This is a genomic window from Paenibacillus endophyticus, assembly GCF_014192395.1.
In the GTDB taxonomy this organism is placed as follows: Bacteria; Bacillota; Bacilli; order Paenibacillales; family Paenibacillaceae; genus Pristimantibacillus; species Pristimantibacillus endophyticus.
Genome location: NZ_JACHXW010000003.1, coordinates 1 through 57,671, shown reverse-complemented (window position 1 = coordinate 57,671; position 57,671 = coordinate 1). Strand labels below are relative to the sequence as shown.

At 48.6% G+C, this 57,671-nt stretch carries 49 protein-coding genes and 1 other RNA gene (1 of these 50 running past the window's edge); 45 read left to right on the top strand and 5 right to left on the bottom strand.

All coding sequences use genetic code 11. The features are described 5' to 3' along the window. Both mtaB and FHS16_RS05725 read left to right on the top strand, forming a co-directional pair. On the top strand, positions 1-349 hold the end of the coding sequence (mtaB, locus tag FHS16_RS05730) for a tRNA (N(6)-L-threonylcarbamoyladenosine(37)-C(2))-methylthiotransferase MtaB (RefSeq protein ID WP_183559839.1). The gene continues 1,043 nt to the left of window position 1, outside the view; only the last 349 of its 1,392 coding nucleotides appear in the window; the start codon falls outside the window, past its left edge; the stop codon is at positions 347-349. A 115-nt stretch (positions 350-464) separates the two neighbouring features. Next, positions 465-896 carry an NUDIX hydrolase gene (locus FHS16_RS05725; protein ID WP_183559837.1) on the top strand — a complete coding sequence of 144 codons (432 nt, stop codon included), beginning with the start codon at positions 465-467 and terminating at the stop codon, positions 894-896. On the opposite strand, the gene FHS16_RS05720 is transcribed toward FHS16_RS05725, so the two are convergent. Beyond that, positions 893-1,876, bottom strand: a complete 984-nt coding sequence (locus tag FHS16_RS05720) for a Na/Pi cotransporter family protein (RefSeq protein ID WP_183559834.1) — start codon at positions 1,874-1,876, stop codon at positions 893-895. The two genes, FHS16_RS05725 and FHS16_RS05720, sit on opposite strands and share 4 nt — an antisense overlap. 106 nt (positions 1,877-1,982) lie before the next feature. On the opposite strand from FHS16_RS05720, the gene FHS16_RS05715 reads away from it, so the two are divergent. The 32 genes from FHS16_RS05715 (at position 1,983) to rnpB (ending at position 37,432) form a co-directional block, all read left to right on the top strand. Beyond that, positions 1,983-3,344: a class I SAM-dependent rRNA methyltransferase gene (locus FHS16_RS05715; RefSeq protein ID WP_183559832.1), complete on the top strand. Its 1,362-nt coding sequence runs from the start codon at positions 1,983-1,985 to the stop codon at positions 3,342-3,344. A gap of 33 nt (positions 3,345-3,377) precedes the next feature. Continuing rightward, complete coding sequence (gene addB, locus FHS16_RS05710) at positions 3,378-6,899, top strand: helicase-exonuclease AddAB subunit AddB (protein ID WP_183559830.1); 3,522 nt, start codon at positions 3,378-3,380, stop codon at positions 6,897-6,899. After that, positions 6,896-10,765, top strand: coding sequence for a helicase-exonuclease AddAB subunit AddA (addA, locus tag FHS16_RS05705; protein ID WP_246431624.1), 3,870 nt, complete (start codon positions 6,896-6,898; stop codon positions 10,763-10,765). Before addB ends, addA begins: the two co-directional genes overlap by 4 nt. A gap of 14 nt (positions 10,766-10,779) precedes the next feature. After that, positions 10,780-11,394, top strand: coding sequence for a hypothetical protein (locus FHS16_RS05700; RefSeq protein WP_183559828.1), 615 nt, complete (start codon positions 10,780-10,782; stop codon positions 11,392-11,394). 80 nt (positions 11,395-11,474) lie between these two features. Beyond that, entirely contained in the window at positions 11,475-11,780 is a 306-nt protein-coding gene (locus FHS16_RS05695; RefSeq protein WP_183559826.1) for a hypothetical protein, read from the top strand. A 120-nt stretch (positions 11,781-11,900) separates the two neighbouring features. After that, positions 11,901-12,248 (top strand): histidine triad nucleotide-binding protein, encoded by a 348-nt coding sequence (locus tag FHS16_RS05690; RefSeq protein WP_183559824.1) that lies wholly within the window; start codon positions 11,901-11,903, stop codon positions 12,246-12,248. 91 nt (positions 12,249-12,339) lie between these two features. Continuing rightward, the gene (rpsU, locus tag FHS16_RS05685; protein ID WP_005547957.1) at positions 12,340-12,513 is read left to right on the top strand and encodes a 30S ribosomal protein S21; all 174 of its coding nucleotides are present in this window, start codon (positions 12,340-12,342) and stop codon (positions 12,511-12,513) included. 15 nt (positions 12,514-12,528) lie between these two features. Next, complete coding sequence (locus FHS16_RS05680; RefSeq protein ID WP_183559822.1) at positions 12,529-12,972, top strand: GatB/YqeY domain-containing protein; 444 nt, start codon at positions 12,529-12,531, stop codon at positions 12,970-12,972. 151 nt (positions 12,973-13,123) lie between these two features. Beyond that, positions 13,124-14,503 (top strand): NfeD family protein, encoded by a 1,380-nt coding sequence (locus FHS16_RS05675; RefSeq protein WP_246431623.1) that lies wholly within the window; start codon positions 13,124-13,126, stop codon positions 14,501-14,503. A gap of 25 nt (positions 14,504-14,528) precedes the next feature. Then, on the top strand, positions 14,529-15,518 hold the full coding sequence (gene floA, locus FHS16_RS05670; RefSeq protein WP_183559820.1) for a flotillin-like protein FloA: 990 nt from the start codon (positions 14,529-14,531) through the stop codon (positions 15,516-15,518). A 58-nt stretch (positions 15,519-15,576) separates the two neighbouring features. Continuing rightward, positions 15,577-16,071, top strand: a complete 495-nt coding sequence (locus tag FHS16_RS05665; RefSeq protein ID WP_183559818.1) for a hypothetical protein — start codon at positions 15,577-15,579, stop codon at positions 16,069-16,071. Positions 16,072-16,444: 373 nt separating this feature from the next. Continuing rightward, on the top strand, positions 16,445-16,723 hold the full coding sequence (yqfC, locus tag FHS16_RS05660) for a sporulation protein YqfC (protein ID WP_183559816.1): 279 nt from the start codon (positions 16,445-16,447) through the stop codon (positions 16,721-16,723). Positions 16,724-16,778: 55 nt separating this feature from the next. Beyond that, entirely contained in the window at positions 16,779-17,972 is a 1,194-nt protein-coding gene (gene yqfD / locus FHS16_RS05655) for a sporulation protein YqfD (RefSeq protein WP_246431622.1), read from the top strand. Positions 17,973-17,978: 6 nt separating this feature from the next. After that, positions 17,979-18,950 carry a PhoH family protein gene (locus tag FHS16_RS05650; RefSeq protein ID WP_183560488.1) on the top strand — a complete coding sequence of 324 codons (972 nt, stop codon included), beginning with the start codon at positions 17,979-17,981 and terminating at the stop codon, positions 18,948-18,950. A gap of 17 nt (positions 18,951-18,967) precedes the next feature. Then, complete coding sequence (locus FHS16_RS05645; RefSeq protein ID WP_183559812.1) at positions 18,968-21,214, top strand: HD family phosphohydrolase; 2,247 nt, start codon at positions 18,968-18,970, stop codon at positions 21,212-21,214. After that, a complete protein-coding gene (gene ybeY / locus FHS16_RS05640) occupies positions 21,211-21,708 on the top strand; it encodes an rRNA maturation RNase YbeY (protein ID WP_183559810.1) in 498 nt (165 codons plus the stop codon). The genes FHS16_RS05645 and ybeY overlap by 4 nt, the downstream gene beginning before the upstream one ends. Positions 21,709-21,719: 11 nt before the next feature. Further along, on the top strand, positions 21,720-22,070 hold the full coding sequence (locus tag FHS16_RS05635; protein ID WP_376769654.1) for a diacylglycerol kinase family protein: 351 nt from the start codon (positions 21,720-21,722) through the stop codon (positions 22,068-22,070). Between the two features lie 30 nt (positions 22,071-22,100). Continuing rightward, on the top strand, positions 22,101-22,535 hold the full coding sequence (locus FHS16_RS05630) for a cytidine deaminase (protein ID WP_183559806.1): 435 nt from the start codon (positions 22,101-22,103) through the stop codon (positions 22,533-22,535). Positions 22,536-22,543: 8 nt separating this feature from the next. After that, the gene (gene era, locus FHS16_RS05625; protein ID WP_183559804.1) at positions 22,544-23,467 is read left to right on the top strand and encodes a GTPase Era; all 924 of its coding nucleotides are present in this window, start codon (positions 22,544-22,546) and stop codon (positions 23,465-23,467) included. 100 nt (positions 23,468-23,567) lie between these two features. Beyond that, a complete protein-coding gene (locus FHS16_RS05620) occupies positions 23,568-23,723 on the top strand; it encodes a YqzL family protein (RefSeq protein ID WP_183559802.1) in 156 nt (51 codons plus the stop codon). Between the two features lie 171 nt (positions 23,724-23,894). Further along, positions 23,895-24,638 carry a DNA repair protein RecO gene (recO, locus tag FHS16_RS05615; protein ID WP_183559800.1) on the top strand — a complete coding sequence of 248 codons (744 nt, stop codon included), beginning with the start codon at positions 23,895-23,897 and terminating at the stop codon, positions 24,636-24,638. 153 nt (positions 24,639-24,791) lie between these two features. Continuing rightward, positions 24,792-26,333: an MDR family MFS transporter gene (locus tag FHS16_RS05610; RefSeq protein ID WP_183559798.1), complete on the top strand. Its 1,542-nt coding sequence runs from the start codon at positions 24,792-24,794 to the stop codon at positions 26,331-26,333. Between the two features lie 360 nt (positions 26,334-26,693). Continuing rightward, positions 26,694-27,581: a glycine--tRNA ligase subunit alpha gene (gene glyQ / locus FHS16_RS05605; protein WP_183559796.1), complete on the top strand. Its 888-nt coding sequence runs from the start codon at positions 26,694-26,696 to the stop codon at positions 27,579-27,581. Beyond that, positions 27,574-29,655 (top strand): glycine--tRNA ligase subunit beta, encoded by a 2,082-nt coding sequence (glyS, locus tag FHS16_RS05600; RefSeq protein ID WP_183559794.1) that lies wholly within the window; start codon positions 27,574-27,576, stop codon positions 29,653-29,655. Before glyQ ends, glyS begins: the two co-directional genes overlap by 8 nt. A gap of 27 nt (positions 29,656-29,682) precedes the next feature. Continuing rightward, positions 29,683-30,498: a pyruvate, water dikinase regulatory protein gene (locus FHS16_RS05595; RefSeq protein WP_183559791.1), complete on the top strand. Its 816-nt coding sequence runs from the start codon at positions 29,683-29,685 to the stop codon at positions 30,496-30,498. A gap of 101 nt (positions 30,499-30,599) precedes the next feature. Next, complete coding sequence (locus FHS16_RS05590) at positions 30,600-31,049, top strand: YaiI/YqxD family protein (protein WP_312890796.1); 450 nt, start codon at positions 30,600-30,602, stop codon at positions 31,047-31,049. Positions 31,050-31,090: 41 nt separating this feature from the next. Further along, positions 31,091-32,944, top strand: a complete 1,854-nt coding sequence (gene dnaG / locus FHS16_RS05585) for a DNA primase (RefSeq protein WP_183559789.1) — start codon at positions 31,091-31,093, stop codon at positions 32,942-32,944. 18 nt (positions 32,945-32,962) lie between these two features. Continuing rightward, positions 32,963-34,093, top strand: a complete 1,131-nt coding sequence (gene rpoD / locus FHS16_RS05580) for an RNA polymerase sigma factor RpoD (RefSeq protein WP_053376806.1) — start codon at positions 32,963-32,965, stop codon at positions 34,091-34,093. A gap of 124 nt (positions 34,094-34,217) precedes the next feature. Next, positions 34,218-35,054: a hypothetical protein gene (locus FHS16_RS05575; RefSeq protein WP_183559787.1), complete on the top strand. Its 837-nt coding sequence runs from the start codon at positions 34,218-34,220 to the stop codon at positions 35,052-35,054. After that, complete coding sequence (locus FHS16_RS05570) at positions 35,054-35,836, top strand: tRNA (adenine(22)-N(1))-methyltransferase (RefSeq protein ID WP_183559785.1); 783 nt, start codon at positions 35,054-35,056, stop codon at positions 35,834-35,836. Before FHS16_RS05575 ends, FHS16_RS05570 begins: the two co-directional genes overlap by 1 nt. Next, positions 35,803-36,924: a Nif3-like dinuclear metal center hexameric protein gene (locus tag FHS16_RS05565; protein ID WP_183559783.1), complete on the top strand. Its 1,122-nt coding sequence runs from the start codon at positions 35,803-35,805 to the stop codon at positions 36,922-36,924. Before FHS16_RS05570 ends, FHS16_RS05565 begins: the two co-directional genes overlap by 34 nt. A 100-nt stretch (positions 36,925-37,024) precedes the next feature. Continuing rightward, positions 37,025-37,432, top strand: an RNA gene (rnpB, locus tag FHS16_RS05560) — RNase P RNA component class A. Between the two features lie 62 nt (positions 37,433-37,494). Here the strand turns inward: rnpB and FHS16_RS05555 are convergent. Then, a complete protein-coding gene (locus tag FHS16_RS05555) occupies positions 37,495-39,339 on the bottom strand; it encodes a S8 family peptidase (RefSeq protein ID WP_183559776.1) in 1,845 nt (614 codons plus the stop codon). Between the two features lie 183 nt (positions 39,340-39,522). Between FHS16_RS05555 and FHS16_RS05550 the strand changes: the two genes are divergently transcribed. The 3 genes from FHS16_RS05550 to FHS16_RS05540 are packed head-to-tail and all read left to right on the top strand — an operon-like array spanning position 39,523 to position 40,712. Further along, a complete protein-coding gene (locus tag FHS16_RS05550) occupies positions 39,523-40,023 on the top strand; it encodes a YpuI family protein (protein WP_183559774.1) in 501 nt (166 codons plus the stop codon). A 53-nt stretch (positions 40,024-40,076) separates the two neighbouring features. Continuing rightward, entirely contained in the window at positions 40,077-40,289 is a 213-nt protein-coding gene (locus FHS16_RS05545; RefSeq protein ID WP_183559772.1) for a DUF1540 domain-containing protein, read from the top strand. Positions 40,290-40,295: 6 nt separating this feature from the next. After that, positions 40,296-40,712, top strand: a complete 417-nt coding sequence (locus tag FHS16_RS05540; protein WP_183559770.1) for a hypothetical protein — start codon at positions 40,296-40,298, stop codon at positions 40,710-40,712. A gap of 147 nt (positions 40,713-40,859) precedes the next feature. On the opposite strand, the gene FHS16_RS05535 is transcribed toward FHS16_RS05540, so the two are convergent. After that, positions 40,860-41,489: a GTP pyrophosphokinase gene (locus FHS16_RS05535; protein WP_183559768.1), complete on the bottom strand. Its 630-nt coding sequence runs from the start codon at positions 41,487-41,489 to the stop codon at positions 40,860-40,862. Positions 41,490-41,653: 164 nt separating this feature from the next. Here FHS16_RS05535 and FHS16_RS05530 point away from each other — a divergent pair, with 164 nt between their 5' ends. Together FHS16_RS05530 and FHS16_RS05525 are read left to right on the top strand one after the other, a co-directional pair. Next, entirely contained in the window at positions 41,654-42,442 is a 789-nt protein-coding gene (locus FHS16_RS05530) for an ABC transporter ATP-binding protein (protein ID WP_183559766.1), read from the top strand. After that, positions 42,433-44,757, top strand: a complete 2,325-nt coding sequence (locus FHS16_RS05525; protein WP_183559764.1) for an alpha/beta hydrolase family protein — start codon at positions 42,433-42,435, stop codon at positions 44,755-44,757. The genes FHS16_RS05530 and FHS16_RS05525 overlap by 10 nt, the downstream gene beginning before the upstream one ends. Before the next feature lie 54 nt (positions 44,758-44,811). Here FHS16_RS05525 and FHS16_RS05520 read toward each other — a convergent pair whose 3' ends face one another. Next, on the bottom strand, positions 44,812-45,528 hold the full coding sequence (locus tag FHS16_RS05520; RefSeq protein WP_183559762.1) for a queuosine precursor transporter: 717 nt from the start codon (positions 45,526-45,528) through the stop codon (positions 44,812-44,814). 233 nt (positions 45,529-45,761) lie between these two features. On the opposite strand from FHS16_RS05520, the gene helD reads away from it, so the two are divergent. Further along, the gene (helD, locus tag FHS16_RS05515) at positions 45,762-48,089 is read left to right on the top strand and encodes an RNA polymerase recycling motor HelD (RefSeq protein ID WP_183559760.1); all 2,328 of its coding nucleotides are present in this window, start codon (positions 45,762-45,764) and stop codon (positions 48,087-48,089) included. Positions 48,090-48,091: 2 nt separating this feature from the next. Here helD and FHS16_RS05510 read toward each other — a convergent pair whose 3' ends face one another. Next, complete coding sequence (locus FHS16_RS05510) at positions 48,092-48,985, bottom strand: helix-turn-helix domain-containing protein (protein WP_183559757.1); 894 nt, start codon at positions 48,983-48,985, stop codon at positions 48,092-48,094. A gap of 696 nt (positions 48,986-49,681) precedes the next feature. Between FHS16_RS05510 and glgB the strand changes: the two genes are divergently transcribed. From glgB to FHS16_RS05485, 5 genes are all read left to right on the top strand, one after another. Further along, complete coding sequence (glgB, locus tag FHS16_RS05505; RefSeq protein WP_183559755.1) at positions 49,682-51,589, top strand: 1,4-alpha-glucan branching protein GlgB; 1,908 nt, start codon at positions 49,682-49,684, stop codon at positions 51,587-51,589. 16 nt (positions 51,590-51,605) lie between these two features. After that, positions 51,606-52,772 (top strand): glucose-1-phosphate adenylyltransferase, encoded by a 1,167-nt coding sequence (locus FHS16_RS05500; protein WP_183559753.1) that lies wholly within the window; start codon positions 51,606-51,608, stop codon positions 52,770-52,772. Beyond that, positions 52,769-53,881 (top strand): glucose-1-phosphate adenylyltransferase subunit GlgD, encoded by a 1,113-nt coding sequence (gene glgD, locus FHS16_RS05495; RefSeq protein WP_183559751.1) that lies wholly within the window; start codon positions 52,769-52,771, stop codon positions 53,879-53,881. The genes FHS16_RS05500 and glgD overlap by 4 nt, the downstream gene beginning before the upstream one ends. Before the next feature lie 109 nt (positions 53,882-53,990). Then, positions 53,991-55,457 (top strand): glycogen synthase GlgA, encoded by a 1,467-nt coding sequence (gene glgA, locus FHS16_RS05490; RefSeq protein ID WP_183559749.1) that lies wholly within the window; start codon positions 53,991-53,993, stop codon positions 55,455-55,457. Next, on the top strand, positions 55,439-57,424 hold the full coding sequence (locus FHS16_RS05485) for a glycoside hydrolase family 15 protein (protein ID WP_183559747.1): 1,986 nt from the start codon (positions 55,439-55,441) through the stop codon (positions 57,422-57,424). The genes glgA and FHS16_RS05485 overlap by 19 nt, the downstream gene beginning before the upstream one ends. Positions 57,425-57,671 lie beyond the last annotated feature (247 nt).

The window sequence follows — 57,671 nt, the reverse complement described above, 5'->3', positions numbered from 1 at the left end:
CGAAATTAAAAACGAGCGTGTGCATAAGCTGATCGATTTATCCGAAAAGATGCAGCTTGCATATGCAAATCAATACGTAGGCCAAGTGCTTGACGTCATTCCGGAGCGCGATTATAAAGGAGCACCTGGAACAGGCTTAGTTATGGGCTATACGGACAATTATATCCAAGTCGTGTTCGACGGTACGGAGCAATTGATCGGTAAGCTATGCCGTGTCAAAATTACCGAGGCTGGTGTCAATGAATGCCGCGCGAAGCTGGTTAGAGTATTGGACGATCAACCGCAAAGAGCCATCGAATCAGAGCTGCACAGCTTTGTGTTGGAGCGTCCAGAAGCGATAAGAGCATAAACGCAGCTCGAATACATGCGGGGATTCCTTTGTTCAACGATTCCTTTCGAGGAAACGATGGAGGAATCCTTTGCTGCGTATATAACTTCATTTAGGCTGCAAGGGGGATACGGAGATGAAAGAAATTTCAGCAGGCGGTGTCGTATATCGCCGCAACGAGGAAGGCAAGCTGCAAATTCAGCTCATTCAGGACCGATATGGAAAAGTTTCGCTGCCCAAAGGGAAAATGGAAGCAGGGGAAACGATAGAAGAAACCGCTTTGCGAGAAATTGTGGAAGAAACGGGCCTTGAAGGGGTGATCATCGCTCCGATTGACCAAATAAAATACCAATATGAGCATGATAAGCATGGGAAAGTGGATAAAGAGGTCCATTATTATTTGGTCGAAGCTGTGGGAGGCTCTCTGCAGGCACAGGTTGAGGAAATACGGGGTGTGGATTGGTTTGATCCGAAAGAAGCCTGGAAGCGGCAAAAGCAGTCTGGCTACGACAACAATCACCGCATCGTGGCCGGAGCTTTTCATTTGCTCGGTTTGCAAACGGATTAGGGATGCTTGGACAGCGGTTCAAGCTTCCTAAATATACCGAGATAACAAAATGGGAGTGCAATTAAGGAGCTCAAAACGTTGAAAATCGTCTGTGTGTGCGCAATCTGAGTGGCGTTGGATGAAGAAATCCACGCCGAGAAGGTTTCGAGCTCGCCAATAAATGGCATAAACAGCAATGCGCCGCCTGCATTGAGCACGACATGCGACCATGCTACGTATTGCCCCGCCTTGGTGCCGCCAACGGAAGCAAGCAAAGCCGTTGCGCAGGTTCCGATATTTGCGCCAAGCACAACTGCGATGCCCAGCTCGATTGGCATGGCGCCAAGTGTCACGAAGCCCATAATAATACCGATCACGGCTGCACTGCTATGTACCGCTGCCGTTAGAATAGCGCCAGCAGCAAGGCCCCACCAAAGGCTGTCATCCGCTTTGTCGAGAAACCATGTGAAAAAAGTGCTTTCTTGTACAGCCTGTCCAACGCCCTGCATCATTGCCATTCCGGTCAACAGCAGCGCGAAGCCGCATAGGACGACGGATGAAAAGCGGAGCGAGGTGAGCCAGCTTGCGCTGCGGATAGCGGGAAACCATTTTAATTCACCCAATATGGCAGTTGCCAGCCACATTACAATAGAGGCGATTAGCAAGGGAAGGGCGAGCTTATTTAAGTTAAGGCCGATGAGCTCGGTCGTAATGCATGTACCGATATTCGTACCGAGAATGATGCCAAGCGTACGCGGGAAGGTTAGCAGGCCAGCATTGACCATTCCGATTGCTATAACCGTTACGGCGGTGCTGCTTTGCAGGAATGCTGTCGTAACCGTACCAATTGCCAACCCGTGGATGGGTGTTGCTGTGGATCTTTCGAGTATTCGTGTCAAATATGGACCGGCCATTCTGTGAAGCGCAAGCTCCATCAGCTTCATTCCGCTCATAAATACGGAGAATCCTAGCAGCATGGGAATAAGAATTGTCTGAACCATTAGTGAGCTCCTTCAAGTTGATTTCGTATTAGAACCGTAAGTATACATATGCTGCAATAAAGACAAGCATGACAAGCAAGTCCAGTTGAGGGGAAGCGAGAGAATCGTGAGCAATCCAAAAATATTTTTGCAAAAAGCTAGAAAAAAAAGAGTGGAGCAAGGCCATCCTTGGGTATTCGCAACAGAGATTGACCGCTTGGAGGGCGAAGCGAAGCCTGGAGATCTGGTAGATGTGGTTAACCACCAGGGACGGTACCTTGCAACCGGCTATTGGAATCCAAAATCGCAAATAACGGTTAGAGTGGTTGCCTATGAGCCAATCGCTGAAATGGATGCCGATTTCTTCCGCAATCGCCTCCTACAATGCCAGGAGCACCGTCGCCGCTTTGTTGCGGATGCCGATTGCCGTCTCGTTTACGGCGAGGCCGATTTCTTACCTGGCCTTGTGGTCGACCGTTTCAATAACGTTTTAGTGCTGCAGCTATTGACACTCGGAATGGACGTCAGGAAAGAGGCGTTAATTGAGGCACTCGTTGACGTGTTCCAACCGCTCGGCATCTATGAGCGCAGCGATGTCGGAGTCCGCATGCTTGAAGGACTGGAGGAGCGTACGGGAACACTCTATGGGAGCTGCCCATCCATCCTTGAAATTGAGGAGAACGGCTTGAAGCTGGAGGTTGATATCGTCGAAGGCCAGAAAACAGGCTATTTTTTCGATCAGCGAGAGAACAGAGCAGCAATTGCTCCGCTGATGACTGGCTGGGGCGGCCGCAGCGGCATACGCCTTGTTGAAGAGCAGGATGGAGAAACGGTTAAATCGGTGCCGGTTAACGCGAATGGCAAAGTCGTTACCTTTCCTTATTGGGATGGAGCATCCGTGCTGGAATGCTTTGCGCATACAGGGAGCTTCACACTGCATGCTTGCAAATTCGGAGCCAAGAAGGTGACTTGTCTGGATGTCTCCGAGCATGCGATTGAAACGGCTAAGCGGAATGTCGAGCGCAATGGGTTCACGGAGCGTGTTGAATTTGTAGTTGCCGATGCCTTTGAGTATTTGCGGGCTCAAGTAAAAGGAATCGATGAGCGGAAGCAGCGGGGACTTGGCGGTGTCGACACTTCCAAAAAGCTTGACGGGGCAGCAGGACGGACATGGGATGTTGTCATTCTCGATCCGCCAGCATTTGCCAAAACCAAAAGCGCGGTGCCTGGCGCTTGCCGCGGCTATAAAGATATCAATCTGCAAGGTCTAAAGCTTGTGAATGAAGGCGGATATCTCGTTACGGCAAGCTGCTCGTACCATATGCGCCCAGAGCTGTTTCTAGAGACGATTCAAGAAGCGGCGATAGATGCCGGCAAGCTATTGCGGCTCGTTGAATGGCGTGCGGCAGGAAAAGACCATCCGCAGCTGCTCGGCGTTAACGAAGGCCATTACTTGAAATTCGCGATTTTTGAGGTTAGAAGCAAATAATTGCAAGTTATTGAATAGACGGGAGAGCTGCACATGACACTTCGCTTTGTCATAGGGCGTTCGGGAACCGGCAAAACTTCTTATTGCTTGAACGAAATAAGAGAGCAGCTTCGCGCTGAGCCTGACGGACCGCCGCTGATTATGCTCGTACCGGAGCAAGCTACATTCCAGACCGAATACGCATTGCTGCGAGACGGAGATTTGAACGGCACGATACGGGCACAGGCGCTGAGCTTCAGGCGCCTGGCGTTCCGTGTCATGCAGGAAACAGGGGGAACCGCACTCGTTCCGATTAGCGATACAGGCAAGCATATGTTGCTTTACAAAATCGTTCATCGTCTGGGCCAGCAGCTGGAGCTGTTTCAAAGCGGTGCTGAGCAGCCTGGGTTTATCGACAGGCTTGCCGAGCTGCTTACTGAGTGGAAGAGGTACGGGATAGACTCTGAGCTGCTGCAGGACAAGCAGCAGGCTGCGGAAGCCGGAGTGGAGCATTCCACCTTATTAAAGCGGAAGCTGCATGATTTGCAGCTGATATACAACCACATGGAACAGGAACTCGCGGGCATGTATATTGACGCCGAGGATTATTTGCGTTATCTGCAAAATGGCTTTGCCAATGCGTCAGCAATGGAAGGAGCGCATTTTTGGATTGATGGATTCTATGGCTTTACGCCCACCGAGTTCGAAGCACTAGGAGCATTAATAGCTTCCTCTGCAAAGGTGACCGTCACGCTAACGTTGAACCGACCATATGAACCCGGCGTAGAACCGCATGAATTGGAGCTGTTCCACCCTACTGCCGAAACGTATCAAAAACTGATTGCGCTGGCCGCAAACTGCGAGGTGGAGATTGAGGAGCCGATTAGGCTAGGCGAGAATCCTCCCGTAAGGTTCCAAGACAGCCCGATGCTGGCTCATTTAGAGAGACATTACAGCGAGCGAATTCCGATGCTGATTCAAGGCCCTTCGATACTGGATTGCGAGAATCCCCGCTGTGGGATTTCATTGCATGCAGCCGCGAGCCGCAGAGCTGAAGTAGAAGCAGTAGCGCGCGACATTGTCCGCAGGGCCAGGCAGGAAAATATCCGTTGGCGCGATATTGCCGTCATGGTGCGTAATGCCGAGGATTACACCGATTATATCGGATTAGTGTTTGCCGATTACGGGATTCCTTATTTTGTCGATCAGAAGGAGAAAGCGCTGCATCACCCGCTTGTCGAATTTATCCGATCGGCGCTTGAGACGGTCTTGTTCGGCTGGCGCTATGATGCCGTATTTCGCTGCGTAAAAACCGAAATGCTGTTTCCGCTTGATGACAGCTTGCCTCGGGAATGGTTTGACATGCTGGAAAACTATGCGCTGGCAGCAGGCATTGATGGCTGGAAATGGCTTGACGATAAGCGCTGGCATCCGTTAGTGCCGGTTTCGCTCGATGACGACGCGGATATCGAAACCAAAATCAGCGATAAAGCACAGCGGGAATATGACATTGTGCTGGCTGCGAAAGAAGCAATCGTACCGCCGCTGCGACGTTTTGGGGAACTGCTGCAAAAGGCAGCCAACGTCCAGGAGATGTGCGAGGCATTATATCGGCTGCTGGATCAATCCGATGCGGCCGACCGCCTCGAGCGCTGGGCGATGCAAGATACACAGTCGGGGAAAGTACAGCGATCTAGAAGTCATAGACTGCTATGGGATGGCGTTATGCAGCTGCTCGATCAATTGGTTGAGCTTGCAGGAGAGCAAACCATGACGCCTGAGCTGTTTGCGGGGATGGTGGAAGCAGGCTTGGACAGCTTGAAGTTAGCTGCTGTACCTCCGGCACTGGATCAAGTGCTTATTGGCAGCATGGACCGAACGAGGTCTGGCCACATCCAGGTTTGTTATGTGCTCGGAGCAAATGACGGAATCATGCCAATGCGTGTAAAAGAAGACGGCATACTTACGGAGGCGGAGCGGGAGCGGCTTGCTGAAGATGGATTGGCAATGGCACCAGGTGTGAGGCGCCGGCTGCTGGATGAGCGCTTCATGATCTACAATGCATTGACAACGCCAAGCCGTCATCTGTGGCTGAGCTGGGCACAGGCAGATGAGGAAGGAAAGAGCCTGCTGCCCTCAGAGATTATCCGACATGTGAAGCAGCTGTTTCCCGGCATGCCCATAGAAGGTATCGCTGCGGAGCCCTCGCCAAGCTTGCCGGCAGCGGAACAAAGGAAATTCGTTTCTCAACCCCAGCGCACTTTGTCTTATTTGATTGGGGCGATTCGCAGATGGCAGCAGGGAGCGGATATCGCTCCATTCTGGTGGGATCTATATAATTGGTATGCAATCAGGCCGGAATGGCAGCATAAGCTGCAGCTGCTTACCGGCTCGCTTACCTATGTGAACGAAGCCCGAATCCTTTCCAAGGACACGGCAAGAGATCTATATGGCATGCGATTGCAGGTCAGCGTGTCGCGGATGGAGCGATTTGTTTCTTGTCCTTTCCAGCATTTTGCGATCCATGGCTTGAAGCTGAGGGAAAGAAAGCTTTATCGCCTGGATGCTCCAGATGTCGGGCAGCTGTTTCATGCGGCGCTCAGCAAGCTTGCCACTAATCTTGGAGGAGGCTGGGGCAAGGCGTCTGAGGCAGAGTTGAAGTCCGTCGTGTCAGACACCGTGGATGAGCTGGCTCCGAGACTGCAATCACAAATTTTGCTTAGCAGCAGCCGCTTTAGATATATCGCCCGGAAGTTGAAGGAAATCGTAGGCCAGGCTGCGCTGATGCTAGGCGAACATGCGCGAAGGGCACAATTCCATCCGGTTGGAACGGAAGTGGATTTTGGTCCTGAAGGGACACTGCCAGCTCTGCGTATTCCGCTTGATACTGGCGGCGAAATGGAGATAATAGGGAGAATTGACCGAGTCGATGCAGCGGAGACCGCAGAAGGGCTGCTCCTTCGCGTACTTGATTACAAGTCCAGCTCGACAAGCTTAAGACTCGAGGATGTAGCATTCGGGCTTTCGCTGCAGATGCTGACCTATCTCGATGTACTCGTCACACATGCAGCCTCTTGGCTTGGACAGCCTGCCACTCCAGCTGGCGTATTGTATTTTCATGTTCATAACCCGCTGCTTGCACTCACGAATCATGTAACTCCAAGCGAAGCGAACGACCGTTTGCTTAAGAGGTTCAAAATGCGTGGACTCGTGACAGCCGATTCGAATACGGTAAAGCTAATGGATGATGAGCTGGACACCGGTTATTCGGAGCTGCTCCCAGTTGCCTTGAAGCGCGATGGAAGTTTCTACAGCAGTTCATCCGTGGTGACGAACGAGCAATGGGATGTGCTGCGGCATTCCGTTCGCAACACGATTAGCCGGATCGGAAGCGCGATTCAATCGGGTGAAGTGTCTATCGAGCCCTATCGAATGGGGACAAAAACGCCATGTCAATATTGCGACTACAAAGCTGTGTGCCAATTCGACACTCAGTTTGAGGGCAACGAATACAAGAAGCTGGGCAAGCCCTCGAAGGAAGAGATATGGCAGCAGCTTGAGGGGGTGGAAAAATGATGCATACAGCCATGGATTCTCCTAAGCCGACAGGCAGTACGTGGACTGATGACCAATGGGATGCAGTCGTGACCAGCGGTTCGAATATCCTTGTGGCTGCTGCGGCAGGCTCGGGGAAAACAGCCGTGCTCGTCGAAAGGATCATTCGCAAAATTTCAGCGTTTACCGATGTAGACCGGCTGCTTGTCGCTACCTTCACGAAAGCCGCAGCGGCAGAGATGAAGGACAGGATTAGACTAGCTTTAGAGCAGGAGCTGGAGAGGCAGTCGGATTCGGAGCATTTGCGCCGCCAGCTTGCATTGATGAACAGGGCGTCCATTACGACGCTGCACTCCTTTTGCATGGATGTGATTCGCCGCTATTATCCCTTAATTGGTCTGGACCCTGGCTTTCGCATCGCGAACGAGACGGAAAGCGAGCTGATGCGCCTAGACGTACTCGATCAACTATTCGAAGAAAAGTACGAGGGTGCCGGCGATGACGGAGCTTTCCTCAGGCTGGCGGACCGCTACGGCGGTGAGCGAGGAGACGAGCCGTTGTACCGGCTGGTCCAGCAATTATTCGATTTTGCGCAAAGCCATCCGTGGCCGGAGCATTGGCTCCGCAAGACAGCCGAGGCGTTCGCAGTTTCTGATATTGAGGATCTTCAGCGGAGCGTATGGGTAGCCAGCTTGAAAAGCGATATACAGCTGGCGCTTGAAGGCGCAGCCTCTCTCTTGCACCAGGCACTGGAGCTGACGCGCCAGCCAGCAGGCCCAGCTCCTTATGCCGCGACGTTTGACGAGGATTTGCAGCTTGTTGCAAGCCTAACGGCCGCTGTGCATCAGACGAGCTGGGAATCATGGATAGAGCCCTTCCAGCTTGTGCAATTCGGCAAACTGAAAGCGATGCGCGGCGATGAGTATGACAAATCGCTGCAGGAGCAGGCGAAGGAGCTTCGGGATCAAGCCAAAAAGCTGATCAGCTCGCTTGCGGACGAGCTTTTTGGCCGAACACCCGAGCAGTTCGTGGAAGAGCTGCGGGAGCTGGCTCCGTTAATGGAGGCGCTGTCCGAGCTTGTCATTGCTTTTGGTCAGCGCTATGAAGCAGCCAAACGTGCGAAAGGCATGCTGGATTTTGGAGATCTTGAGCACTATTGCCTTCGGATTCTAAGAGATCCAGCTTCAACACCGGATCACATGCTGCCGTCAATCGCGGCGACTGAATTCCAGCAGCAGTTCGATGAGATATTGCTGGATGAATACCAGGATACGAACATGGTGCAGGAAGCGATCGTATCGTTGATTGAGCGGCCAGGAGCCGGCAACCGGTTCATGGTCGGCGACGTAAAGCAAAGTATTTACGGATTCCGGCTGGCAGAGCCCAAGCTTTTTCTGCAAAAGTATAAGTCGTACGTTTCCCTTCAAGCCATGCGAGCTGAATCAGAGCCAGATCATTCAAGAGGGCTGCGCATCGATCTGGCAAGGAATTTCCGAAGCCGTTCTGAAATTGTCGATGGCGTAAATGCGGTATTCCGAGCGATCATGCGGGAGAACGTTGCGGAGATGGATTATGATGCACGGGCCGAGCTGGTTTGCGGCGCGGCTTATCCCACACCCGTTCCCAAGGATCGCTTCAAGGTTGAATTTGCTGTGTTGAACAAAGCGGATTCTGCCGAGGAAGAGCCATCGTACAGCGACAAAGCTGATGCGCAGGAGTTTGCTGATGATGGGGATCAAGAGGAAAACGCCTTGACTGGCGAGACGGTGCTAGAGCTTAAGACTGCTCAAATAGAGGCGCGTTGGATGGGCCAGCAGCTCAAATCGCTGATTGACAGCGGTTTTCAGATCTATGACGGAAAACGTCGCGAGAACAGGCCGATGCAGTGGAGAGATGTCGTCATATTGCTCCGCGCAACGCAGGCATGGGCGCCGATTATCATTGAAGAACTGCAGGAAATGGGAATTCCGGCCTATGCCGAGCTGAGCAGCGGATATTTCGAAGCGACAGAGGTGGAGACGATGCTGTCTTTGCTGCGAGTCATCGATAACCCGTATCAGGATATCCCGCTTGCGGCAGCGCTCCGTTCACCTTTATTCGATTTGAATGCGGAGGAGCTTGCACGCATTCGCATCCTATCTCCAAAGTCGACCTATTACGATGCCGTTCTACATGCTGCTGGAGATTTGCAGCTTCATGAGGAGGCCCGCAGAAAGCTATCCCTGTTTCTAGATGGGCTCGACCGTTGGCGCGCCGAAGCGAGGCAGGGTTCGCTTGCGGATTTGTTGTGGGAAATTTATCGCGAGACGGGATATTATGACTTCGTAGGCGGATTGCCGGGAGGAACGCAGCGGCAAGCCAATTTGCGGGCCCTTCATGACCGTGCTAGGCAGTATGAAGCAACAACATTCCGCGGGCTGTTCCGATTTCTGCGGTTTATCGAACGGATGCGTGATAGCGGCGGCGATCTAGGCACGGCCAGATCGCTTGGCGAGCAAGAGGACGTCGTGCGCATTATGTCCATTCACAAAAGCAAAGGACTGGAATTTCCGGTCGTGTTCGTTGCTGGATTAGGCAAGCAATTCAATCAGCAAGATGTTCGCAGCGCGTTCCTCAAGCATAAGGAGCTGGGCTTCGGACCCCGCTTTGTAGATCCTGCGCTTCGTATCAGCTATCCAACGCTGCCATATTTGGCGATACGCCGGGCGATGCGCAAAGAGATGCTGGCGGAGGAAATGCGCATCCTGTACGTTGCCTTGACTCGTCCAAAAGAGAAGCTGTACCTTGTTGCAACGGTGGCAGATGCAGAGGCAAAGCTTAAAAGATGGCTCTCTTCCGTTGACGATAACGGTTATATGCCTGATTTTAAGGTAGCCTCTGCGCGCTCATTTATCGATTGGCTCGGCCCGTTGGCTGCAAGGCAGCTTGAGGACAGGCAGTCGGAAGCCGCAAACGCCCCTCAGTGGCATGCCGGCATTGTTTCTGCGTCCGGGTTAGGCTTGGAGGCTGCGGCGGCAGCAGAAGACTTAGACCTGCTAGATCAAGCGAAGGACGAACGCCTTCAAGCGATCACATCGCTATCTTTGCTTGAGGATGCTCAAGCAGATGAGGAGCTTCGGGCAAGATTGGAGTGGCAGTATCCTCATCAGGAAGCTGCTGGACTCGCTGCCAAAACATCAGTTACTGAAATGAAAAGGCTTTATGCGGAGCAACTGGAAGACGCTGTTCCACTCGAAGATCTTTATCAATCATCGCAAGAGCCATCCAGCAACAGCTCGATTCCCAGCGATGGACAGGCTTCTTCTACATTCCGATTGAGACGTCCGTCATTTATGGAGGAGAAGTCGTTAACCGCTGCCGAGAAGGGATCAGTTAACCATCTGCTCATGCAGCATGTTTCCTTGACTCAACCTCCTGATGAGCAGCTGCTGAGGCACACGCTTGAGGAGATGATTGAACGCCGGATTATAACGCCGAAGCAATCCGAGGCGATCGATATATCCGCGGTAGCTGCCTTTTTCCAAAGCGTGCTGGGCCAGCGCCTCCTTCGTGCTGGCTGGGTAAGGAGAGAGGTGCCGTTTAGCTGCATGTTCCCTGCAAGCCGCGTATATCCAAAGTCGGAGGAATGGCTTGCAGTGGAGTCGATCTTGATTCAGGGTGTCATTGATTGCTTGTTCGAGGATGAGCTTGGCGTTGTATTGCTTGACTATAAGACGGATCGTATCGTGAATCGGCAGTGGAGCGAAACAGCAGAACGTCATCGCTTTCAGCTTGAGCTGTATGCAGAGGCGATCGAAGCCGTACTTGGGAGACCGGTGGATGAGTGCCATGTTTTTTTCTTCGATGGGGGCCAATCGGTTCAGCTTGGAAATAGGAAAGAAGCTTAAAGGAGGAAGGGAAGTTGGAATCACAGAAATCCGGTAAGCGGTCGCTCGCCTTGCCAATCACGCTTATTATTCTCGTTTTTAGTTTAATTGGTAACGTATTTTTGTACTCGCAATTTTTACAGCATAAGCAACAAATAAAACATGATACGGGCCAAAGAATTTATAATGCGGCGGTATCGTCGCAGCAATATGCATCGGAAATGATACCGCTGCTTGATGCGCTGCTGCAAAGCAAAACATTGGATGAACGGCTGGGCTTGGTATACAACATAGGCAAGCTGTCGGGCAAAGGCAGCGGCTTGACCGAATTAGCGGCAGAGGCAGCAGTTATTTCCGATGATACGGCTGCATGGGATACCGGGGTTCCAGCCATGTATGTTTCTAATGCAGAGGCAGGGCTGCTCGCTGCGGGCCGGTATGAAGGCGTTCTAAACGATAGCGATGCTGCCTATGTGTCAGGGCTCAAGAGCTCATACGTTGCATTGAACGGCGTACTAGGCAAGTTTAACGCGAATATAGGCGAAACCCGAATCGCCGTTATCCGTTTGGCAAGCGGACTTGATTGGATGGAGCTAGCGAAGCAGTCCATGGAAACGATGGCAGAGCAAGCAGCGCGACCAGTGAAGTAGAAACAATCTGTGTACGATTCGCATACGTAGTAGCCAAATGCCTATCTGTGAATATGATGTATGAACAGGAGGCTGACAAAATGGAACATACATTAGTGGATTTTGAGCAAATGAAGCAATGGTGCATGGAACACAAACATCGTTACGTTCTCGCTCAAACGCATGACGGCTGGTGCGCAGATGGATTTTTGGAGCATATGGATGACGAGGTTTTGTGCATTGCCGTTCCTTGCGGCTCGAATGAGTGGGATAATCGCGCCTTTCTCCCTTATCCGCCGCTTGGATATCCGATTTATCCTTATCCATATTACCCGCGGAGGCGCTTCATCAGGCAAATATTCCCTCTAGGCGCTCTTCTTGGCTTGTCATTATTGCCATATTATTAATCAACACATCGAACAGGGCGGGAGGAAAGCTTCCTTCCTCCTTCTTGTTTCATTTGGATTGGACGAGCAGTCAAAATTTCGGTATGATAGAAGAAGGCTAGCGAATAGGGGGTGAACCACATGGACTGTATTTTTTGCAAAATAATTGAAGGCGCCATTCCGTCGAAGAAGGTTTTCGAAAATGACAGAGTTGTCGCTTTTCACGACATACAGCCAGCTGCTCCCGTACATATTCTTATCATTCCGAAGAAACATATTGCGACGATGAATGATGTGACCGATGAAGACGCGGAGGTCGTTGCCGAGCTGTTTGCCGTAGCCCGCCAGATCGCCAAAGAGCAAGGCATCGCGGAGTCTGGCTATCGCCTAGTCAACAATGTAAATGCCGATGGAGGACAGCTTGTTTATCATTTGCACATCCATCTATTAGGAGGAGCGAAGCTTTCTCCGCTAGTGGCAGATATCTAAAGTTGACACTGCCTTTTGGTTTGACATATAATGAAATTTGATAAACCGTGTTATAGCTCTGGACGGTCTGTTTCGGAGGGAGGGAAAACTGGTGTCTGAAACTAAAGTTCGCAAAAACGAAACTATTGATGCTGCGCTTCGCCGCTTTAAACGTTCCATTGCTAAAGATGGAGTTCTAGCTGAGGTGAAAAAACGCAAGCATTATGAAAAGCCAAGTGTGAAGCGCAAGAAGAAGTCTGAGGCTGCGCGCAAGAGAAAGTTTTAGGAGGATCCTTCCATAATGAACCTGAGCGAAAGATTGACCGACGATATGAAGCAAGCCATGAAGAATCAGGACAAGTTTAAACTTTCCGTTATTCGTATGATGCGCGCGTCAGTGAAAAACTTGGAAATCGATCTCAAGCGTCCTTTGGACGATAGCGAAGTGCTTGATATATTGAGTCGTGAAATCAAACAACGTAAAGATTCCCTCCAAGAATTTAAAAAAGCCAGCCGTGATGATTTAGTAGCGGGTCTTGTGGTCGAAATTGAAATTATTAGTCAATACCTTCCCGAACAGCTGACTGAAGAAGAGATTCAAGAGATAGTAACGCAGACCATCCATGAACTCGGTGCTTCTTCCAAAGCCGATATGGGAAAAGTTATGAGTGCCCTTTTGCCCAAAACAAAAGGACGCGCTGACGGTAAACTAGTAAATCAGCTCGTACAGCAACATCTCAACTAACTGAACATACGGACTCACAAAACACCCCCGCAAGGGGGTGTTTTTTTGTGCAAAGAAAGCGATAATGGAAGTACCCCCGGCATGCGATATGAAACCTTTTGGTTGTGTACGCGTAGTAGGGAGCACAATACTTGAAAAGGGAGGAACCTTCTTGCACATTCATCGAAGGCGAAGAGGCTTACCCGCCACTCCTGTTGCGCTTTTGGCAGCGATTCTTTTGGCTACGCTTGCAGCATTGTTTTTCACGCCGGCAATGAAAGCGGCTGCCGCTGACGAAATTGGCCCGGCAATCTACGTCATTCCCGTCAAGCAATCCGTCGAATCGGGACTTCAGTCGTTTCTGGAACGGGCATACAAAGAAGCGGAAGAGGCTAAAGCCGAGCATGTCATACTGGTTATTAACACGCTGGGCGGCAAAGTCGTAAACGCAGAAGAAATTGGACATTTTATTCGTGGGAACAAGATCCCGACGACCGCATTCGTTGAAGGAAAAGCGGTATCGGCTGGTACGTATATTGCGCTGAATGCGGATAACATCGTCATGCAGCCCGGAAGCACCATAGGTGCTGCTGCCGTAGTAGACGGCTCTGGCGACTTGATTGATAATCCCAAAACCGTATCCTTCTGGACCTCTGAAATGAGCGAGTCAGCGGGACTTCAGGGACGTGATAAGAGCATAGCGGCTGCTATGGTTGATCCGAATGTCGTTCTTAAGCTGCAGGATAAGATCGGCAGAAACAAGGAGCAGGGCGAAATCCTTACCCTTTCCGCATCGGAGGCCGAGAAGCTTGGATATTCAGAGCACACGGCAGCTAACGTGGATGAAGTAGCACAATGGCTTGGCTTGGACGGTCGTACACAAATCGAAGTCGCTCCTACGCTGGCAGAGAATGCTGCCAGATGGCTGATTAATCCCGTTGTCATGACGGTCTTGCTCATTCTGGGGATTGCGGGAATCGTCATCGAAATGCTCGTGCCAGGCTTCGGAGCGCCGGGTATCGTAGGATTACTGTCATTTGGATTATATTTCTTCGGTCATTACGTTGCGGGCTTTGCCGGCATGGAATCCGTTGTTCTGTTTGTCATCGGAATCGCCTTGCTGGTCATCGAGGTATTCGTGCCAAGCTTCGGAATACTGGGCATCCTCGGGAGCGCCGCTCTCATTGCAGGTGTCGTAACGGCAGCATCAGACCCCATGACGGCGTTCATCTCGATCGTCATCGCCCTTGTCGCTGCCGTGATCCTTATCGTCATTTTTGTTCGCATGAATAAGTCCAGAGGCATCTGGAACAAATTTATTTTGCGCGACAAGCTTACAACAGAGGATGGGTTCATCTCAGCTGACCGGAAAGAATCGCTGCTAGGTCTTCAAGGCTTGACAATTACACCGTTAAGGCCTGCTGGCACCGTTCTGATTGGCGATGCGCGGATCGATGTTGTCACTTCTGGGGAGTTTATTGATTCGAATCGATCCGTGACGGTTATCAAAGCAGAAGGTACTTGGGTTGTGGTAAAAGAAATATCCAAATAATGAAATCAACTGGAGGTTAGTGACAATGGATCCTATCGTATCTTTTTTGATTATAGCTGTTGTTGTGATAATCGTGTTGTCTGTATTTTTAAGCTTCTTCCCGATCATGCTGTGGATTTCTGCTTTGGCATCGGGCGTTAGAGTCGGAATCATTACTCTTGTGGCGATGCGTTTGCGCAGAGTTGTGCCAAGCAGAATCGTCAACCCGTTGATTAAGGCGACAAAAGCAGGTCTAGGACTTAATATCAATCAGTTGGAGAGCCATTTCCTCGCGGGAGGCAACGTTGACCGTGTCGTAAATGCATTGATCGCAGCTCAGCGCGCGAACATTCCGCTCATATTCGAGCGTGCGGCAGCTATTGATTTGGCTGGCCGGGATGTGCTTCAGGCTGTACAGATGAGCGTTAATCCTCGTGTAATCGAAACGCCAATCGTCGCTGCTGTGGCTAAGGACGGTATTGAAGTTAAGGTTAAGGCTCGCGTTACCGTTCGTGCCAACATCGACCGACTCGTAGGGGGAGCTGGCGAAGAGACCATCATCGCCCGCGTAGGGGAAGGGATTGTTACAACCGTAGGTTCAGCCAATTCCCATAAGGACGTGCTTGAGAATCCGGATATGATCTCTAGGACAGTGCTTGGCAAAGGGCTGGATGCAGGAACGGCCTTCGAAATTTTATCGATCGATATCGCGGATGTCGACGTAGGCAAAAACATCGGCGCGCATCTTCAAACGGAGCAAGCGGAAGCGGATAAGAAAATCGCGCAAGCCAAAGCGGAAGAACGCCGTGCGATGGCTGTTGCCCAAGAACAAGAAATGAAAGCAAAGGTTGTCGAGATGGAAGCGCGTGTCGTAGAATCTGAATCCCAGGTTCCGCTTGCGATGGCTGAAGCGCTTAGAAGCGGTAAAATCGGCGTGATGGATTATTTGAACCTGAAAAACGTAGAGGCGGATACTCAAATGCGCAGCTCGATCGGTAAACAGGAAGGCCCATCCGACCCGAAAGACGGCCGTTAAAGCGAAGCCTTAACAGCTGGCATCATAAGGCGCGAATGTGTGGCGGAGGTGAAGGCGAATGAAGATTATCGAGTTTTTGATGAACAATATATTTATCGTCGTCATTATTTTTGGAGCCTTGGCATCCTTATTCGGCAAATCAGGCTCAAAGAAAAAGCCAGGCCGGATGCCTGATTTTGGAGGCGGCGGATTACCGCGTTCTTCAAACGCAGGCGTACCCGGCAATGAGCAGGAAGAAAGGCCATTGCCAGGTCCTGCAGCAGGACAGAGCGTATATCGTACCCAACCGCAAAATGTGCGTGAGGAATACGAAGCGCCTGCTTACAAGGCACGGGAGAGAGAGGTGCTTAATCAGACGCCTCAGGTTGCGCCTTCGCAAAGAACGCTGCAGCAGGCGGCAAATGTCAGGGGTAAAGCGGCAAAGGCGACAGAGCGCAACTCAGCCCCCCAGAGCGCTTTAACAGCACATGCTCGAGCAGATGATTTGCGCAGGGCGGTTGTTTGGGCGGAGATATTAGGTCCGCCCCGCTCTAAGCGGCCATTCCGAAAATAACATACGAACCGTCGAAGCTTAAAGCTTCGACGGTTTTTTTTATTTTCCAGCCATAATTGCCGAGCCGTTCGCATATTTTGGTACAGTACACGAAAAACGCTATTCCTTTGCTCAAATCAAGTCGGATAAAAGGCTGCGAAGCAAGTTTGCTTCACAAACCTTAGGTATCGCTTACGAAGTAGGTTTGCTTCACAAACCTTAGGTATCGCTTACGAAGTAGGTTTGCTTCACAAACCTTAGGTATCGCTTACGGAGTAGGTTTGCTTTACAAACCTTAGGTATCGCTTACGAAGTAGGTTTGCTTTACAAACCTTAGGTATCGCTTACGAAGCAAGTTTGTTCCACAAACCTTTAAGGAGGCAAAGATTCATACATGCGCCGTATAAAAAAGAAATTTCGAAAAGTTACCGCAGAGCTGCTCGATATGCCGCATGATGTTGTTTTTGATTTGCCTCGTCTTACCATGATCGGAGATTGCCAATTGTATATCGAGAACCATCGAGGCGTCGTTCACTTCTCCAGTGAACGCCTTCGTTTAGCCTTAAGCAAGGGCGAGCTTGAAGTGACAGGGAGCTCCCTGGTTATTCGTACGATATGGACCGAAGAAGTGTTCGTAGAGGGTCAAATTACGAATATTCAGCTAATACCTTAATATAAATTTCCGGCTAGCTTTTTGTAGGCAGCCACATGTAATGGAGGGGAATGCATTGAGCGGACAAGGGGCGGATTGGTTAAAGGGCATGGTTACCGTTCATATCAGGGGAGGACGAGCAGAGGAGCTCGTCAACCGCGCGCTTGCTGGAGGGCTTCAGCTGTCTACCATACGTTGGACAAGCAGCGGACTGCTTGAATTTGAGCTTTCAGTCAGCGATTTCTTCAGACTTCGTCCATACTTGAAAGAGACTGGCTGCAGAGTGCATGTGACGAAGCGAAAGGGGCTTCCTTTTCTGCTGGTAAAAGCGGAGCGGAGAAAGCTTTTTGCAGGAGGCATCGTGTTGTTTTTTGCGATTATATTTATGCTCTCATCCTTAGTGTGGAGTATCGAGGTTCAAGGGAACATCAAGCTGACGGAAGATCAGATCAGACTCGCAGCCAAGGAGGAAGGCCTGTACCCGCTGCAATGGTCATTCCGTCTTACGGATGCTGACGTGCTCTCCAAGCAGCTCGTTCGCAAGCTGCCCGGTTCCACGTGGGTAGGGGTTGAAAAAAAGGGGACAAAGGTCATCATCCAGGTAGTCGAATCGACGATACCGAAGCAATCGGCCTTGAATACGCCTAGGCACTTGGTAGCGGCAGCCGACGCGGTTGTTACCGAGATTATTGCGGAGGCTGGGCGTCCGGTCGTACGTAAAAATATGCGTGTGAAAAAGGATCAAATTCTGATCTCTGGCACCATTGGCGGTGAAGAGTACTCACGTACGGTCGTTGCCAAAGGAAATGTACGCGGCCTTGTTTGGTACGAGTTCGAGATTGCATCCCCGCTCGTGCAGCAGGTGAAGGTGTATACCGGCGAGAAAAAGACGAAGTGGTTTGCCGTAATCGGTTCCAGGGCGCTTCAAGTGAGCGGATACGGTAAGGATGAGTATAAGGCCTCAGAGGCCATTCTAAGCGAGCAAAAGATATCTTGGCGCAATTGGACGCTGCCAATCGGTAGATTGAAGGAGACGATCATGGAGACGCGGCTGGAGGAACGGACGCTGACGGAGGAAGAAGCGAAGAACGCGGGCATATTGCAGGCGAAAGCTGATGTTCTGATCAAAGCGGGCAGCGATGCGGTCATTCGTGATGAAATTGTTTTGCATGAAAAGGCGGACAATGGTAAAGTTTATATGAAAGTTCTTTTTGAAGTCGAGCAATCTATCGTTAAAGAAATGCCATTAGTCCAGATGCAGGGAGAATGAGGATTGTTGCAAATTGAAACGAAAGTAGTCAAAATACCGCTCGGAAACGCAGCGGAAGGACTTGCCGTATTCGGACCACAGGACAATTATTTGCGCCTAGTACAAGCGCAGGTCGAATCTTCGATTTCATCGCGCGAGGCGGAAATTGTTATTTCTGGTCCATTGGAAGAAGTAGACTCATTAGAACAGCTGTTCAACGTGCTATTGCAACTCGTTCGGGGCGGTTATATGCCTTCGGAGAGAGATGTTGCTTATGCTTTGGAGCTTGCGCGAACGATGCAGGCGGAAGAATTGCTCGATTTGTTCAAGAAAGAAATTACGACGACTTTTCGCGGAAAACCGATTCGAGTGAAAACCATTGGCCAGCGCCATTATGTGAAGACGATTCGCAAGAAAGATATTGTATTTGGAATAGGCCCAGCGGGAACTGGCAAAACCTACTTAGCTGTCGTGCTTGCTGTCGCAGCGCTCAAGGAAGGCTCGGTTAAAAGAATCGTTTTGACGAGACCAGCAGTCGAAGCAGGGGAAAATCTTGGCTTTCTGCCTGGAGACCTGCAAGAAAAGGTAGATCCTTATTTACGGCCGCTATACGACGCGCTGCACGATGTGCTTGGACCGGATCAGACGGTCAAAGCATTGGAGAGAGGCATGATCGAAATCGCTCCGCTAGCCTATATGCGCGGCAGAACGCTTGACGATGCGTTTATCATATTGGACGAGGCTCAGAATACGACGCCTGAGCAAATGAAGATGTTTTTGACTAGGCTTGGTTTCGGCTCCAAAATGGTTATCACAGGCGACGTTACGCAAATCGATTTGCCGCGGGGCAAAAACTCAGGTCTGATCGAAGCGCAGCGCATTCTAAAAAATATTGAGGAAATCGGAATAATCCTTTTCTCTGAGCAGGATGTCGTTCGTCACTCACTGGTCCAAAAAATCATTGTTGCCTATAACTGGGATGCTGAAAACAAAGCCTAGAAAGGGATGTCCGCTGCATGAACCAGAACCAGACCGGAAAACAGGAAAACTTGCGGCCGTCCAAAACGGCGGGTTGGAAGCAGAGTGCAGCCGTTCGCTGGGTGCTGATGTTAATGTTTGTGCTGCTTTTCTATTTCAGCTTAGCTTCGCACCTCGTTCCTGAAACCTATGATATCGAGGAGGGCGCCGTTAGTGAGAAGGATATAAAAGCGCCCTTCCAAATAAAAGATGAAAAGGCGACGCGACAAGCGGAAGAGGATGCTGCAGAGAAAGTCGATGTCATCTATTCTATCGTACCGCTTCGAAACGAGATGCTGGTCGATCAAATTTTCGTGCGTATCGAGCAATTGAATTTGGACGATCAAGTAACTCTCCAAAATAAGATTGACATTTATAGGAATGAGATCCCAGGCCGCTATTCCGATTATATTGATACCTTCATCAAGCTCAATAAAGGCAGAGGAACGTATAATGACACGCTTCTTGAGGAAATGTCACTGATCGCGAAGGAGCAGCAATACACGATTCCAGAAGAAACCTTCTACAAAATGCCTAACCTTACAGCAGAAACCTTAACCGAGATGCGCGACGTAGCTCGGGATATTGTGCGTAAGCTAATGGTCGAGCAGTTAAGGGAGGCCGAAACCGCTCGGACACAAGTTGCTGAGCTTGTGAATGCAAGCTCGTTATCCAGCCGGACGAGCAGGGAAATCGTTCAGGAGCTGGCTAGGTTCTCGATTATGCCGAATAAGTTTCTCGATAAGGCGGCAACGGATGAAGCCAAGGTGCTGGCCAAGCAAAATACGCCTCCTGTCGTTATCAAAGAGGGAGAGCTTATCGTCAAGCGCGGCCAGACCATCACGCCTGAATTGTATAAGCTTCTAGTAGATTCGTCTTTGCTTCAGGACAAGAAAAATTACTGGCCGCAGCTTGGCCTGTTGATCATGTCGCTTATGTTTATTGTTGTGATTTATGCATTCTTGCATCAATCCGGGAGCATTAATGGAATCAAGCCTAAATATAACAATGCTTCGCTGCTGATGCTATGGCTTATCTTCCTCATCAATATTATCACGATCCAGATTATATCGTTGACGCAAACGGACGCTGCGCCATACGCAGGTTATTTGGCTCCCGCAGCGCTTGGCACGATGCTGATTACGCTACTGCTTGATATGCATCTTGCGATGATCAGCTCTATATTATTCGCGATTATGGGAAGCATTATATTAAACACGGGTCAGCATCAAATTTTCGACTTCCAATACGGTTTTGTCATTATTGTTGTCTCGTTTGCCGCAATATTCTCCATTCATCGGGCGAGTCAGCGGTCTACGATTTTGAAGGCAGGCATTATGGTCAGCATGTTTGGCTCACTCTCTGTGCTCACGATTCTGCTGCTGTCCGAGCAACTTGAGCGGGGGCCGTTTATTTACTCCGTGGCTTTCGCATTTGCAAGCGGATTAATAACAGCTGTACTTGTCATAGGCTTGATGCCTTTCTTCGAGATTACATTCGGAATATTGTCCGCGCTCAAGCTCGTTGAGTTGTCCAATCCGAATCATCCGCTGCTGCGAAAGCTGCTCACGGAAACGCCGGGCACTTATCACCACAGCGTGATGGTCGGTAACTTGTCAGAAGCGGCGGCGGAAGCGATTGGCGCAGACGGCCTGCTATGCCGAGTGGGTTCGTTTTACCATGATATTGGCAAGACCAAACGACCGAATTATTTTATCGAGAATCAGTCCAATATTGAAAACCCGCATGATACGATTGATCCGAAGCTTAGCAAATCCATCATCGTTGCTCATGCAAGGGATGGAGTCGACATGCTTAAGGGCCATAATATTCCTAAGCCAATTAGGGATATTGCGGAGCAGCACCATGGGACAACCTCGCTGAAGTTTTTCTATTACAAAGCGATTAAGCAAGCAGAGGAGCAAGGCGCAGAACCGGCTTTCACCGAAGACGAGTTCCGTTATCCCGGTCCTAAAGCGCAGTCGAAAGAAGCGGCTGTCGTTGGGATTGCGGATTGCGTAGAGGCAGCGGTGCGGAGTCTGCGAAACCCTACGGTTGAACAGGTAGAAGCGATGATCCACAAGATCATAAAAAGCAGGCTCGATGACAATCAATATAATGAATGTGATTTAACGCTGAAGGAACTCGATAAAATTGCACAATCCTTGAAAGAAAGCGTAATTGGCATATTCCATTCACGGATCGAGTATCCGGAAGATGTAAAAACAAAGGAGCGCTTGACATGAGCTTACAACTTGAATGGAGCAATGATCAGGACAAGCAGGAAATACCTGATGCTTGGATTTCCAAATTAGAGCAACTGCTTCTGCTGGCTGGGGAATCGGAAGGCATTGCAGATGGTGAAGTATCGCTAACCTTCACGAGTGATGAGGAAATTCATGAGCTTAACCGAGAATATCGCGGCATCGACCGGCCAACGGATGTATTGTCATTTGCTATGCAAGAAGAAGGCGTGGATGAGCTGGATATCATATTTGAGGTTGAGCACGAAGAGGATGCCGACCCGATCTCGGGCATGCTGGGTGATATCATTATCAGCGTGGATACCGCTCTCGCTCAAAGCGAGGAGTACGGACATTCCTTGGAGCGTGAGATTGGATTTCTTTTCGTCCACGGCTTCCTCCACCTAATCGGGTATGATCATCAGGATGATGAGACTGAAGCGGAGATGACTGCGAAACAGGAAGCCATCTTGCAGAAGGCCGGCTTGACGCGTTAATGAGGAAATTCATGGCAAGCTTAGCAGTAGCATTCTCTGGAATCGGCTTTGCGCTGCGTACGCAAAGCCACATGCGGTTTCATGCGTTCGCAGCGCTGATAGTATGCACGCTAGGGTTAATCGTTTCACTGAAACCGTTGGAATGGGCCATTATTCTGCTCGTAATCGCAATCGTTATCAGTGCGGAAATGATCAATACGGCTGTCGAACAAGCGGTTAATTTGGCTAGTCCGAGCATTCATCCGGTAGCGAAGGTAGCAAAGGATGTAGCGGCTGGAGCCGTTTTGTTCGCGGCAGCAATCTCAGCAATTATCGGGCTGCTCATCCTTGGGCCGCCCTTATGGCGTTTATTGGCCGGATAACATAAGGAGACAAGAACGGAGAGGATCAGATTGGTTTACGAAGGATTATCGGATTCCTATACTGCATTGCTGGATGCGGCAAAAGAAGCAATGGGACGCGCATACGTGCCTTACTCCAATTTCCGCGTTGGTGCAGCGCTTCTTGATGATGAAGGGAACATTCATCATGGCTGCAATATCGAGAATGCGGCATACAGCCCTACCAACTGCGCTGAGCGTACCGCTATGTTTCGGGCCGTTTCCGACGGAAAGCGGCCAGGTCAGTTCCAAGCGATTGCCGTAATTGGCAATACGGAAGGCCCGATTGCACCATGCGGCGTATGCCGACAAGTATTAGTCGAATTTTGTTCGCCGGATATGCCTGTTGTAATGGGTAATTTAAAAGGCGATTGGACGATTTCAACAGTAGCAGGCATATTGCCGGGTGCCTTTACACCGGCTTCATTAGATAACGGGGAGCGTTAAACAAACTTATGAATCAAACAACATCAAATGACCGTGACAGCAAGAAATTCCGATCTGGCTTCGTAGCCATTATCGGTCGTCCGAATGTAGGCAAATCTACGCTTATGAACCATCTTATCGGACAAAAGATCGCGATTATGTCAGATAAGCCGCAAACGACCCGCAACAAAATCCATGGTGTGTATACGACGAACGACAGCCAAATCGTATTTTTGGATACGCCTGGTATTCATAAGCCGCAATCCAAGCTGGGCAATTACATGATGCAGACTGCAGAAAGCGCACTGAGAGAAGTAGAAGCTGCGTTATTTCTAATCGACGCATCTGAGGGACTTGGCGGCGGTGACCGATTTATTATCGAGCAGCTTAAAAAGGTGAAGACTCCTGTTTTCCTTGTCATGAACAAAATTGACAAGGTGGAGCCGGAGCAGCTTTTACCGATGATTACGCAATATAATGACCTGCATGAATTTGCTGAGATCATACCGATTTCCGCTCTAAAGGGCAATAACGTAGACACGCTGCTCGAGCAGCTATCTCGTTATTTGCCGGAAGGACCGCAATACTACCCTGCGGATCAAATTACGGATCACCCGGAGCAGTTCGTATGCTCAGAGCTTATCCGCGAGAAAATCTTGCATATGACAAGGGAAGAAATTCCCCACTCAATCGCGGTTACGATCGAAGACATGCGTGTCAAAGAGAATGGCGTCGTATATATCGGAGCAGTTATTTTTGTCGAGCGTGATTCGCAAAAAGGCATAATTATCGGCAAAAAAGGCGATCTCCTGAAAGAGGTCGGAAAGCAGGCTCGCAAAGATATAGAAGCACTGCTTGGATCACGAATTTATCTGGAGCTGTGGGTGAAGGTGAAAAAAGATTGGCGCAATCAGGAACGCGTGCTGAAGGATCTGGGGTATCGACACGATTAAACAAATATGACGTAATTTGTTAAGGATAGATCGGCACGGTTTATCGCATCCTATTACCGTCTGAAGCAGCATTTCAGGGGACGGAAAGGGATGAATACGTATGCGGAATTTTTCGTGGAAGTATTTTACGTTAACCGGGGATGTCGAGTCTTTCATGCTCTACAAGGAAGTGAATCAATTTGGAGCCGACGGCAGCTCCGAAGCGACGGCAAGCGAGGATGACGAGCTCGCTGCATTAGATGCAGAGGAGATATAGAGCGAGTCATCAATGGAATTATCGTATGAACTGTTAATGACAAGAGGCACCAAGAGGATCGCCTAACAGTGGCTCACATAGCCTGAGAGGCTGATCTTTAAACGCTAAACGTAAGCTCGCAGCCATGGGACTGCGAGCTTGCGTTTCTGCTTTCAGGGGAGAGTCTGCATTATGCTGCATCGTGTTGAGGGGATTGTTATACGGAGTATGGATTACGGTGAAGGCAACAAAATCGTGACGCTGCTCACGAAAACAAATGGAAAAGCTGGAGTACTGATACGCGGCGCCAAAAAAATAAAAAGCAAGCATTCCTCGCTCGCACAACCTTTTACATATGGAGAGTTTGTTTACTTTAAAGGCAGCGGACTTGGAACGCTGAACCATGGTGAGATTATTGAATCTCACCATGTTTTGCGTGAGAAGCTTGATTTGGCCGCGTATTCATCCTACGCAGCGGAGCTTACAGACCGGTCGCTGCAGGACGATGAAGCGACCGGATTCCATTTCGAGCAGTTGAAAGCTTGCTTCACGGCGCTTCAAGACGGGAAAGATGCACAAATCGTATCGCATCTATACGAGATGCGGATATTGGATTTGTCTGGTTATGCACCAGAGATGGACGAATGCGTAAGCTGCGGAAACGTAGTAGGTCCTTTCTCGCTATCTCCGTATGCCGGGGGGATATTGTGCACCAGATGCAAAGGACGGGATCCTCATGCCGTTCCGCTAGGAGAGGGCGCTTACAAGCTGTTGCGACTATTTCGAAGAATGGACATGAGACGGCTAGGTTCCATTCAGGTTAAACCGGAAACAAAAGCTGAGCTTAAGCTATGCATGCGTAAGCTCATGGATACACATCTTGGCCTCCAACTGAAATCCAGAAATTTCCTAGACCAGCTTGATAAGCTACTATAAGCCTTCTGATGCCCAACTGGACGCGACTGGTGATTTCTAAGCCTAGAGGCGTAGAAAATACTCCTTCTTTTGCATGTTTACAGAAATATGAGGCTTGCATTATGATGGGTTAGGTTGTTTTTTGAATCGTAACTTAATGGAGGGATTTACCTGATGTCTACAGGACAAAATAGACTGGGATTTGTTGTTGCCGGGCTTTTGCTGGGCATACTCGTCGCGTCGATTGACAATACAATCGTATCGACGGCTATGGCGACCATCGTGTCCGACCTTGGCGGTTTGGACAAATACGTCTGGGTTACATCCGCTTATCTTGTGACCGAAATGGCGGGAATGCCTATTTTCGGCAAGTTGTCGGATATGTACGGAAGGAAACGTTTTTTCGTATTAGGCATTTCATTGTTTCTTCTAGGCTCGGTGCTATGCGGAACGGCTGAATCGATCACGCAGCTAACGATTTACCGCGCCATACAGGGCATCGGCGGCGGAGCAATGATGCCGATCGCTTTTGCAATCGTATTTGACATTTTCCCGGCAGAAAAACGCGGAAAAATGGGAGGCTTGTTCGGTGCCGTTTTCGGTACCTCCAGCTTGTTCGGACCGCTGGCAGGCGCTTATTTGACCGAATACATCAACTGGCGCTGGATTTTTTACATCAATGTTCCGATTGGTTTGGTTGCACTCGCTTTTATCGTTATTTATTACAAGGAATCACTTACGCATTCGAAGCAAAGAATCGATTGGTGGGGAGCTGCAACGCTCGTAGGCTCCATCGTTTGTCTCATGTTCGCGCTTGAGCTTGGAGGCGCAGAGTTTGCATGGGATTCGGTGCAAATCATTGGCTTGTTTGCTGGCTTTGCTGTGCTTCTTGGCATATTCTTGTTTGTGGAAACAAAGGCTTCTGAACCGATTATTTCATTCCAAATGTTCAAGCAGCGTTTGTTTGCTTCAAGCACGGGTGCCGGCTTGTTTTATGGAGCAGCATTCATTACGGCTGCGCTGTACATTCCGATGTTCGTCCAGGGTGTATTCGGAGGTACGGCGGTGAGCGCGGGACTTACGCTGCTTCCAATGACACTCGGGTCCGTGTTTGCCGCGCAGCTTGGCGGGTTTCTTGCTAATAAAATGCCGTATCGAAACGTAATGATCATATCTGCTGTGATTTTTATTGCGGGCATTTTCTTGCTATCGACGATTACGCCTGATACGACTCGTTTTATGCTTTCCCTGTACATGTTCTTAACCGGCTTCGGGATTGGCTTCTCTTTCTCTGTTCTTGGCATGTCGTCCATTCATGGCTTCGATATGCGTCAACGTGGAAGTGCTACCTCGACGATGTCTTTCGTCCGTTCGCTGGGCATGACGGTAGGCATCACGATTTTTGGAATTATCCAGCGCAATCATTTCACGAGTGGGATGACCGAAGCATTTGCCGGAGGAGAAGGCCCTGGCCAAATGACAGAGAATGCGCGCGAGCTGCTGTCGCCGGAGAAAAGAGCTGAGATTCCACCGGCCGTAATGGACAAAATCGTAGCAGCATTGTCTGATTCGGTATCGGCAACATTCCTTTGGTCGCTTGTTCCAGCCGTTCTGGCCCTCGTATGTGTCCTCTTTATGGGTCGTGCGGGCATGAAGGACATTATTGGCAAGCAAGCTGGCAGCAGTCCGGTGAAGGAAGGCGCTCATACGCACTAGGCTTTAACTACCGAAGCCATAGTACGTTTGACATTTGCCAGAAAGAAGCATAAAATTATGCAATATGAATATTGGGCAGTGATGGAGAGAGTAATCGTTTGATGTCGACAAGCTTAGCGAGCCGGGAAAAGTGAAAGCCTGGATGGACATTGCGATGAAAAGGCACTCTGGAGCCGTATCGAACAAAGAGGGTTTGTCCATAAGGGGCTAACCAAGTAGGGTGGAACCGCGGGATTACAACTCTCGTCCCTACGTCTGGCAGCAGACGTAGGGACGGGAGTTTTTTGCGTACCTGCGCTGCTGTCCTTAAGTGAGGCTAGCTTGTTTACTTACAACAGACGAAGAAGGAGAGGGTCAGTCATGAATTTTCAGAAAATGATTTTGACATTGCAGCAATTCTGGGCCGAACAAAACTGTATATTGGTGCAGCCTTATGATGTAGAGAAGGGTGCGGGAACGATGAATCCCATGACATTCCTGCGTTCCATCGGTCCTGAGCCTTGGAATGTAGCTTACGTGGAGCCGTCCCGCCGCCCGGCAGACGGTCGTTACGGGGAGAATCCGAATCGCTTGTACCAGCATCATCAATTTCAAGTTATTTTGAAGCCTTCGCCAGACAATATCCAAGAGCTTTATCTGGAGAGTCTGAAGCAGCTCGGCATCGACGCGAATGACCATGATATTCGCTTTGTTGAGGATAACTGGGAATCGCCAACGCTTGGTGCTTGGGGCTTAGGCTGGGAAGTGTGGCTAGATGGCATGGAAATTACGCAATTCACGTATTTCCAACAGGTTGGCGGCATTGACGCGAATCCGGTTGCCGTTGAGATTACTTATGGCATGGAGCGTCTTGCTTCCTACATTCAAGAAAAAGAAAATGTGTTCGATCTGGAATGGGTGGAGGGCGTAACGTACGGAGACGTCTTTAAGCAGCCGGAATATGAACATTCCAAATATACGTTCGAGACTTCGGATACGGCTATGTTATTTTCGTTGTTCAATATGTACGAGGAAGAAGCGAAAAAAACGATGGAGCATAAGCTCGTATTTCCGGCTTACGATTACGTGTTGAAATGCTCGCATACCTTCAATCTGCTCGATGCTCGCGGAGCGATCAGCGTGACGGAAAGAACGGGCTACATCACAAGGGTCAGAAATTTGGCGCGTGCCTGTGCATCGACTTACTACGAGGAGAGAGAACGTCTAGGATTCCCGTTGCTGAAGAAAGGAGTGGAGCAGCATGACTAAAGATTTGTTGCTTGAGATTGGACTAGAGGAAGTACCTGCCCGTTTTGTACGCGGTGCGATGAATCAGCTGAAGGACAAGACGGTGAAGTGGCTTGCGGATTCCCGTATTGAGCATGGTGCAGTTCATGTATATGCGACGCCTCGCCGCATTGCTGTTCACATTCTGGAAGTAGCCGAGAAGCAGACCGATATGAACGAGGAAGCGAAGGGGCCGTCCCGCAAAATTGCCCAGGATGACCAAGGCAATTGGAGTAAAGCGGCGCTCGGCTTTGCACGCAGCCAAGGCGTTCCGCCTGAGCAGCTGTATTTCCAGGAGCTTGCAGGAGTGGAATACGTATATGCAACGAAAAGCAGTATCGGTACACAAACGGCAGCCGTACTGCCTGAAGGTTTGCTGTCATTGATTACGTCGATGTCCTTTCCGAAAAACATGCGCTGGGGAAGCCATGAGCTTAAGTTTGTAAGACCGATTCGCTGGCTTGTCGCATTGTTCGGTCAAGATGTCATTCCGTTTGAGATAACAGGTGTACAAACCGGCAACGTTACGCGCGGCCATCGTTTTCTTGGCGAGGAAACAACCGTTCAAGAGCCCTCGCTTTATGTGGAGCGCTTGCGTGCCCAGCATGTTATCGTTGACGTGAGCGAGCGGGAAACGCTGATCGTAGATCAAATCAACCAGCTTGCCAAAGATAAGAGCTGGGAAATTGCCATCAAAGAAGACTTGCTAGAGGAAGTGCTGTTCTTGGTTGAATATCCGAACGTGCTATTCGGCGGTTTCGATCCAGCGTTCCTGAACATCCCGCAGGAGGTGTTGATTACATCCATGCGCGAGCACCAGCGGTACTTCCCCGTATTTAATGGAGAAGGCGAGCTGCAGCCGTTTTTTGTAACGGTTCGCAATGGTGATCTGAAGTCGATAGAACTCGTAGCCAAAGGAAACGAGAAGGTGCTTCGGGCAAGACTTTCCGATGCGAAGTTTTTCTACGAGGAAGACCATAAGCTGACGATTGAGCATGCTCTGTCCAAGCTTGAGAATATCGTCTATCATGAGGAGCTGGGCTCAGTTGCGGATAAAGTAAGGCGCATCCGCGCTACGGCCGATCTAATAAGCAAGCATTTGGGGATGGCTGAACAGCAATCACAAGATATCAGCCGTGCGGCAGATATTTGCAAATTCGATCTGGTTTCGCAAATGGTCTATGAATTCCCCGAGCTGCAGGGCATTATGGGCGAAGATTACGCACGGAAAGCAGGAGAGCGACAATCGGTGGCGAAAGCCATTAATGAGCATTACCAGCCACGTTTTGCCGGCGATCTGGCTCCCTCGGAATTGACAGGCGCTATCGTCAGCTTGGCTGATAAAATCGATACGATTGTCGGCTGCTTCTCCATCGGAATTATTCCGACCGGCTCGCAGGATCCTTACGCACTTCGCAGGCAAGCAGCAGGCATCGTTCAGATAATATTGTCACATGGCTTGAAGCTGCATCTTAACGACCTATATGCTGCTGCTTTGTCCGTCCACGAGAGCCGCGGCTTGAAACGCCCTGCTGAAGATATAAGCAAAGACTTGTCGGATTTCTTCGCGCTTCGAGTCAAAAATGTACTTTCCGAGCAAGGGGTTCGTTATGATGTGATTGACGCGGTCATGGCCTCTGGCTTTGTAGATTTAAAGTCAACGATTGAGCGTGCCAGCGTTGTTCAAGCATTGGCTGCGGGCGAAGACCGCAATGAATTCAAGCTGACTGTCGAGCAATTCAACCGTGTAAGCAACCTAGGCTCCAAAGCAGCGTCGAAAAACGTGGATTCCGCGTTGTTCAGCGAACAGGTGGAAACGGACTTGCACGAGAAGTGGGTCCAGCTGCACCCGGCGATTACAGAAGCAATCGCACTCGGCGATATTTCCAAAGCCGTTCATACCTTGTCAGCACTGAAGCCTTATATTCATTCGTATTTCGAGAATGTAATGGTCATGGCACCTGATGAGGCCGTTCGCGCTAACCGATTGTCTACCCTTGCAGGCATTGCCGAGGATATTGCCGTCATCGCGGATTTTTCTAAGCTGGTTTGGTAATTGATGTAGTCAGGAGGATGAAGGATCATGTCACGTTTAAATCCCGAAGTAATCGTCTATGTCGTATCCGATGCGGCTGGTGATACGGGTGAGCTTGTCGTGCGTGCGGCAATCGCTCAATTTCACCCGCTTCATACGGAAATTCGCCGAGCTCCGTTTATTACAGAGGAACATGGCTTGCAGCGTATTATTATGCAGGCTAAGGAAGTCGATGCAATCGTGATCTACACGCTAGTCATTCCGCATCTCCGCGACTGCATGAAAAAACTTGCCGATGAGCATGGCGTAAAGGCTATCGATTTATTGGGCTCATTCATAGAAACGCTTGAACTGCGCACCGGCCGCAAATCACGTCAAGAGCCGGGTCTTAACCATGTGCTTGACGCGGACTACTTCCGTAAGGTGGAGGCGGTCGAATTCGCAGTTAAATATGATGACGCGAGGGATACTTCAGGCGTTCTCAAAGCAGATATCGTATTGGTAGGCGTATCCCGAACGTCCAAAACGCCTTTGTCGATGTATCTCGCTCATCAAAAATACAAGGTTGCCAACGTGCCGCTTGTGCCGGAGCTCAAGCCGCCGGATGAACTGTTTAAAATTCCGAAGCGGAAAGTAATCGGACTAACAATCGGCGTTCCCTATCTGAATACGATCAGGAAGGAAAGGCTTAAAGCATTAGGTCTGCCAAATAATGCATCCTATGCGACGCCGGACCGTATTGAAAAAGAGCTTCTTTATGCCGATAATATTATGAAGCAGCTTGGGTGCGTTATTATTGACGTCTCGCATCGGGCAGTCGAAGAAACCGCCAGCTTGATTATGGAATATGTACGGATGCCATAACAGCAGGCGGCAGGATTTTTTGCAGTTATGCCGTATATAATAGTATAGGAAAAGAATACGAAACTGAGCGGTGATCACCTATTCGGATAGAGAAGCCTATTATTGTGGTTGACGCAGATGCATGCCCGGTAAAAGCAGAAATAGGCGAAACGGCCAGAGCCTTCTCCGTTCCGGTGCTGATGGTTGCTTCTCATGACCACAGGCTTGAGCCGCAGCAAGGCGTAGATATCGTTCAGGTCGACCGGAGCAATCAATCCGTCGATCTGTATATCGTTAACCATATCGCGCGTGGAGATATCGTGGTTACGCAGGATTTCGGCTTGGCATGCATCGCTATCGGCAAAGGAGCAATCGTATTGTCTCCGCGAGGGGAAGAATATACGAACGACAACATCGATTATTTGATGGAGCGAAGGCATGAGCTTGCTAAACGCCGCCGAACTGGCGGCAAAACAAGAGGGCCTAAAGCGATGAATAACGATGATCGTGATCGATTTCAACAAAAGTTGACAAAAGTTTTGCGAAATGAGCAGGAGAACCATGACGTATAGCGAATATTATTTACGTGTTACTAGGATGAAGGTGATGAACGATGACATACGGTAATAAAATACCGGAGGAGATCATTGATGCGGTTCGCAAGCATTATGACATCGTAGAGACGGTCGGGAAATACGTTCATCTCACGAAGCACGGCAAATATATGAAGGGGTTATGTCCGTTCCATTCGGAGAAGACTCCCTCGTTTACAGTTACGCCGGAGCTCCAAATTTACCATTGCTATGGCTGCGGGAAAGGCGGCAACGTCATTCGCTTCTATGAGGAAATGGAAGGTTATTCTTTTCCCGAAGCCGTTCGCTTGCTAGCGCTCGATGCGGGAATGCCCATAACATGGGGCTCTCCCGAAGGAAGCAAAGCCACTCCGCATGATGCAGACCGAGCCAAAATTATTGAAGCGCATGAGCTTACTATTAAGCTTTATCATCATGTGCTCAATAATACAAAGCAGGGTCAGGCCGCTAAGCAATATTTGCGGGAGCGGAATCTCAGTGATAAGCTAATCGATCATTTTATGCTCGGTTACGCGCCTGAGGAATGGGACTTGCTTGCTCGGTTTTTGACGAATCGGGGCTTCGACTTAGCACTGATGGAAAAAGGCGGGTTGCTCTCGGCGAAAGCTGACGGGAGTGGATATGTGGACCGGTTTCGTAATCGCATTATGTTTCCGATTTGGGATCGAGACGGCAAAGCTTCCGCGTTTGCGGGTCGCATTATAGGCGAAGGACAGCCGAAATACTTGAATACCTCGGAGACGATGCTGTTTACGAAAAGCAGAACACTTTACAACCTGCACAATGCGCGCCCTGCTATTCGCAAGAGCAAGCAGGTCGTATTGTTTGAAGGTTACATGGATGTCATTAAGTCATGGAGTGCAGGTGTCAAAAACGGCATTGCGACCATGGGAACGGCTTTGACCGAAGAGCATTGCGCTATTCTCAAGCGTCAAGCCGAGGAAGTGATCATCTGCTACGACGGTGACGATGCAGGACAAGCAGCAGCGCACAAATCAATTCCGATGCTGGAAGGCGCGGGTTTGAAAGTGTCGGTGGCGATGCTTCCGAAAGGCAAGGATCCCGACGATTATATAAGTGAATATGGCCCGGAAGCATTCCTGCGGGATACGATGGACCAGCCGGTATCGGTAACAAAATTTAAGCTTATATATTCAAGGAAAAACCATATACTGCTAAAAGAAGAAGGTAGAAAGAACTATCTGCTCGAAGCGGTACAAATTGTTGCGGAGCTTGATTCATCAACAGAACGCGAGGTCTACTTAAAGGAAATATCCCGTGAGTTCGATATCTCCCTTGACGCCTTGAAGCAGGACTGTCACCAAATTAGACTAGAGCTGCAAAAAAAGAAACCGCAAGGGGATAATAACGACAATTCGTGGAATAATGGTAGGAATGAAAAGCCCCGAAAGTCTGGACCGCCTACTCTAATGCCCGCTTATACGCATGCAGAACGAAGGTTGCTGCATGTCATGATGCGGGATAGGGAAGTTGCACAAGCGGTTCATGAACGTTTAGGCGATGCGTTTAATGTAGAGGATCACGCAGCTCTTGCTGCTTATTTATACGCTTATTTTGCTCAAGGCTACGATCCGGATGCGAGTCGTTTCATCGCAACGCTGCTCGATGATCGATTGGAGCGCACAGCAGCATCGATTCTGATGATGGACAGTGACTTTCCATTCGACGATACGACGATGAACGCTTATATTCAAGACATCCTAAAGGTTCCGCAGTACCTAGATATTGATCGTAAGAAAGAAGAAATGGTGCGCGCTGAGCGTACCGGAGATTTTCTGGCAGCAGCACAAATAGCAAGTGAGATTATAACCCTAGAGAGACAGCTTAAAGGTCGACAGGAAGATCGTTTCTAGGGGGGAGGGAGTCGGAATATGGCGAATGATCAACATACTGAACTAGACACCGAACAAAAACTGGATCATGTGAAGGATCAGTTGATTGAACAAGGCAAGAAGAGGTCATCTTTGACGTATAAAGAAATTATGGATAAGTTGGCTCCGTTCGATCAGGATCCTGAACAAATTGATGAATTTTTCGAACAGCTCGATGATTTTGGGATTGAGGTACTGAACGAAAACGATGAAGAAAATCCACTCGCTGCCCAAGGGGAAGAGCAAGAGCGTGAGCAGGATGACTTTAATTTCGATGATGATCTTGCATTGCCGCCAGGCATTAAAATTAATGATCCTGTACGGATGTATTTAAAAGAAATCGGTCGGGTTCCGCTTCTTTCTGCGGATGACGAGGTCGAGCTTGCACAGCGTATCGAGAATGGCGACGAAGAGGCTAAACGTAGATTGGCTGAGGCAAACCTGCGGTTAGTCGTTAGTATCGCGAAGCGGTACGTAGGCCGTGGAATGCTTTTCCTCGATTTGATCCAAGAGGGCAATATGGGCTTGATCAAAGCTGTCGAGAAGTTTGACCATCAGAAGGGCTTCAAATTCAGTACGTATGCGACATGGTGGATTCGTCAGGCGATTACTCGCGCGATAGCTGACCAAGCGCGTACGATTCGGATTCCTGTTCATATGGTGGAAACCATCAACAAATTAATTCGGGTATCCCGTCAATTGCTGCAAGAGCTTGGGCGTGAACCGACGCCAGAGGAAATTGCTGCCGAGATGGAGCTAAGTACGGAAAAAGTTCGGGAAATCATGAAAATAGCGCAAGAGCCAGTATCGCTTGAAACGCCAATCGGGGAAGAAGACGATTCTCATCTGGGAGACTTCATTGAGGATCAAGAAGCGCTTGCTCCTGCTGATGCAGCAGCTTATGAGCTTCTCAAGGAACAGCTTGAGGATGTGCTGGACACCTTGACCGAACGTGAGGAGAACGTTTTGCGTCTTCGTTTTGGACTTGATGACGGCCGTACGAGAACGCTTGAAGAAGTAGGCAAGGTTTTTGGCGTGACTCGTGAGCGTATCCGCCAAATTGAAGCCAAAGCACTGCGCAAGCTTCGCCATCCGAGCCGCAGCAAGCGGTTGAAGGATTTCCTTGAATAAATACGATATGTTTGGGATATTGACCTTTCTGCTCTTGCAGCAAGGTCTTTTTTCTAAAGAACGGGCCTCATACAACTTATAATTAGATATAGGCCAATCGGGACCGAAGGGACAGCGAAATACGATGAATGAGGATCGTCGGCAAATTATCGTGAAAGAAATTGATCATTGGAGACGCAGCAAGCTGCTTCCAGATCAATACTGTGACTTTCTGCTGAATTTATATGCTGATCAAGATACGATCCATACAAACAAAGTTCAGCAAAATACAGTGGGAAAAGCAATTGCTGCTGTGCAAAAAGCAACGGGAATGCAATGGTTCCTTACATTTGGTACTTTTACCTTAATTTCCTTTGTTGTGCTTTATTTTAACGAATTTCATCCGCTATTGCAAATGGCTGTTGTGGCGCTTGGAACGGTTGTTTTTTTACGCATCGGACAACGTCTGAGAGGGCGTAACGAAGCAGCTGGATTATCAATCACAAGCACTGGCATGCTGCTCCTCCTTGGGGGAGGATTATACATGCTGAATTACCATGGACTAGACCATTGGGGCTGGCGAACTGGCCTGCTCGCTTTTAGCGCAATCTTTTGGATTACATACGGAATTGCAGCACGTATACCGGCCTTGCATTTTAGCGGCTGGCTTGCGGTTGTTCTTGTATACGCTTGGCTTCTATCGGAGTTTACGGCAGATTCCAAGTGGTATGAAATACAGCTATACTGGCTGCCGATCGCCTGTTTGTTTGGTTGGGGCAGTTGGTTTATGCATCGATGGTCAAAAGCTGTATCGGCAGTGCTCTTTGTGACTTGCTCGCTAGTTTGGTTCATGCCGGAGCTATATGCCGTGATGTTCGCTGATGTAATGGCTTGGCTGCAGCTGCAGCTAATCATTAAAATCGCGATTGGCGGCGGCTTGTTATTTTTAATGCGAAAACGATGGATGGTGTGGGTTGTATAATGTTGAAATTATCAAAACGTCTGCAGAAGATTGCGGATTATGTAACGATTGGGAATCGAGTAGCTGATATCGGCTCGGATCATGCCATGCTTCCCGTTTATCTGCTTCAGGCGAATGTGTCGCCTTCTGCCATTGCTGGAGAGCTTAATCGCGGACCATACGAGGCAGCTAGAAAGCAAGGGGCGGATGCAGGCTTAACGGCACGTCTGACCGTTCGCCAAGGAGATGGGCTCAGCGTGCTGCTTCCAAATGAAGCGGAGACGGTTACGATAGCCGGCATGGGCGGAAGCTTAATGAGTGATATTCTTGAAGCGGGTTATGCTGCTGGAAAGCTTGAAGGAGTAACGGAGCTTGTGCTGCAGCCGAATGTAGGCGAGGAGCTCGTGCGCAAATGGCTGCTGAAGCATAATTGGTTTCTTAAATCGGAAAGCATTCTCGAAGAGGATGGGAAGATTTATGAAGTTCTGCATGCTGTTCGCATCAATGATGCAGAGAAACGCAACCATGAATTGTATCATTCGGGCAACAAACAAATGACGCTTGGAGTAGAACAATGGTTTCTAATTCAACTTCAAATGGGACCATATTTGCTGCGTCAGCCTCAGCAGGTTTTGTTCAGGAAATGGCAGCATGAGCTTAACAAGCTGGAGCGGATTTGCGGGCAGCTCGCGACGTCTGAGCTGCCCGAATCGGCCATAAAGCGGGATCAGTTTCTGGCCGAAATGAATGTGATTAAGGAGGTTTTGCAATGTTTGCGAACGGACAATCCGTCATCCAGCTAATGGAGCAGCTTGCACCGAAGCATTATGCGGTTGAGAATGACAAAATCGGCCTGCAGCTGGGCACATTAAATAAACCGATTACAAAAGTTTTGGTTGCATTGGACGTTACGGATGCAGTTGTCGAGGAAGCCATTGAAACAGGGGCAGAGCTCATCATCGCACATCATGCGATTATTTATCGTCCACTAGCCAAGCTGGATACTTCAACGGCAGCTGGGAAATTGTACGAGAAGCTCATCAAAAATGATATTGCGGTCTATATTTCACATACTAATCTGGATGTTGCGGACGGCGGGATCAATGATTGGATAGCTGACCTTGTCGGCATTATGCCGGAAGGCAGACAATCCTTGGAAGAGGTCCATACGGATAAATTATACAAGCTGGTTGTGTTTGTTCCCGAAAGCCATCATGAGCAGGTTTTAGAGGCTGTTTGGCGCTCGGGAGCAGGCACAATTGGCAGCTATAGCAATTGCAGCTTCAATATGAAGGGTACGGGCACCTTTGTTCCCGGACCGGGTACAGAGCCTTATATCGGGTCACAGGGCAAGCTTGAACGAACGGAAGAAATAAGAATCGAGACGATTGTTCCGTACAGCGTACACCGCAAGACAGTGCAAGCGATGCTGAAAGCTCATCCGTATGAAGAAGTGGCCTATGATTTATATCCGGTTGATTTGAAGGGTAGATCCTTCGGACTCGGACGTGCAGGCAAGCTGCTGGCACCCTTGACGCTTGGTGAACTTGCTGAACGAGCGAAGGAGGTTTTCGATGTTCCAGCCGTACGCGTCGTCGGAAAGCTTGACCGAGTGATCCGGAAGGCTGCCGTGCTTGGAGGCTCTGGCTCGAGATATGTAAGGCATGCAATCTTCGCCGGAGCTGACGTATTGGTGACGGGAGATATCGATTATCATACGGCGCATGATGCGCTTGCAGCAGGCATTTCGATTATTGATCCCGGCCATAACATCGAAAAGGTCATGAAGCACAAGGTAGCAGAGTGGCTGAATGAACAGCTTGCAGACAGCAAATCTGAAACCAAGGCTATTGCATCAACCTTGCATACAGAGCCCTTTATTTTCATTTGAAAAGCTGTGCATCCATGAGATGCGCGCAACGATTTGAATATGGTAATCGTTTGAGGGTTGAGCTTTTGCCCGATTGCTTGTATACTTAACGATGCCACGGAAAGTTTGACAGACAATCGCTGGCGGCCTTTGTTGCCGCGAGAGGAAAGTCCGGGCTCCGCAGGGCAGGATGCTGGATAACGTCCAGTCAGCGCGAGCTGAAGGATAGTGCCACAGAAATGGACCGCCGATGGCCGGCTTTATGCCGGTACAGGTAAGGGTGGAACCGTGGTGTAAGAGACCACGAGGAGCATAGGTGACTATGTTCCTGGTAAACCCCATCTGGAGCAAGACCGAGAGGACGCCGCAGCCCCTAAGCTGCAGCCTTAGCCTGAGGCGCGTCCGGGTTGGTTGCTGGAGCCGCATAGCAATGTGCGGCCTAGATAGATGATTGTCGCTTCATCGTGGGAGGGTCGTTCCCGTTTGGACCACCAGAAGTACAGAACCCGGCTTACGGCAAACTTTCCGCACGACTTTATAACTAACAAAGAGCACCCATCGCATGCGACGGGTGCTTTATTGTGTCTATTTTTATTTCACCGGCTGCGATGCAATTCGCTCAAGCCGCCTTTTTACTTGGTCGGGATAAGTTTGCAAGGCTCCGCCGAACTTTGAAGCTGCTTGGAGCGCCCTCACGATATCGATCTCGCCGTAGCCGAAATAATCGTCCTTGCCTTTCGCGCCTAAGTCACTTGCCGATGTTCTCATAAGCTCCATCACTTCCTCATTTGACAATTCCGGATTGACGGAACGAATGAGACCAGCTAACGCAGCCACGTGCGGACTTGCCATGGATGTTCCAGATAACGCGGCATATTGGCTGCCAGGGTATGTGCTTGCGATGCTGTCGCCTGGAGCAGCCACGTCGATGTAATTGCCGTAGTTGGAGAATGACGCCTTTTCCTTATTGCTATCCGTGGCAGCAACAGCGAATACTTCCGGATAAGCGGCAGGGTAGCCTGGGCGATCCGTGTTGTCATTGCCGCTTGCAGCTATCATGACTACATCATGCTCATAGGCATATTTGATGGCATCATGCAGGAAATCAGCTTGCGCGTAGTTGCCGAGGCTCATATTAATCACTTTTGCCCCATGGTCTACTGCCCAAATAATGCCTTGTGCAACCGAATAGGTTGAGCCCGCTCCGCTGCTGTCCAGCACTTTGATCGGCATGATTTTGTTGTACCAGGATAATCCTGCCACGCCTTCGCTATTGTTAACGGTAGCGCCGATAATTCCCGAAACATGCGTGCCATGACCGACGTCATCGTCCGGTTCTGCTGTTTCATCAACGATGTTGATGCCTTTTGTTATTTTCCCTTTCAAATCAGGGTGGTTGCTTTGCACGCCAGTGTCGAGCACCGCAATAATGACCTCTTCATTGCCCTTGGATATATTCCAGCCTTTCTCGGTTTCAATGGAAGGCAGGTTCCATTGATATTCGGAGTATAAGGCGTCATTGGGAACGATGGAGGTGCTCTCATTGGTCATATACAAATAATGGGGCTCTGTATATTCGGTATTCCAAGTCTGTTTAAAATATTGAACGAGCTGGTCAGTCTCGATATTTCTCGATCGGAATATAAAGGTATCGCCAACCTGCTTCATGGATTCCGCGTTTATGTCTCTTTTGACACGTTCGAGCTCGTTTGGAGTCAAGGGTTTCGTGAAATGGACGACAACATCGCGGATATGATAATGACTGGCATTCCCGTTATCCTCGCCGCTGCGCACGGCCGTATCAATGGTTGAATTCGGTTTAACGGATTCAATCTTGTAATTTCCTTCAGCGGGGTAGGGAATTAATCGCAAGTTACGCATCTGATGCTGCTCAACGGATTTAAGAATGTCCTGCTTGATGACGCCTACTACGCCAATTCCGACATGCTTCGCATCCGGAACGCCAAGCACCATATAACGACTGCCATCCTTCGCGGTTACGGCATCGGATTCATATTTGGCCCCTTTGCTTACCTGAGCTTTTGCATCCTTTACATAGGCTTCTATTTGATTTTTATCCGTTTTGGGCAAAACACCACGATCTACGCTTCGTTTTCCCGAGATCCAGCTGATGTAGCTCATATGCATATGTTCATGCATCATATGCTGGATTTGCTGGCTGGCAGCTGCTTTGGAACCCATAGATGCATGCATGAGCTTTTGAAAATCTTTCGAGCACTCTGAGGCGCAGAGCATCGCCGTAGCTTTCAAGTCAGACTGTACGGCGGCTATTTTGAGCGTATGCTCCCGTTTGGCTGTGAAGCTTGAGGATTGCGGTTCTTTTTTGACTTCTTTAGGCGCGAATAAAGGAGTTGTAGGTATAAGCAGAGCTGCCAGGGCTAGAATGGTTAAAGCGCCAATCCATTTTCTAAGCATGTCGGAAACCTCCATTGATCGTTCTGAATTAGAGCAGATACTAATCTATAGGTTCGGGTTCCAAGGCTGAAAATATGCGAATGAATCCGTTAATCGCCAGTACCACTTCATTGTAATTTGTGGTACGATAATAATGATTGTAGTTTTTACGCGTGTTTGGATTATGAAAGGGGAACTACCTATATGCCAACTGCTAACGTCAAAGCGCTAACGGAATCAACTCGAACGAAGCTTAAAGATGCGGTTAATCAATTAGAGCCGTTTCTGAATAACAACGCTTTGCTCCAATTAACCAGTGAAGATAATGGGGAAGACGCTCAAAATTTCTACAAAGGCCTTTTATCCGATTTGAGACATTTATTGGTATTTTCTGAAGTCTCGGTTGAAAAGCTGGGAGTATTGCTCAGACGTCCCAATTTCGATACTGATTATGCGGAACGCGTGCTGTATGAAGTTTACCATCAATGCGTAAGCGCGTTTTTCTATCCGAAGAACGAGTGCTATTCCGAAGATGGCCGTTACGCCTATACGGGCCAGGATGCCATCCGGTTCCGCTTCAAGCCTACTCGCGAGTCCCGCGGCATCGTACTTAGCGTATCAAAAGTATTCGAGGAGCTGCGTGACGAGTTGTCTTATTACGAAAATGATTATATGACGCAGCGCCGCATGCAAGGACAAAAATAAGGCAGAATGAATCACCTCCACTCAGGGAAACTTGATAGTGGAGGTGATTTTTTATGCCGAAAGGCGTGTCATGTAGTGTAGCGAATTGCAGCTTCTGGAAAGAAGGCAACAACTGCGGTGCAGGTGCAATCAATATTGAAATCGATCAGCATGCAGGCGCCAATTTCAACGAAGAATTTGCTGGAGACGAGCTTGGCCTATTCCATCAAGATGAAGCCAAGCAATCCAAGTCCACGTGCTGCTTGACTTTCAAACCTAAGGAGTGATGATCGATGGGAAATTATGAAGACGATTATAAAAAATTGTTGGATGATCGAGATCGGTCGGCACGAACAAGCCATCCTGTTATGGGGACGGATCGCTTGCTTGACGTAAATGAAGAAATGGCTACAGATTTTGCAGTGGGAAATCCTGTTATGCAGACGGAGCGGAGAGAAGACCGGCATGTGGAGAGAGCGGAGCGGGCAGATACGAGAGCGGGCGGATATGCGCTTGGATGGGTATCGCTAGTTTTTGCGATTGCGTCATGGTTTATTTGGCCGGTATTGATGGGAGCTACAGCTACAGTGCTCGGCTATATGGCTTACCGGCAAGGCGCTCGCGGTCTCGGGGGTTGGTCTATGGCAATCGGACTTATAGCATTGGCATTGAATTTAATCATCGTTCCTCTTTATTACGCGATAACCTAACGGATCACAAGCGTAAAGGCTGAAGCCTTCCACTGGCGGCTAAGCTTACGTTTCGCGTAGAAATATAGAGAAAGTTGGCGAAATGATATACTTTCCTATATTTTAACAAAAGAAGCTCCGCCCATTTCCATGGGTCGGAGCTTCTTTTTATTTGAGCGCTTGCTCGCGATGCTTCTGCACTTCCACATTAAGCGCCAGCATTTGCCTGTCAAGGAGATGAATCATATCGGCTGAGCCTTTTAATTGCTCTTGAATATGTGGCGGAATTTGTTCATTGAATTTATAATAGATCTTATGCTCGAGGCTTGCCCAGAAATCCATCGCTATTGTACGGATTTGTATTTCAACGAGTACATTTTCTGTCCGATCCGTCAGAAAAACAGGAATTTCAATGAGTAAATGGATGCTTTGATAGCCGTTAGGCTTCGGGTTAATGACATAGTCCTTCAACTCGACAACGCGAACATCGCTTTGCTTGCTTATCATGTCCACGATCTGATAAATATCGGTCGAGAAGGAGCATATCACGCGTACGCCAGCAATATCTCGAATATGCTCTTTCGCGTCTTCCAGCGTGATCGGCAGTCCTTTGCGCTGCAGCTTCTGCATGACGCTCTCCGGAGCTTTAATTCGGGTTTTCATATGCTCGATTGGGTTGTAGTCATGTATAAATTGAAATTCTTCATTCAAAATATTAAGCTTCGTTTCTACGGCATCAAGCGCAAATTTATAAGTAAGAAAAAAATGAGCCCATTGCTTCAATTGGTTGGTTTTCATTAGCAAGTTCACTCCTGATATTACGAGTATGTATAGGCATAGGTAGAGTAAAAGACGACACGTTCCGTGCATGATTGGAATCGTTGTATTATAATAATGGTCGATATGATAATCGAAGTCAAATTTTTAGAGACAGCTATGGTCAATGAACAGGAGTGCTTACAATGATTATAGATATACAGAGCGTTTCATGGGAACGCAGCAGTGAACGGATTTTGAAGGATATACATTGGCAAGTGAAAAGCGGCGAGCATTGGTGTCTGCTAGGGCTTAATGGCTCTGGCAAGACGACACTTTTAAATATGATCAACGGGTATATTTGGCCAACTGAAGGAAAGATGTCGGTTCTTGGCAAGACATTCGGAGAATTTGATTTGCGCGAGCTAAGAAAAAGCATTGGCTGGGTAAGCACTTCTCTGCAGCAGAAATTGTATGGCAGTGAAACCGCTCTGAAAATCGTGCTTAGCGGGAAGTTCGCTACGATTGGCCTGTACGATCATACGGATGCGGGGGATCAAAAAAAAGCAGAAGAATTGATGGAATCATTGGGCTGCACGGCTTTAATAAACCGAACTTACGATACGCTCTCGCAAGGGGAGAGGCAGCGCATTTTAATCGCAAGAGCGTTGATGGCATCGCCAAAGCTGCTCATACTGGACGAGCCGTGTACCGGTCTAGATGTGTTTGCGAGGGAACAATTACTGCATATGGTTGCTTCCGTAGCCAAAGAAGACGATTCGCCGACGATCATTTACGTTACCCATCATGTTGAAGAGATATTGCCTTGTTTTACAAAAACGCTGCTGATCAAGGAAGGACAAGTGTTTGCGGCTAATGATACATCCGAGGTGCTGACGTCTGACTTAATGAGCGAGTTTTTCTCTGTACCAGTCGAGATTGATCGCCGAGAAGGCCGGAGCTGGCTAACCGTGAAAGGAGCACAATGGAATTAGAATCGCAAGTCCCTGAACAGCCTGTGCATCATTATGCGGAACCACCGATAAGCAGACGGAAAAGAACGTATGCTTGGATAAAATCGAGATTTGCTGCGCGGAACGAACGTAACGGATACAGTTCGCGCGTCGCTAAGGGTAGCCTTGTTTTTTTTGCATCGCTGGCTATGCTTGCAGCAGTGCTTGGCATGCCGACCGGCTTTGGTATAGGAATTGATATTCTTGTCTTCTTATCGGTTAATTTCATTGCAATGAGTGTGGCTGTCGAGTTGGTTTCGTTTCTATTTGCCCTTATGTACGTACCGCTGCCGCGAAAACTGATGGCGGCATTCATCTATGCAGCCGTGGAAACTTATTTAATTTTATATTTCGCGGAGTTTGGCATCATAATGGCTATTTTATTTTCCGTTATTTTTACATTGATCGGCTTAGGGATGGGGTATTTGCTGGCGCTGTTCATGCATCTAAAAATAAGGCCAATCAACAAAGCAGCGATTGGACTGTTATTTGCTGCAGCGTTCGTTATTACCTATACAGCTGCTGATTGGACGGGGCCAGCAGCAACCCCTCAGCGCGAGCTTGCCGAGGCAAGCGGTATTGTCCTGCCGGATGCGGTGAACCCTGCCGAGAAAGGCGCATATGCGGTTCAAGCCTTCACATATGGCAGCGGATATGACAAGCATAGGAAGATGTTCGGCGAGAATATAGATATCCAATCAGTTCAAGTCGATGCATCTTCATACATTACGAAATGGTCAAAGCTGAAAACATGGTTTTGGGGATTTGATGAGCGAGAGCTTCCGCTTAATGGGCGTGTCTGGATGCCGAAAGGCGACGGCCCCTTCCCATTAACGCTTATCGTCCATGGGAATCATCTCATGGAGGACTTCTCGGATGGCGGTTATGGTTATCTAGGCGAGCTGCTTGCAAGCAAAGGCATCATTGCGGTGTCCGTAGATGAGAATTTCTTGAATTATTCCGTTTGGTCAGGAATCCCGAACAATGATATGAAGGTAAGAGCATGGGTACTGCTCAAGCATTTGCAGCAAATCAAGTCGTTTCACGCAGCGCAAGGAAATCCACTGTCAGGTCAAGTTGATTTTGGTCAGGTTGCATTGATTGGCCATTCAAGAGGCGGACAAGCCGTGGCTATGGCCGCTGATGCTGATCGGTGGTTCAGCAAGGATCAAACACTTGACAGTTTAAGCGATATTGCGATTCAGTCCGTTGTCGCCATCGCTCCGACAGATAAGCAGGTAGACGATAAATCGGCACGATTGTCAGGCGTTAATTATTTGACGCTGCAGGGAGCAAGAGACGCTGACGTAAACAACTTTTATGGCGACCGCCAGTATGGACGCACAACCTTTTCAAACGATTCAAATCGGTTTAAGGCGGCATTATATATAGCTGATGCGAACCACAGCCAGTTTAATTCAGCGTGGGGAAGAATGGATGAACGACCGCCGGGCGGGTTGTTTTTGAATCGCAAAGAGCTGCTGCAAGCGGATGAGCAGCGTCTTATTTCCAAGGTGTACGTATCAGCGTTTCTGCAGGCGACGCTGCTAGGTGAGTCCAGCTACAAGCCTCTATTTGCCGATTACCGCTACGGGCTGGCATGGCTGCCAGAAACATCGTACAGTAACCGATACGAGGCATCGGACTTTGAGGCTGTCACGCGTTATGACGACGGACAGGGGAAAACGCTGCTAAAAAGCGGGGGTATGGCTGCTGTTTCGGGCATGACTAATTGGAATATTACAGCTGCTGAGGATCGAGACGGCAATAACAAAGGAACGAAAGGCATGGAACTCGAATGGGATGCAGCGGGCGCGCAATATGAGCTTGAGCTCCCTGTGCATACAAGATTACAAGACGATGATACAACCAGGACTAAGCTTGTTTTCTCGATGGCAAACTTGGAGCGTGATATAATGGCTGAGAAGATTGCTGACGCTTCTGAAGCCGTTGACGGGGACCAATCCCATGTGAGCGAGCTTCCGCCGCTGCCTGCTGTTGAAATTGAAGTTACGACCTCCGAGGGCGAGCGTGCAGAGGTAGAACTAGCAGAACTTATGCCGGTTACGCCGCCAGCATACACCTCGTTCATGACATATTCTTGGCTTGAAGATCGTATGAAAAATAAAAAATATAAGGAGTCAACGGAGCCTGTGTTTCAAACGTTCACCTTGCCGTTGGAACAATTCGGCACAGATAATACGACAATTGCCGTGAATGAAATTAAAACGATCACGTTCCGTTTCTTGGACGGTCCAGGCAAAATTATGCTGGATGACATTGGATTCGCGCCTTAAGCAGAATGGAGACAAAGCGGGATGCCTGGCAGTAGGCATCCCGCTTTTCCAACCTTATGGGGTTTTATCATCTCGGAAAACAAAGCCTCTTGCCGCATAAAGAAATGGCGTTGAGCAAATCGAAACGATAAATTTGATGACATAGGTCGACAGGAAAATCGAAAGCCATAGCTTGCTGTCATAGCCAGGCGCCCCTGCAAAAGCAATCGTGCAAAAAATAAACGTATCCACTAACTGGCTAACCGCCGTGCTGCCGTTATTGCGAATCCATAGTTGGTTAGGGGCAGGACATACTCGCTTAAGAAACGAATAAATCCTTACATCCAGAAACTGGCTTACGAAATAGGCGCAAAGGCTGGCGAGTGCGATACGCGGCATTAGACCGAATAAGGTTTCGAGCGCGCTTTGCACTTCGAGTGGAAACGGTTCGTTTAACGGATTAAAGAGGAGAGCCATCTGCATAATAATGGTCGTGGCAACCAGCGTGAAAAAACCGAACCAGACCGCTTTTTTGGCAGCTTTCTCCCCGTACTTCTCGTTCAACAAGTCCGAAGCCAAATAAATGGTGCCATACATCGTATTGCCAAGCGTAATGGCAATGACGATGCCAAAAGCATGGATATCAACGGTTTTGACGACCTGGATATTGGCAAGCACGGTTGCCATGCCGATCCAAGCGTAGATGCCTATCCGACCGAAAAAACGATAGGAAAGCAAAAATAATGAAAAATGCACGAGCATAAAAATCGCGCCAAACCACAAGTTAAACATGCTGCTTTGTTACCTCCTAGTTTTGATAACGCGGGAGTTTGCGAACCGCGGATTGCATTAAGTCGATATTGGTTACTTCCATTTCTGCCTTTGTCATTATAAACGGTCTGATCAGCCTCGGCAATAGTTTTTGCCGCATTTCATTGATCGGCAGAAGATGGTAAAATGGATGATACCGTTTTGAAGGCGAACGAATTATCCAAAAGCATAACAAATCCGTAAGGAGTGATTTCGTGACGAATATTAATAAGGAACGAACGATAGAGCAGCAGCGCGTCGATCAAGTGACGGAAGTCATTCGAGCTCGAATTGAGGATTTCCAAGCACAGGTAGGCGGCATGCGTGACGATATCGTGGACATACGACGTAATTTTTGGGATGACGTAACGTTGAATTTCGAGGATGCAGCGGAATCTGCTGAATCGCATGCGAGCATGAAGCAGCAAGCGGAGGTGCTCTCGGAGCGGGAACGCAGCCATCGCCATATCGAGGAACAGCTGAAAACGTTGTTGAAGCTCGAACACTCCCCCTATTTCGGAAGGATTGACTTAGCGGAGGAGGGGCAAGAAAAGGCAGATCCCATTTACTTGGGAGTGGGCTCTCTGCTTGATGACAGCGGATATGAATATCTCATCTATGACTGGCGCGCACCCGTCTCCAGCCTTTATTACGACTCAGGGCCTGGACCAGTTGCGTACGAAACGCCAAGCGGGAAAATCAAGGGTGAGATGACACTTAAGCGTCAATTCATCATTCGCGACGGTCAAATCCGTAGTATGTTCGATACCGGTGTCACCATTGGCGATGAGCTGCTGCAGGAGGTGCTCGGCAAGCAGTCTGATGCTCAAATGAAAAGCATTGTAGCGACAATCCAGCGCGAGCAAAACCAAATTATCCGTAATGAACGGGCAAGGCTGCTGATTGTCCAGGGAGCTGCAGGAAGCGGGAAAACGTCAGCAGCGCTGCAGCGTGTCGCCTATTTGCTCTATCGTTACCGAGGCATTCTTCAAGCGGATCAAATTGTTCTTTTCTCCCCAAACCCTATGTTCAACAGCTACGTCGCAACCGTACTGCCTGAGTTAGGCGAGCAAAATATGCAGCAAACGACGTACCAGCAATATTTGGAGCATAGGCTGGGCAAAACGTTTGCACTTGAAGATCCATTTTCCCAAATGGAGTATACCCTAGCAGAAACCAATGATCCGGGCTATGAGGCGAGAATCGACGGCATTACGTATAAATCGGGCGTTTCGTTCATGCATTTGATTGACAGCTATGCTGCTGGACTTAGTGAGGCCGGTCTCTCTTTCAAAGCGATCACCTTTAAGGGACGTACTTTAATTAGCGAAGAGGCGATTAAAGAGCAATTCTATAAGCTGGACCGGACGGTATCTATCGGCAATCGAATGCGGCTAACCGCGGAATGGATGCTGAAGGAGCTGACGAGGCTCAGCCGAGAGGAACGCGAGCAGGATTGGGTGCATGAGGAGATCGAGCTGCTCGATCAGGAAGCATACGCGAAGGCCTTTGATGAATTGCAGCGAAAAAATCGGTTTGCCGGCAATTCTTTCGATGATTTTGATGCGGAGCGGGACTTTTTGGCAGCGATGGTCGTGCAGGCGAAATTCAAAAAGCTGAGAAAACGCGTGAAGCGATTGCTCTTCTTAGATGTTCCGGTGATCTATAAGCGCTTGTTCGAATCCGATGCGGCAACGTATAAGCAAGCGTTGGATGGTTCGCACGAGCTTCCGGAAAACTGGGCGGATATTAGCGAGCAAACGCTGGCTAAGCTTAATAGCGGTGAAGTTTTGTATGAGGATGCGACGCCTTATTTATATCTAAAAGAAAAGCTAGAAGGTTTTCATACGAATACGCTTGTGAAGCACTTGTTCATTGACGAGGCTCAGGATTATTCGCCTTTCCAATATCATTATCTCAAGCGCATATTCCCAAATTGCAAAATGACCGTCCTAGGGGATCTCAATCAGTCGATATTCGCGCATGCGGTATCAGGGAACGGTTTTGATCCGTTAGCGGATCTATTCAGCGAGGAAGAAACTGAAAAAATCATTTTGGCACGAAGCTATCGTTCTACCCGGCCGATAGTAGCATTCACAAGCAAGATGATCGAAGGCGGAGACCTTATCGAGCCATTCAATCGTGATGGAGAAGAACCGACGATTACGAAGGTGGAAGATGAGACGCAAATCGCAAGCGAGGTATACAGCCGTGTCAACAAGCTGGTGGATACGGGCTATTCATCAATAGCCGTTATTTGCAAAACAGCGGCAGAGGGCAAACGCATGCACACTGCTTTGCTGGCTTATTTGCCAAGCGTCAGGTTAATCGAAAAAGAAACCGTCACATTCGAGAAAGGCATTATCGTCATCCCATCATATTTGGCTAAAGGTGTGGAGTTTGATGCCGTTATTATCGGAAACGCCAATCAAGAGCATTATGGACGCGAAAGCGAACGGAAATTGTTCTACACCGCTTGTACAAGGGCGATGCATGAGCTGCATCTCCTGTACACAGATGAGCTTACTACCTTTATCCGGTAGTTTTATTTTCTGACCTCTGACCAAATTTCTTGCACGTCCACTTGAAGCTCCGAAGCGATCAGCTCTGCTGTGAGTCTTTGGGGCTTTACTATTTTGCCATTGCGCAGCTTAGATATCGTTTGAATGGAAATGCCCGTTACCGTGGACAAATGGCCGGCTGTCATGTCTCGTTTGGCCATCCATATGCGAAGCTTCAACGAAGCGTCAATTTGATCGTCGACTGGCTTCAAATCCCATATTACAAACGCGAACTCATGCGCTTCGCCGAATCCGTCCACAATCGGGGCGAAAGTGACGGAGAGCTCCAATTCAATTCCGCTAAGCTTGCTAGTCTTGAGCGTTAAGCTTCGTTCTTTCTTAAGCAGGTAGGTTTCCTGAATGATTTTCATAATTTTCACATGCTCGGAATCATCTATGAATTGCATAAGCGTTTCATTTTGCATTTTTTGATCGGGTTCAAATAATAGGGGAGCTAAGCTATCTCTCAAAAAACGGATATGCTGCTGACGGTCTACGATGCCGCTGATCAATACTTTGTTTTTCTCCGCTTGCTGCTCGATCCATTTGTAGGGGGTCAAATTTTCGAAAATAACAAAGGAACAGGTACAGCCATCCTCCGGGCAAGCCGGCAATGGCTGCTGGTCAACGCGGACGGATATTTGTTGATTTAGTTTCGTTTGCAGAATTACTTCGCTTTTTACAACCTGAATCGTAGTGTCGATATTGTATTTTTGAAGTAGATATCTGCCGTTTTTGGACTGAAGTTCCTCGAGAGTATAACCAGAAAGTCTTAGAAATGCCTGATTGGCGTCTACGATCCGGACATCAAGTTCATTCTGACTCATGATGAGCATAGGCTGATGAAGCAATTGAAAGACTTGACTGTAAATCGACAAATATAAATCCTCCTCTTATTTCCATTTTTCTACCTAATTATCAATTAAAAGTATAAAATAGACGATCACAACAAACAAGTACGTGATTTTGGCATTTTCGTACATGTTTCAGAATGGGCTTTTTGGTTTAATTAATTAAACTCGGTAGCTTAAAGTATACCTACACGGTGTATATGGCGTTTAATTTAGTCTAAACCGCCTGAAACAAACGTACAGCAGGCTTTATTCTATTTCATTTTCCCGATAATATGATAGCAGATAGACATAGCAATCAGAAATTATCTAAATGGCAACACTCAGGGGGACTGAACATGAATTATTGCAGCATAGAAAACTGTCTGAAGCCAATCAAAGCGAAAGATTTATGTGCGATGCACCACCAACGGTTACTTAGGCACGGAGATCCCAATACGGTCAGACCTCGTAGAGTAAAGCAGGTCTCTAACTGCAAATGGGTAAACTGCACTAATGCATCAATAACGAAGGGGTTCTGTGCAAAGCACTATTATATCCAACGTGTTATGGGACCAAGTCAGAGTAATGTCACTTAATCTGACACGGAATAAAAAATACTGTCGAATTCTATGAAAACGACTGTGTTTTTTTCACCAAACCATGTATAATATGGATAAAGTATAGCACGCTCTGCTGATTCTGACTCGTCATTGATCATCCAACAGGGGGTGAAACCAAAGAATGGTTCAAACGGCATCAAACGGGCTTTCGCACAAGGACTTATATTTGTTTAATCAAGGCACTTCCTACCACAGCTACCGTTTTATGGGTGCTCACCTCGTACGAGTGGACGGTACAGACGGCGTTCGTTTTACAGTCTGGGCTCCACAAGCAGCAAAGGTCCGAGTGATCGGCGGTTTCAACGAATGGACAGGTACTATGCATGAGATGGAAAGAATCGATGAAACGGGCATTTTTTCATTGTTCATCGCTAACATCGGAGAAGGCGAATTGTATAAATACGAGATCGTCACGCCGGATGGCAGCATGATTAGAAAGGCCGATCCATTCGCTTTCTTCGCTGAGCGACGACCGGGTACAGCTTCTATCGTGACAAGCTTAAGCGGGTATAAGTGGAAGGACTCCACGTGGAACAAGAAAAAAAAGAAGCTTCCCGCCTACACTAACCCGCTGCTTATCTATGAAGTTCACGCCGGCTCTTGGAAAATCAAAGGAAAAGAAGACTTTTTTACGTATGAAGAACTGGCAGATGATCTTATTCCCTACGTCGCAGAAATGGGCTATTCGCATATTGAATTGATGCCAATCGCAGAGCATCCTTTTGATCAATCATGGGGCTACCAGATTACGGGGTTTTATGCCGTGACGAGCCGCTATGGTACGCCAAAGCAGCTGATGCGTTTCGTAGACAAATGCCATCAATCCGGAATAGGCGTTATTTTGGATTGGGTTCCCGGCCATTTCTGCAAAGACGACCACGGCTTGCGCCTGTTTGACGGTACGCCCATCTTTGAAGGTGCGGATGCCAAACGTGCCGAGAAGCCGCTATGGGGAACGCTTGCTTTCGATTTCGGCAAGGAAGAAGTCGTCAGCTTCCTCATTTCGAATGCGATGTACTGGATGGAAATGTATCATATTGACGGTTTGCGTGTAGACGCTGTTGCCAGCATGATTAATCTGCACATGGATAAACCGCCCGAAATGCATACATACAACTACTTAGGCGGCCCAGACAATCTGGATGCTCTCCGCTTCATCAAGAAGCTCAATGAAACCGTGTTTCATTATTACCCCGATACGCTTATGCTTGCTGAGGATTCATCCGCATGGCCTGCCGTAACGGCACCGACCTACAAAGGCGGCCTCGGATTCAATTTTAAATGGAATATGGGCTGGATGAACGACATGCTGCGCTATATGGAGCTTGATCCGTCCGAACGCTCAAACCACCACCATCTCATCACATTTTCGCTCCTTTATGCTTTTTCTGAAAATTACGTTCTACCCCTCTCGCACGACGAGGTTGTGCACGGAAAACGTTCACTATTGAACAAAATGCCTGGCAGCTACGAAGAGAAATTCGCCCAATTGAGGCTTTTTTATGGTTTTTGGATGACCCATCCAGGCAAGAAGCTTTTATTCATGGGCAGTGAATGGGGCCAGTTTGACGAATGGAAGGACGGCGATATGTTGGACTGGATGCTGCTGGAATACGAAATGCATAACAGCATGCATCATTACGTCAAAACGCTAAACCGCCTGTACGTTGACCAAGCCTCGCTTTGGGAGCGGGACAGCGAACATGACAGCTTTGAATGGATTGACGTTCATAATGCGGAGCAATCCGTCATATCCTTTATCCGCCGCGGCAATTCGAGCTTTACTATCGTTCTTGCCAATTTCTCTAGGAATGACTACGGAGAATTTCGTATCGGCGTTCCAGAGCCAGGTGCTTATCGCTCTTTAATGAATAGCAACGACAAGCAATTTGGCGGAACGGAATCACTTGTACAGAAGAGCTACAATAGCGAACGGGTATCTTGGCACGGACACGAACAAAGCATTACGCTTCATTTACCCCCCTTGGCATTCCTGTTCATCACCTTAGAATCGGGGAACACACTTTGAGAGGGAGTTGATGTCCATGGGCCGTAAAGAAATGATCGCTATGCTGCTCGCAGGCGGAGAAGGTAAAAGATTAGGCGTGCTTACGAAGGATTTGGCGAAGCCAGCTGTTTATTTTGGCGGGAAATACAGAATTATCGACTTCACTTTGAGCAACTGTGCGCATTCAGGAATTGATACTGTAGGCGTGCTTACCCAATATCAACCGCTTGAGCTTAACCGTTATTTGGGCATCGGGAGCCCTTGGGGACTCGATAGAAGGGACGGGGGAATGACGATATTGCCGCCGTTCATGAAGCAAAAAGGCGGCGTATGGTACAAAGGAACCGCGAATGCCATTTATCAGAATATGTCCTTCATTGAGCCCTATAATCCGGAGTATGTCCTTATTATTTCTGGCGATCACATTTACAAAATGGACTATGAATTGATGCTCCAGCATCATAAGCGCTCTGGCGCCGATGTTACTATTGCCGGCATCGAGGTCGACTGGAAGGAAGCAAGTCGATTTGGCGTCATGCACATTGATGATGAGGATCGTATCACGGCGTTCGAAGAAAAACCGAAAAATCCAACGAGCAATATCGCTTCCATGGGCGTTTATATTTTCACTTGGTCTGAGCTGCAAAAATATTTGATATACGATGAAGCAAGCCGCACATCAAGCCATGATTTCGGCAAGGATCTGATCCCAGCAATGATGCGGGATGGAAAACGGCTGCATTCCTACCCGTTCAAGGGTTATTGGAAGGATGTCGGTACGATCGAAAGTCTATGGGAAGCGAATATGGATCTTCTTGCTGATGAACCTCCTTTGGAGCTCGCGGATGATGAATGGAGAATATACTCCGTAAATCCCAATCAGCCAGCTCAGCATATTGGAGCGCATGCCGAGGTTTCTGCTTCTTTAATTACGGAAGGGTGTTTAATCGAAGGCAGCGTAGATCGATCCGTATTGTTCTATGGGGTCAAGGCTGGCAAAGATACGGTTATTTCGGAATCCGTTGTTATGCCGAACGTGAGAATCGGTGAAGGCGCGCGCATTTATCGGGCTATTATAGGCGAGGGTGCGGTCATTCAGGCCGGTGTCACAATCGGAAGCCCGGATGATAATGCCATTACGGTTATCGCTGTGGATCAATATGTAACGAACGATCATTTGCTGCAGGAGGTGGAGCACTCATGAAACATAAAGTCATGGGCGTCATTAATTTAATCCATGAGACGGATGAACTGGAGCGTTTAACGCAAGGCCGCTGCCTCGCAACCGTTCCATTTGGCGCCAGATACCGCCTCATCGATTTCGTGCTGTCAAGCATGGTCAATTCCGGCATTTCGAAAGTAGCCGTGTTTGCGCATACCAAATATCGTTCGCTGATGGACCACCTTGGATCGGGCAAGCATTGGGATTTGCAGCATCGTCAAAGCGGTTTATTCGTTCTACCGCCTGCAACGGATGATATTCAAGAAATTAGCCGCGGTGATTTATATCATTTCTATCAACAACGTGATTATTTCAATCGCGCTGCACTAGATTACGTGGTTATTACACGCAGCCATATGGTATGCAATATCGACTTTGAGAAAGTCATTCAGTTCCATTTGGAGCGCGAAGCTGACATTACGGTTGTCTGCAAGCAGCAGCATGATTTACTCACCGGCAAAGCCAGAAAGGTGAAAATGGACGACGAAAGCCGCATAACGGCAATTCAGGACCATTACGGCCGTATGGCAAGCGACATCAACTCCATGGAGATGTATGTCATGCGGAAGGATCTGCTTATGGAGCTGGTAGAAACCTCACTGGCACAAGGGCAGGATCATCTCGTTCGGCATGCTATTTTCTCAAGACTGGATCAATTAAAGGTATTCGGATACATGTACGAGGGTTACTTAGGCGTAGTCAATACGATTGGCAGCTATTATCGCAACAATATGAATTTGTTAGACCCGGATATCTGGAAGGAGCTTTTCTATCAACCTGGGCCTATATTCACAAAGGTCAAAGATGAGCCTCCTGCACGTTACTTAGGAAGCTCCAAAGTAACGAATTCGTTAATCGCTAACGGCTGCCGGATTGAAGGCACTGTCGTCAACAGCATTCTGTTCCGAGGAGTACATGTTCAGAAGGGGGCTATCGTAAGCAACAGCATCGTCATGCAAAACGGCATTATTGGCGAGGACAGCTTTTTGCAGCACAGCATTTTGGACAAGGATGTTCGGGTTGAAGCCGAGAGGGATATACGAGGAGCGGCAAGCTCGCCGTTTTTAGCTGGGAAACGAAAAATCATTTAAATTTATATATGGCCGCGAATAATGCTATACACCGTGATAGGAAATAGATCGCTGTTTCTGATTGGGTTGATGCATTGCTGATGCGGCGTCCATAAGAAAGGAGAATCCTATGAACATTTTGTTCGCAACCTCTGAAGCGGTACCGCTTGCGAAGACAGGCGGACTTGCCGATGTTGCAGGGGCGCTCCCTAAGGCGCTGAACAAGCGGGGCGTTGATACCAGAGTCGTATTACCGAAATATGATGAGATTCCGGCTGCGCTAATCGGGCAGTTTGAGCAGGTCGCTCATTTTACGGTTTCGTTCAGCTGGCGCAATCAATATTGTGGCTTGCTAAGGGCAGAGTTTGATGGTGTGATCTATTATTTAATCGATAATGAGCATTATTTCAAGCGCAAAGGTTTGTATGGCTATGGCGATGACGCGGAACGATTCGTGTTTTTCTGCTTTGCGGTGATGGAGGCTGTGCGGTATATGGATTTCCATCCAGATATCGTGCATTGCCATGATTGGCAAACGGGATTAATCCCCTTTTTGCTCAAAACAAGATATTATTACGATCCGGCGTGGGCATATACGAAGTCGGTATTCACCATCCATAACTTGAAATATCAAGGATTGTTCGGCATTGACTTGCTCATGGATTTGCTTGGCGTCGGATATGACATGTTCCAGGCCGATAGCTTGGAATTCCATGGCGCAGGGAGCTGCATGAAGGGCGGACTCGTATATGCCGACAAGCTGACAACGGTTAGCAGCACGTATGCGGAAGAAATTCAAACCGAATATTTCGGCGAGAAAATGGACTCTCTGCTCCGATACCGTTCCCAGGATTTGATCGGCATTGTGAATGGCATCGATGATGAATTGTTCGATCCAATGAACGACAGAGCACTTGAGGTACCTTACCGCGATTCGCTAAGCCGGAAACGCAAGAACAAAGTCGAGCTCCAGCGGGAGTTGGGACTTCCGCTATCGGAGGATATCCCGCTTGTCGGTATTGTGTCCCGTTTAGTCGAGCAGAAGGGATTCGATCTAATTGCAGCAACGCTTGAGGAGCTGCTGCTGCAAGAGGATGTGCAGTTTGTACTGCTAGGAGCAGGCGACGCGAAATACGAGCAGTTTTTTAATGACATGACCTACCGCTATCCAGACAAATTCAAAGTATGGATTGGCTATGATGATCGACTTGCCCGCAGAATTTACGCAGGCTCGGATATATTCGCAATGCCTTCACAATTCGAGCCATGCGGTTTAAGTCAGCTTCTGGCGCTGCGCTACCGATCCGTACCGGTTGTTCGCGAGACAGGCGGACTAAAGGACACGGTACAAGCCTACAACGAATATACTGGCGAAGGAAACGGCTTCAGCTTTGCGAATTACAACGCGCATGATTATATGTACACCATGCGCAGAGCACTTGCTCTGTATCGCAATGAGGAAGTCTGGAAGCAAATCGTGAGTAACGGCAGTAATGAAGATTACAGCTGGAATCGCTCCGCCAAAGCCTATATATCCGTTTACTCACAACTCTTAGCGCATCGAAAGGAGAAAGAATCATGGCCCGTCATCTTGTAATCGGCAACGGAAAGATGCTCCTTAATTTGGATCAGCACTGTTACATTCGGGATATATATTATCCTTTTGTTGGACAGTTAAATCACGTAGGCGGTCAATATTGCCGTTTAGGCGTTTGGGTTGAGGGTGCTTTTAGCTGGCTGGATGAGCCGGAGTGGAAGTTTGATTTGGATTATATCGATGATTCGCTAGTTACGAATATTACAGCTAAGCATGAGGGATTAGGCATTGAGCTTCATATGAATGACGGCATTCATCAACGGGAATGCATTTATATCAAACGGGTTGTAATCCGCAACAAGTCTGATGTCACGAAAGAGGTTCGATTGTTTTTTCATCAAGACTTAATGATCGATGGCTCTGAGGTGGGGGATACAGCAGTGTATTATCCGGAAAACCATACGCTGTATCATTACAAGCGGAACAATTATTTCATGTTCAACGGTTTTTCGGATGAAGGCGGCATGACGCAGTATTCTACCGGCATCAAAAGGTTTCATTCTGCAGAGGGTACGTGGCGCGACGCTGAAGACGGCGTATTGATGGGCAATTCAATAGCACAGGGCTCGGTTGACAGCACGATCAGCTTCCGTACGCTCGTCCCGCCGCATAATGAAAAAACGATTTACTATTGGATGTCAATCGGCCAAAACCTCGTAGAGGTGAAGGAGCTGAACCAATACGTACAGGATAACCATCCGGAAAAGCTGCTTAGCCGCATGGTGGTATACTGGAAGCATTGGCTAAGCAGAGCAGAATCGGATCTTGGTGATTTGCCGCATGACGTTGTAAAAATGTTCAAACAAAGCCTGCTCCTCGTCCGTACGCAAGTAGATGAGCGCGGAGCCATATTAGCTGCGAATGATACGGACATCCTGCAATATAACCGCGATCATTATAGCTATATGTGGCCGCGTGACGGCGCATTAATCGCGGATGCGATGTCAATGGCAGGATATCAGAGCGTTATTGCACCGTTTTTTCATTTCTGCGCGCAAGCCTTGTCGCCCGATGGCTACCTGTACCATAAATACAATCCAGACGGAACAGTGGGATCGAGCTGGCATCCTTATATCGTACAGGGAAGCAGGCGATTGCCGATTCAAGAGGATGAAACAGCGCTTGTCCTGTTCGCCTTGTGGAAGGATTATTCGAGGAATCAAGTCATTGAGCTGCCGCAATCCTTATACAGCAACCTCATTCGAAAGGCTGCTGCTTTCTTAAGCTCTTATATTGAGCCCTCGCTGTCTCTGCCGAAGCCGAGCTATGATTTGTGGGAGGAGCGGTACGGGATATGGACATACACCGTGGCATCCGTTTATGGCGGGCTGATGGCTGCTTCATATTTCACGGACCTGTTCGGTGATTATGAACGGAGCGATCACTACAAAAGTACGGCTGAAATGATTAAGCAAGGGATGATCACCCATTTGTGGGATGAGGAAACGGGAAGATTCGCTCGCGGCCTAATCCAGAAGGATAATCGCTGGGTGAAGGACATGACGCTGGAGAGCAGCTTATTCGGTGTGTTGGAGTTCGGTGTACTGCCGGTTGATGATTATCGCGTCGTGCAGACGATGCTTGCAATCAAGGAAGGCCTGCAGGTCAAAACGCATATCGGCGGTATTGCCAGATATACGAATGATTATTACTTCCAGCAATCCGGAGAAATCGATAAGGTGCCGGGGAATCCTTGGATTATTTGTACGCTCTGGGTGGCTAACTTTGAGATTGATTCTGCGAAATCGCTTGAAGAGCTCGAAGGACCGCGCCAAACCTTGCAATGGGTGTCAGATCATGCTTTGCAAAGCGGCATGCTGCCTGAGCAGTTAAATCCGTATGACGGATCGCCGCTATCCGTAGCACCGCTAACTTGGTCTCATGCAACAGTTGTTCACAGCGTAAGCAAATATGCGGAGAAATACAAGCAGCTCCGTTTGGAGAAGGAAGCGAATAAAGACACTTAGCATGTCCATTTAGGACTAACAAGTTAAGAGCCCGTATGCTGTTTTATTGAGCATACGGGCTCTTTTTGTTATGCCTGATAGGAAAGGGAGACTGCTGCGTGAATGAAAAGAACGTTTTTACTTGACGGATTGTAAAATGAAGTGCGACACCTAAAAAACAAAAGGCCCATGAAGGCTTCGTGTAAAATGGAAGTTACCACACCACCATTTTGTACAGGAGAAACCAACATGAGCTACTCCCATCTTA

Excerpts from the sequence above, each read along its gene's own strand:
- FHS16_RS05525 (WP_183559764.1), top strand. The coding sequence starts at position 42,433 with ATGGAATTAGAATCGCAAGTCCCTGAACAGCCTGTGCATCATTATGCG.
- FHS16_RS05530 (WP_183559766.1), top strand. The coding sequence starts at position 41,654 with ATGATTATAGATATACAGAGCGTTTCATGGGAACGCAGCAGTGAACGG.
- FHS16_RS05695 (WP_183559826.1), top strand. The coding sequence starts at position 11,475 with ATGGAACATACATTAGTGGATTTTGAGCAAATGAAGCAATGGTGCATG.
- recO (WP_183559800.1), top strand. The coding sequence starts at position 23,895 with ATGCTGCATCGTGTTGAGGGGATTGTTATACGGAGTATGGATTACGGT.
- FHS16_RS05645 (WP_183559812.1), top strand. The coding sequence starts at position 18,968 with ATGAACCAGAACCAGACCGGAAAACAGGAAAACTTGCGGCCGTCCAAA.
- FHS16_RS05570 (WP_183559785.1), top strand. The coding sequence starts at position 35,054 with ATGTTGAAATTATCAAAACGTCTGCAGAAGATTGCGGATTATGTAACG.
- ybeY (WP_183559810.1), top strand. The coding sequence starts at position 21,211 with ATGAGCTTACAACTTGAATGGAGCAATGATCAGGACAAGCAGGAAATA.
- FHS16_RS05540 (WP_183559770.1), top strand. The coding sequence starts at position 40,296 with ATGGGAAATTATGAAGACGATTATAAAAAATTGTTGGATGATCGAGAT.
- glyQ (WP_183559796.1), top strand. The coding sequence starts at position 26,694 with ATGAATTTTCAGAAAATGATTTTGACATTGCAGCAATTCTGGGCCGAA.
- rpoD (WP_053376806.1), top strand. The coding sequence starts at position 32,963 with ATGGCGAATGATCAACATACTGAACTAGACACCGAACAAAAACTGGAT.
- FHS16_RS05545 (WP_183559772.1), top strand. The coding sequence starts at position 40,077 with ATGCCGAAAGGCGTGTCATGTAGTGTAGCGAATTGCAGCTTCTGGAAA.
- glgD (WP_183559751.1), top strand. The coding sequence starts at position 52,769 with ATGAAACATAAAGTCATGGGCGTCATTAATTTAATCCATGAGACGGAT.
- FHS16_RS05550 (WP_183559774.1), top strand. The coding sequence starts at position 39,523 with ATGCCAACTGCTAACGTCAAAGCGCTAACGGAATCAACTCGAACGAAG.
- FHS16_RS05535 (WP_183559768.1), bottom strand. The coding sequence starts at position 41,489 with ATGAAAACCAACCAATTGAAGCAATGGGCTCATTTTTTTCTTACTTAT.
- FHS16_RS05665 (WP_183559818.1), top strand. The coding sequence starts at position 15,577 with ATGAAGATTATCGAGTTTTTGATGAACAATATATTTATCGTCGTCATT.
- FHS16_RS05520 (WP_183559762.1), bottom strand. The coding sequence starts at position 45,528 with ATGTTTAACTTGTGGTTTGGCGCGATTTTTATGCTCGTGCATTTTTCA.
- FHS16_RS05500 (WP_183559753.1), top strand. The coding sequence starts at position 51,606 with ATGGGCCGTAAAGAAATGATCGCTATGCTGCTCGCAGGCGGAGAAGGT.
- FHS16_RS05595 (WP_183559791.1), top strand. The coding sequence starts at position 29,683 with ATGTCACGTTTAAATCCCGAAGTAATCGTCTATGTCGTATCCGATGCG.
- FHS16_RS05610 (WP_183559798.1), top strand. The coding sequence starts at position 24,792 with ATGTCTACAGGACAAAATAGACTGGGATTTGTTGTTGCCGGGCTTTTG.
- FHS16_RS05690 (WP_183559824.1), top strand. The coding sequence starts at position 11,901 with ATGGACTGTATTTTTTGCAAAATAATTGAAGGCGCCATTCCGTCGAAG.
- FHS16_RS05565 (WP_183559783.1), top strand. The coding sequence starts at position 35,803 with ATGTTTGCGAACGGACAATCCGTCATCCAGCTAATGGAGCAGCTTGCA.
- era (WP_183559804.1), top strand. The coding sequence starts at position 22,544 with ATGAATCAAACAACATCAAATGACCGTGACAGCAAGAAATTCCGATCT.
- FHS16_RS05635 (WP_376769654.1), top strand. The coding sequence starts at position 21,720 with ATGGCAAGCTTAGCAGTAGCATTCTCTGGAATCGGCTTTGCGCTGCGT.
- glgB (WP_183559755.1), top strand. The coding sequence starts at position 49,682 with ATGGTTCAAACGGCATCAAACGGGCTTTCGCACAAGGACTTATATTTG.
- dnaG (WP_183559789.1), top strand. The coding sequence starts at position 31,091 with ATGACATACGGTAATAAAATACCGGAGGAGATCATTGATGCGGTTCGC.
- FHS16_RS05725 (WP_183559837.1), top strand. The coding sequence starts at position 465 with ATGAAAGAAATTTCAGCAGGCGGTGTCGTATATCGCCGCAACGAGGAA.
- FHS16_RS05485 (WP_183559747.1), top strand. The coding sequence starts at position 55,439 with ATGGCCCGTCATCTTGTAATCGGCAACGGAAAGATGCTCCTTAATTTG.
- yqfC (WP_183559816.1), top strand. The coding sequence starts at position 16,445 with ATGCGCCGTATAAAAAAGAAATTTCGAAAAGTTACCGCAGAGCTGCTC.
- glgA (WP_183559749.1), top strand. The coding sequence starts at position 53,991 with ATGAACATTTTGTTCGCAACCTCTGAAGCGGTACCGCTTGCGAAGACA.
- FHS16_RS05620 (WP_183559802.1), top strand. The coding sequence starts at position 23,568 with ATGCGGAATTTTTCGTGGAAGTATTTTACGTTAACCGGGGATGTCGAG.
- addA (WP_246431624.1), top strand. The coding sequence starts at position 6,896 with ATGATGCATACAGCCATGGATTCTCCTAAGCCGACAGGCAGTACGTGG.
- glyS (WP_183559794.1), top strand. The coding sequence starts at position 27,574 with ATGACTAAAGATTTGTTGCTTGAGATTGGACTAGAGGAAGTACCTGCC.
- FHS16_RS05680 (WP_183559822.1), top strand. The coding sequence starts at position 12,529 with ATGAACCTGAGCGAAAGATTGACCGACGATATGAAGCAAGCCATGAAG.
- FHS16_RS05720 (WP_183559834.1), bottom strand. The coding sequence starts at position 1,876 with ATGGTTCAGACAATTCTTATTCCCATGCTGCTAGGATTCTCCGTATTT.
- FHS16_RS05575 (WP_183559787.1), top strand. The coding sequence starts at position 34,218 with ATGAATGAGGATCGTCGGCAAATTATCGTGAAAGAAATTGATCATTGG.
- addB (WP_183559830.1), top strand. The coding sequence starts at position 3,378 with ATGACACTTCGCTTTGTCATAGGGCGTTCGGGAACCGGCAAAACTTCT.
- FHS16_RS05555 (WP_183559776.1), bottom strand. The coding sequence starts at position 39,339 with ATGCTTAGAAAATGGATTGGCGCTTTAACCATTCTAGCCCTGGCAGCT.
- floA (WP_183559820.1), top strand. The coding sequence starts at position 14,529 with ATGGATCCTATCGTATCTTTTTTGATTATAGCTGTTGTTGTGATAATC.